Origin of the sequence: Peptoniphilus obesi ph1 (assembly GCF_000311865.1) — a bacterium.
GTDB classification, from domain to species: Bacteria; Bacillota; Clostridia; order Tissierellales; family Peptoniphilaceae; genus Peptoniphilus_E; species Peptoniphilus_E obesi.
The window spans coordinates 263,233-319,629 of the sequence record NZ_HE978581.1 but is presented as its reverse complement, the minus strand read 5'-3'; the positions used below and the strand labels follow the sequence as shown (position 1 = coordinate 319,629).

The window sequence follows — 56,397 nt, the reverse complement described above, 5'->3', positions numbered from 1 at the left end:
ACAAATAATTAAAGGCCTAATAAAGGTCTTTTTTAATGCAAAAAAGAGGGTGACATATGGATCAAGATATAAGAAATAAATTTACTGAACTAGAGAAAAAGGTAGACAGCGTTGATTCAAAAACAGATAAGACCAATGAAAGGATTAATGATTTAGAAGCTAGACTCTATGATTCAGAAACAAATATAAAAATAATTCAAACAACTATGAACTTGATTCTTAATGACACCAAAGAAATAAAAGGTGACATAAAAGAAATTAAAAAAATAGGGAAGAAGACTACTTCGTTAGACCTATAGAGAAATCAGAAAAGCTGCGAAATCAAATTTTTGGTGTAGTAATTGGAATTCTGGTTAGCGGTTTTGTTGTATACCTCTTCCCGATGCTTAAATAGGAGGTGGAAGATGTTAGAGTTTAAATTTATGCCGATTAAATATAACTATTCCAGTAGAAAAGGCAAGAAAGTCCAGTTTTTAGTTATCCATGACACTGGTAATTCTGGAAGAGGAGCCAATGCTTTTAATCACTTTAAGTTTTTTGGTGGTGGAAATAGGAATGCAAGTGCCCATTATTTTGTAGATGACCATGAGATAGTACAAATTATTGGAGATAGTTTTTCTTCCTGGCATTGTGGAGATAATCAAGGTCATGGCAGGGCTTTAAATGGTGTTAGGAATTGCACTTCAATTGGGATTGAACTTTGTATAAATTCAGATGGAGATTATAAAAAGGCTTATGATAATTTAGTAGAGTTGGTTAAAAATCTCAGAGTTAAATTTAATATATCTATAAAAAATATTTGTAGGCACTATGATGTTTCCAGGAAAAGATGTCCTGGAACTTTTTTTACAAAAAATCTTTGGGAAAAGTTTTTAAAGGATGTTCAAGAGCCTATAAAAATAAAATTGGATTTGTCAAAGTCCAGTGTGGGTGTACCTGTGCAAGAAAAGGCACTTAGAGAAAGGATTGATAAAGTTATGGATCAAATATTAAAATCCGACAAGGTTAAAATAAATTACAATGGCAAGGAAATTAACTTGCGAGGTAAAAATATTCAAGGTACTAATTATGTATCTATAAGAGATCTTGCAGAAGTTCTTAATTTACAAGTTGGTTGGAATCAAGAAAAACAAACTGTTGAATTGAGGGGATAGGATGCAAGACTTAGTCTTTAGCTTAAAAGAATATTTAAGTCCTGAACTGGTTTTTATGATTCCTGTGCTTGTTGGGATAGGGAAAGCTTTAAAGAAGTCCAATAGAATAAGCGATAGTCTAATACCTACAATTTTATCTATTGTAGGTATTCCTATTGCCTTGGTGACAAGTCTTGCCAATAAAATTGAGCCCATGAGTGATGTGCAAATAATCGTATGGATCCTTATGAGTATTGGCCAAGGAGTTTTTCTTGGTGCCACTGCAGTAGGAGTCCATCAATTTTATAAACAACATACTGAATTTAAGAATCTTAAGAACTGGGAAATGAAAGAGGACCTAATTAAGGAATTTAAAGAATCTATGGAGGATAGAAATGAATGCAAGTAATATTTTTATGTAATACTATCTATAGTATCTGTATTAATAACAGGTGTATTAATTCCACTATTAAAACAAAGATATGGAAAAGAAAAAATAACCAACGTATTAGAAGCAGTTGATATAGCAGTAAAAGCCGCTGAACAAATTTACACAAAATCAGGGCAAGGGTAACTTAAAAAGCAATACGTTTTGATGAGACTTAATGAACAAGGAATAAAATTAAGTGAAAAAGAACTAGATTATATGATTTAGGATATGTTGCTTATAAAAAGCTTGGTTAAGCCATTTAAGGGGTGTTAAGTATGAATAAAGCTAATTACTTTAAAAATTTATATAAAAATAAAAGTTTTATAAAAGGATTTAGAAGTATATTTAATTTATTTGGAAATTTAAACAAAAATAATTATAGCTTTGATAATGCTGGGTCTATAAATTCTGATTGGTCTAAAATTAGAGATGATTTTAAAAGTATTTTTAATTATTAAATATGTATTTTGAATTATAAAGTTAAAAACGCTAGAATTTCTTTTATTAAAGTTAAGAGCCTGAAAAGGGGAACAAAAAAGAGCTACTAGAATTAACAATACTTTTACTCAATCTGTTAATAGCCATCATCGGATTAATAAAAGAATGTTTAGAATAGTAGCTCTAAGAGAGGGAGCACTCCCTCTCGCCCTTTATGGGTATTATAATATAAAATGCTCATTTAGTCAAAATGAAAAGAATTGATATAAATTTAATTTTATTAACATTAATCACAATATTAAATGCGATAAGCATTTTTAAAGATCTAGGAATGTATTTAAATATAAGTATTGTGATCTTATGTTTATTGTTAATATTTAGAATTATGAAAGGTAAAAAATGAAAACTGAAAAAACACCACAAGAAAGAGCAAGAGATAAATGGAACGAAGAAAATAAAGCTAAAAGAAAAATCTACACAGCTAAAAGTGGGTGTAGACGATATATTAAGGAGTTTGCAAATTTAGAAGATTTAGAAGAAGTTAGAGCTTGGATTGACGATAAAGAAATGATTTTGAAAAATGAAAATATTGAAATAAATAAAAAAGAAAAAGCCTAGGTCAATCTAGGCTTTATTTTTATAATATAACATATGACTTTAAACTGCCAACAAAGTGCCAACTATCCATCTATAATGTGCCTAAACATTGATAAATACTGACTTTTAGAACATATATCCTATAGTCCCGCCTTTGGCACCAAATTTTTAGAGATTCCATAAATTTTTGTATTGCTTTAAAATAGCTTAAAATACAAATTTTATGGAATTTTTTATTTCCTAATTTTGTTAATTGTTTGGAAAAGTTACAAGAAATTTGATAAACTTCTAAAATTTTTACACCATATTTACACCATATCTCATGAATTTTTAAATATTCATATCCACAAGATTTTTAAATCATTTCAATTAATTTTATATTTTCTAAATTTAATAAAAAACATTTTATTCGGTTAAATTAAAAGCTTTCAAAGTTGTATAATAGAATATATTAAGAGAGGTTTTTGTTATGGTAAAAATTATTAAAGCTTTTTTTATTGCAAAAAAAGCCCATAAAAATCAATTTGACAAGGCAAATAAAGCTTATATTTTTCATCCAATCAGAGTTTCTTTAAATACTAAGGGTTATAGTCCTAAAGTTTTGGCATTGGTTCATGATGTGATAGAAGATTCTGATTATAAAATGGAAGATTTAGATTTTTTAAATAGAGAGGAAAAGTTAGCTTTAAGTTTGCTAAGTCGCAGAACAAATCAAGACTATTTTGATTACATTAGACAAATAAAGAAAAATGATTTGGCAAGGCAAGTTAAGTTAGCAGATTTAAAAGATAATATGAATTTAAATAGGCTAAGAGAGATTTCAGATGAAGATTTAAAAAGATTAGATAAGTATAAAAAAGCAAAAGAGATTTTATTAGATGAATAAATCATTAAATAAATGCGATAAAACTAAAATTTTTATTTTTTTACTTTAATGTGATTATTTACTAAAAAATATCTTCCAAGTAATAGACTTTTATTTTACAATATACTTATTGTCTTTATATTTAATTAATTAAATTTTTATACCACTCTTAATTGGGTAACTACTATAAGTAGAAATGATTTTTTAGAATAGAGGTGTTTTTATGAGTTTAGACAATCTTACTTTTAGAGTAGGGGGATTACATATCAATGAAAATAAGAACATTACAGAATCTTTGCCAATAGAAACTATGCCAGATCCTGATTTTGTTTACATTCCCATGAGCCAACATATTGGCGCACCAGCTACTCCAATTGTAGAGAAGGGTCAAAAAGTTAAAAGGGGCCAAAAAATTGGAGATTCCAAAGCTTTTATTTCTGCACCAGTTCATTCTTCTATTTCAGGTACAGTTGTTTCAATTGAAAAAATGTATACAGCAGATGGTAGATATTGTGATTGTATAATTATTGAAAATGATCACTTAGATGATGCTGTTATAGCTGAACCTATGCTTGATTATAAAGATAGAAGCATGGAAGAGATTGTAAATTTTGTAAAAGAAAAAGGTATTGTTGGTATGGGTGGAGCTGGTTTTCCACTTCATGCAAAGTTAGTAAGCAAAGATCCAATTCTTGATCAATGTATTATAAATGGTGCTGAGTGTGAAGCATATTTAACTTGTGACCATAGGATTATGCTTGAAGATACAGATAAAGTATTAGAAGGATTAAATATTTTTTCTGAATTTTATAATAAAGATGTTTCCTACATGGCTATTGAAAATAATAAAAAAGATGCAATAGATCTTATGAGAAAAAGAATCAGTCAAACGGAAGCTTGGAAGCATTTAAAAGTTGTTACTTTAAAAACTAAGTATCCACAAGGGGATTCAAAAAGATTAACTGAAGCAGTTGTTAATAGGATTGTTCCTCCTAACAAGGTAACAAATGATGTTGGGGTATTTTTAACAAATGTTGGGACAACTCTTGCTTTTTATGAGGCAATGATAGAGGGAATAGCTTCTTATCAAAGAGTTATTACTGTTAGTGGCAAGGGAATTAAAGAACCTAAAAATATATTAGTTAAAGTTGGAACTAGTGTTGGAGATATTATAGATTTTTGTGGTGGACTTGAAGACGATTATATAGATATAGTTTGTGGTGGTCCGATGACAGGTAAATCTGTTTTTGAATTTAAGTCTCCTATAACTAAAACTACTTCTGGACTTTTAGTACTCACTAAAGAAGAAATTAATTATGGAGAAGAAAATCCTTGTATAAGATGTGCAAGGTGTGTTGAATTTTGTCCAGCTAATATAAGACCAACAGAAATAAATTCTGCAATTTTAAAAAATGATGTAGATACTTGCAAAGACTTATATGCTGATCAATGTATGGAATGTGGAATTTGTTCATATATTTGTCCGGCCAAGAGAAATCTTTCTGCATCTGTAAAACTTGCTAAAAGAGAAATCAGAATGAATTCTATGGCTATTAAATAGGGGGATCGATATGGAACACAAAGACGACAACAAAGTAAGTAGAGATTTTTTTGTATCGCTAGCTCCTCATATTAGGTCTAATGATACAGTTAATAAAATAATGCTAGATGTTATTATTGCACTTGTTCCAGTTTTAGCAGGATCGATTTATTTTTTCGGTTTAAATGCAATTAGACTTGTTATAACTTGTGTAATATCTTGTATTGCTGGAGAATACATATTTCAAAAACTAACTAAAAAACCAGTTTCGATAAATGATTTATCGGCTGTTGTTACTGGTTTATTATTAGCTTTTAACTTACCAGCGACTATGCCGTCATGGATGGCTTGTTTTGGTTCATTGTTTGCTGTTGTTATAATCAAAGGTTGTTTTGGAGGCATTGGATCAAACTTTATGAATCCTGCATTAGGAGCAAGAATCATGCTTATGGCTTCTTGGGCAAAACAAATTACAAGTTATACTAACCCAACTGGATTTGGATCAAGCGTAGATGCTATTAGTAGTGCAACTCCTTTAACTTTAATAAAGGCTGGAGAATATGCAGACCTACCTAAACTTTCTGATATGCTTATTGGAAATATTCCAGGGGTTATCGGAGAAACTTCATCTATTTTAATTTTACTTGGTTTTGTATATTTACTTGCTAGAAAAGTAATAAGACCAGATGTACCAATTATTTTTGTAGCTACAACTGCAGTATTTTTACTTATTTTTGGTATTCCAGCAAATATGCTAGTTTATGAATTATTAGCAGGTGGTTTATTATTTGGTGCTGTATTTATGGCGACTGATTACACTACTTCTCCTATAACAAGAAGAGGAAAAATAATTTTTGCTTTTGGCTGTGGTTTAATAACTGCTTTAATAAGAACCAAGGCTGCACTTCCTGAAGGAACATCATATGCTATATGTCTAATGAATATAGCAACACCTTTAATTGATAGATTAACTAAGACTAAAGCTTATGGGGAGGCATCAAAATGAAAGAAACTATGAAGTATGGACTTGTTTTATTGCTTTTTTGTGCAGTTTCTGCAGGTCTTCTCGCAGTTATTAATTCGATAACAGCTCCTAAAATTGCAGAAGCAGAGATGCAAGCAACTAAGGAATCATATATAAGTATTTTTGGAGATAGTGCAGATTCAATAGAAAAAATGGAAGAAAATCAAGCAACCAGTATAAAAGAAAAATATCCAGAAATTGAAGATATATACCTTGCTAAAAAGAATAATGAAGTTGTTGGATATGGATTTAATGTAAGCTCTAATGGATTTGGAGGCAAGATGACAAATGCCATAGCAATTAACTCCATGGATAATCAAATTGCTGGTTATAGAAATATTTCTAACCAAGAAACTAAAAATTATGGATCAGTAATTGAAGAAGAAAGTTATTATTCACAATTTCCTGGGAAAAGTGCTTTAGGAGAATTGGTAATAGCTAAAGAAGCTAAAGGAGAAAATGAAATACCATGGATAAGTGGTGCAACTTATTCCTCAAAAGGTGTTCTTGCAGGATCAAATTCTGCTGTAGCTGCTTATAATGAATTTTTAAAGGGAAGTAAGTAGGTGATCATATGAATTTAAGAAAAGTATTTACTGATGCGATGTTTAAAAACAATCCTGTATTTATGCAACTTATAGGATTGTGTTCTGTACTTGCTATAACTAATGCCTTGGCAACATCTTTAGCTATGGGGATTTCAGTTACCTTTGTATTGATTATGAGCAACTCAGTTGTTTCGATTTTTAGAAAAGTTATTCCAGAAAAAATAAGAATTCCTTGTTTTATAGTAGTAATTGCGACATTTGTAACTATAGTTCAAATGGTTTTACAAGCTTATTCTTCAACAATTTATAGAGCACTTGGAATATTTCTTCCTTTGATAGTTGTAAATTGCTGTATACTCGGAGAAGCTGAAGGATTTGCATATAAAAATAAACTTGTACCATCAATAGTAGATGGTTTAGGAACTGGTATGGGTTATTTACTAGCAGTTTCATGTATGGGGATTATAAGAGAATTTTTTGGATACGGAAGTATTTTTGATAAAAGAATTTTACCAGAATCATATCCAGGAATTGGAATTTTCGGAGTGCCTGCTGGTGCTTTCATTCTGCTAGGATTTTTAATTGCCTTATTCAGAAAGATAATGCAAGGGGTGAAAACTAATGAATAAAATTCTTTTTATTTTACTATCAACAATTTTAGTTAATAACTATGTATTTGCTCAATTTTTGGGAATTTGCCCATTTTTAGGAGTATCTTCTAAATTACAAACTGCAACAGGAATGGGAATTGCAGTAACATTTGTAGTTGTTATTTCTTCTGCTGTTACTTGGTGCATACAAACTTTTATTCTCACACCTCTTGGATTGGAATATTTACAAACAGTTGTATTTATTCTTGTCATAGCATCACTTGTTCAGTTTGTTGAGATTGTAATAAAAAAATCTTCGCCTAATTTATATACTGCTATGGGTGTGTTTTTACCACTTATAACAACTAACTGTATAGTACTTGGTGTAGCAGTTCTTAATATTCAAGAAAATTATAATTTGATAGAAACAGTTTTTAGTGGTTTAGGTGCATCACTTGGTTTCTTTTTAGCTTTAATTCTAATGTCATCTCTAAGAGAAAAATTAGAATTTGCTGATATACCAAAAAGCTTACAAGGAGTTCCAATAGCTTTAATAAGTGCTGGATTAATGGCTCTTGCATTTTCAGGCTTTAAGGGACTAGTTGGTTAGGGGGTAAATTATGGATTTAAAAGTAATATTATATCCAATATTAATACTTGCTGCAATGGGAGCAGCTTTTGGAATTTTATTGTCAGTTGCTTCTAGAGTTTTTGCAGTTGATGTTGATGATAAAGTAGTAGCAATAAGAAGTGCCTTACCTGGAGCAAACTGTGGAGCGTGTGGTTTTCCTGGCTGTGATGGTCTAGCACAAGCTATAGCAGACGGGAAAGCAGATATTTCAAGTTGTTCAATCGGTGGAGAAGTTGTTGCAAATAAATTAGCTGAAATTTTAGGAAAAGATTCTGTTGAATTTGAAAGACAAGTTGCAACAGTATTGTGTCAAGGAGACTGCAATATAGCTAAAAATAAATATACATATCAAGGCTTAGAAGATTGCAGATTAATTTCTGATTTTCAAAATGGATCAAAAACATGTCAGTATGGATGTGTTGGTGGAGGAAGCTGTGTAGGTGTTTGTGAATATGATGCAATACATATAGTTGACTCTATAGCTGTTGTAGATAAGGACAAATGTGTAGCTTGTATGAAATGTATTAATATTTGTCCAAAAAATATTATAAAAGCTGTTCCATATTCTGCAAAAACAGTTGTTAAATGTATCTCACAAGATTTGGGTAAAAATGTTAAATTATCATGTTCAAAGGGTTGTATAGGATGTAAAATTTGTGAAAGAAATTGTCCTAAAGAAGCAATCCATGTAGAAAATAATTTTGCAGAAATAGATTATGATAAATGTATAAATTGCGGAATTTGCGTATCAAAATGCCCAACAAATGCAATATACTGTGAATATCCTGAAAAAGTAGAAAAAATTAAGCAAAGACAGAAAGAACTTGCTGAAAAGAAAAAAAGAGAAAGACTTGAAAAAGTAGAAAGTCAACAGTAATAAATTAAGATAAAAAACTTCTCTTATGGCAAGAGAAGTTTTTTATTAATCAGAGGTTGTTATGAAAAAAGCTGACATAATTTTATTGATTTTTATTTTATTTTTATCTGGATTTCTTTTATTTTTTAAAAATACAAATGACAGTAAAGAAGATCTATATCTGGTAGTTACCGTGGATTCTAAAATTGTAAAAAAAGATTTGTATAAAAATATGATTAATAAAGAAATAAATGTAGATAATAAATATGGACATAATAAAATTTTTGTAGATAAGAATGGAGTAAAAGTTGTAGAAGCAGATTGCAAAGACCAAGTTTGTGTGAATACAAAAAAAATCAATAAGGCTGGTCAAACTATAATTTGTCTTCCACATAGACTTGAAGTTAAGCTTATTTCAGAGAAAAATGGAATCGATGTGATTGTAAAATGAAAACAAAAAAATTAATATTTTTATCTCTAGTATCGGCCTTTGCCTTGATACTTGGATTATTAGAAAGCTATTTTCCACTGCCAATCCCTGTTCCAGGTGCAAAAATTGGTCTATCAAATATAGTTGTTGTTGCAGTAATATATTTATTTGGATATAAAGAAGCAATGATAGTAACCGCTTTTAAATCATTATTATTAATGATGGTAACAGGAAATGTATTTGGATTTATATTTTCAATTTCTGCAGCAATTGTGAGCTGTCTTGCTATGATAATAAGCCATAAATATTTTAAAAATAAATTATCGGTTGTATCTATTAGTGTTATAGGGGCCTGCTTTCACAACCTAACTCAAGTTTGTGTTGCAGCAATAATAGTAAGAAGCTTATATGTATTTTCATATTTTCCAATTTTACTTTTATGCTCACTTTTTGCAGGTTATTTGGTTGGATATCCAGTACAAATTTTAGTAAAAAGAGATTTTAAATTCGAGGAGTAATAATGTTTATACTTGCGTCTAGTTCAAAAAGAAGAATAGAAATTTTATCAAGATATATTAAATTTGAAAATATTACATATCCAATAGAAGAAAACAATTTAGACTATATGAATTCTCACCAGCTTGCTATGTCTTTGGCGTTTGAAAAAGCGATTGAAATTTCTTCTAGACATCCTGATGATATTGTCCTTGCTGCTGATACAGTTGTTGATTGCAAGGGTCATATAATTGGAAAACCAAAGGATAGACAAGATGCCTTTAATATTTTAAAAGAACTATCTGGAAGTTTTCACAAGGTAATTACTGGATACTGTTTATTGAATCAAAATAAAAATATAAAATATTGTGACTATGAAGAAAGTAGAGTGCACTTCGTAGATTTAGATGATCAGATGATAAATGATTATTTAGATGAGGCAGAATATTTAGATAAAGCAGGGGCATACGGAATTCAAGAAGAAGGCGGCGGTTTTGTTAAAGAAATTGAAAATGATTTTGATAATATAGTTGGCCTGCCAATAAAGAAAATTTCAAAGGACATAAAAAGATTATTTGATATTGATATCATGGAGGATAGTATTGGATCAGAATAAGTTTGAAGGCAAATATGAAGATGTTGAAATAAAAGAAATAAACAAGACAAGTTTTACTATAAAAGACCTTCCCTTAGAAGATAGGCCACAGGAAAAACTTTTAAAGTTTGGACCAGATAGTTTATCAAATGCAGAACTTCTGGCTCTTATAATAAGAACAGGAACTAGGAGTAAAACATCTGTTGAATTATCTCAAGATATTTTAAACAGTTTTTTGCCGGACTATAAGGAGGAAGGTCTTTCAGTATTAAAAAGGAAAAGGCTAAATGATTTTACTAAGATTAATGGAATAGGAAATTCAAAAGCAGCTATGATAATGGCGGCAATAACGCTTGCAAAAAGAATAAATAATAACAATGTATTTGCAAAAACTAGAATCCAAAGTCCTAAAATAATGTACGAAATTGTAAAAGATGAAATGTCAAACTTGGAAGTTGAAGAGTTTAGAGTAGTAATCTTAGATACAAAAAAGCAAATAATAAATATAAATACTATATCAAGGGGAACTTTAGATCTTACAGTAGTTCATCCAAGAGAAGTCTTTAAAACAGCAATCGATAACATGGCTCATAGTATTTTATTATTACATAACCATCCATCTGGAGACCCAAATGCTTCAAGACAAGATATTGAACTTACAAAAAGACTTGTTGAGGCTTCAAAAATTATTGGGATAAATATAGTTGATCATATAATTATTGGAAATAATTCTTATTTTAGCTTTCTAGAAAGAGATTTAATTTAATGGAAAAATTATACATAGATAAAAATTTAAAAATAGCAGTAAAATTTGATAAAAAAATTAATGAGCTTATAGATTTAGATAATTCAATTTTAAATAATATTTATAGGGCCAGAGTTAATAAGATTTTAAAAAATCAAAAAATTGCATTTTTAAGTTTAGAAGACCAAGATGTTTTTATGAATATAAGAAAAATTGATGAAATTCACGAAAATGATGAGATTTTAGTCCAAGTAAAAAAATTAGCAGTAGAAGATAAATATGCTGAGCTCTCAACTGAATTATCTCTTGAGGGAGAAAGTATAATTTATTTTATAAATGGGCCTAAAGATATAAAATTTTCTAAAAAAATTAGCAATAATAGTCGTGAAAATTTAAAAAAATTTGCAAGAGAAAATAACTTTTCTTCTCTACTATTTAGGTCAAATGCAATTTTTGCAGAAGAGGAAGAAATAATAGCTGAATATGAGAAATTTAAAGAACTTGAAGAACATTTAAAAGCTCAAATAAATCTAAGACCTACACCAAAGCTGTTATATAAGAAAAATCCATTAGAAAGTTTTTTAAAAAATTATAAGGAAGAAATTATTTGCAATGATATGGAAATATTTAAAGCTCTAAAAGATGGCTTTAATATAAAATATGATGAAAACTTTAGTTTAGCCTATAAAAAAGATTTTATAGAAGACTATGCCAGCTTATTTGCCAAAAAAATTGAACTTGAAAATGGTGGCAATATAATAATTGAAGAAACATTTGCTTTAACTAGCATTGATGTCAATGCATCAAACTTTCAAAGCAATAAAAACAAGGAAAAATTTATTTTTGAACTGAATTTAGCAGCTGCGAACGAAATTTATAGGCAAGTGACTTTAAGAAATATATCTGGAATTATTATAATTGACTTTGTCAATATGAAATCTAAAACAAATAAAGATAAACTTTTAAATCATCTAAGAGATAAATTTAAAAACGACTATACAAGCAGCAAAGTTTTTGGCTATACTAGACTTGGATTGGTAGAGATATCAAGGAAAAGTTTAGGAAGACAATTGATAAATAAGTTAAACTTATATGAGGATAACAATGCAGATAATAAATAAAATTAAAGAATTATCAAAAAGAGAAAAGATTTTATTAATGATCCTTTCTTTTTTAATATTTGAACTTATATTTTACTCTTTACTAATATCACCTTTTATAAAAAAATTAAATAATGTCAAATTTAAAAACAAAGAGATACAATCTCAAATCAATTTAAACAAAGAAAGCTATAAAAAAGCTTTATCAATGAAAGAAGATAATAAAAAATTATTAAATTCAGACCTATCTTCAAATTTCAATATATTAAGTGATGAAAATCTAACTAAGTTTCAAGGAGATGATATAAGTCTGCTTGATAAAAGTGAAAATGAAAATAATAAGAGCATAGAATTTAAAACGAGTAAAGATGGACTAAATTCTATCAGTCGATTCAACGAATTTTTTATTTTTAATGATATGGAAATATCAAAAGAAGTAGAAGATGAATACCTATTTAAGGCAAATCTTTTATTGAATAAAAATTCAAATCTACCAATCATTGTTGCAAGTGATGGGAAAGATTTAAACCTAAAAGATTCATATTATAAGGATAAGCAAAAACTAAATCAAAACAAATCAGAAGATGATAAAAAGATAAAAAGTATAAAAAAAGAAATAAAAAAATCTAAAAATAAAACTGCAACCAGTCCAAAAAAACAAGATAAATTAAAGGTTGAAAAAAGCATCAAAAAAGATTTTGACAAGGAAGTTGTTGAAAATATTCAAAAAGCTGATGTATATAAGACTGATAGCTTAATTCCAGACTTTAAGTTTTTAAAATTTGATATAAATAATTTTGCTACATATGCTGGCGAAGGTAATGAAATCTCATTAATTCAAATGGAAGATTTTTTGGTTGTAGATTATGAAATTACAAATATCGAAAACGATGATTACTTATACATATTTTTTAATGATGTTGTAGATGTGAAAAACTTTAAGCTTTTAATTGAACTACCTTATAATTTCACTGGAGAAATAGGTTATCTTGATGCCTATAAGAATCCATTTGAATTAAGTCCAGAATTTGGAGGACAACAGTTGGTAGAAATAGATGAAATAAAAGCTCTAAAAGGACTTTACTATAAACCAGAAGAAGAAAACATAAGTGGATATTTTATAATTAAAGCAATAGAGGCAGAAATTTGAAAAAAGCATTTACTTTAATAGAATTAATAATTTCTATATCCATAATACTTATAATAATAAGCATAGGGATATTTAGCCTGGGATCTTCAAAATATTATAAGGCAAGAAAAGATCTAGACAAGATAGCAATGGACATAAGATATACTAGAAATCTCGCACTTGCAAATAATGCTTCTGCATACTTTAAATTAAGAAATGACAATAGATATGAAATAGTTTGCGGAGATATTAAAGAGCTTGAATCATATTCAGAAGACTTATATTTAGTTAGTGACAATATAATCGATTTGCAATTTACTAGAAGCGGTGCATCAAGCAAGGACACAGCACAGACAATTTATTTTAGGATAAAAGATAAATCGTATGAGCTTACCATAGAGCCTGTAACTGGAAAGGTGAATTTAAAGAAATGAAAAAAGCATATATCTTAATGGATTTATTAATATCGATAAGTTTAATCTTAATAGTTGCAAGTAGTCTTATACCAGCTCTAACAAGCAGTTTAATTTCCAGACAAAAATTAAAAGAAAGAACTGAAATTTATGAGATGGCAAAAAATCAACTTGAAGTAATAAGTGCTGCTAGTTATTCGGGCAAGGATGATTATGAAATTATTATCGATAAGAACTTAGATTATTCAATAGATAAGCAAAACTTGTCAGAAAATTTAGTTAAATATACTTTAACTATAAAAGATAAAGAAACAGGAGATCTTAAATTTGAAAAAATTTTACAAAAGAAAAGCCTTTACTCTGATTGAACTGATATTTTCCCTAGCCCTTATCTTTATAGTAATTAGCTTGCTTTTAAAAAGCATGTCTGCATCATTAAAAACTAGTGAAATAATTAAGAAAAAAGATGATCTTTTCAGCCAGTCCTACTTTGCTAGCAATTATATGTATAACGAAATTAGTTCAGCAGATTATATAATTAGTAACGGCAACAAAAATTCTTTAGGATTTACCCTTATAAAACTTGAGGGAAAAGATAAGAATGGAAAAAATTCAAAATATAATTATACATATTATTCTCATAGTGGGAAAAATATAAGAAGACATTCAATAAATACTGATAAAAAAATTAAAAATAATATAATAAATATGAAAATGGGAGTCAATAATCTTATTTCAGGAGTTGAAAGCGTAGACTCTAGCTACTCCAAAAATCTTATTACTATAAAAATAAACTTTGATGATAATACAAGCAAAACTTTAAAAATAGCAAATAGAACATTTGAGGAATTTAAGTGAAAAAACAAGCTTTTACCTATATAATTACAATTCTAATAATAGCGATAATAGTGATTGCTATTTCTTTTTTGGTCAAAAACCAGAAAAACAATTTAATGACAATAAAAAATCTTGATGATAAAATTCAAGCAAGTGCTAGCTCTGAATCAATGATAAATATAGCCATTGCAGACGAAAAATTTAAAGATAATTTAAAAGATTTATATTTTAAAAAAGCTGCAAGTGTGAATCCAAAATTTCTTGATGAAATTCCTGGCGAAAATAAAAAATATATTTTACAATCTGATAATTCTATAGAGAATAAGGGGTTTAAATTAAAAGCCTATTTAAAATATAAAAATATTGAATATGCCCACGAAGCTTATGGAACAATCGCAAATCAAATTTACACAAAGGGCATAGCTATACTTAATAAAAATGTCATAGATGAAGAAGATTATCAAGAAACACTTGATAGTTTTAATAACCTTGATGTAAGTAAATCTACTTATATAAATTTCCTTGAGCTTGATGGAAAGGACTACCACTTAGCAAGAGATGGAAATTCTTTTATAATATATGAAATTGAAGAAATAGTTGAAGGAGAATCTGTAGAAGAAATAAAGAATATTGTGAGTAAAGAAAGTATCAATAAATCTTTATATATAAAACAAAAAAATGGCAGTTTGACAGTAGATGAAAATATGAAATTAAGAGGAATTATTGATATAGATAATATAATTTTAAACCAAGACTTAAAAATTCATGGGATATACTTACATAGAAATGAAATATTATCAGAAAATTCTTCTGTAAAGGTCGACGGCATAGCTATCAATATGAACGGAAATTCAGAAAATAATATTGATGCAAATTATAATTTTAATAATATTTATAATTATGCAAAATTAATAGATAATTTTATAAAAGCAAAAATATACAGCATACAAGCAAGTTAATTTAATAAAAACTTGATAGGATAAAATTTAATTGATATAATTAACATAGTGAAAATTTAGGAGGTAATTTATGATTACAGCAGGTGATTTTAGAAAAGGCTTAACATTTATAATGGATAATGAAGTTTGGGAAGTTTTAGATTTTCAACACGTTAAGCCAGGTAAGGGAGCAGCTTTTGTAAGAGCAAAAATTAGATCAGTTTTATCTGGAGCTACAAAGGATACAACATTTAATCCGACAGAAAAATTTGAAAAAGCAGTTATAGAAACAAAAGAAATGCAATACCTATACAATGATGGTGAACTATACTACTTTATGGATAATGAAACTTATGAACAAATACCTATGGAAAAGGCTATAGTTGAAGATGCTCTTAACTTTATGAGAGAAAATGATGTTGCACAAATCAACTTTTTCCAAGAAAAACCATTTAGAGTTTCACCTGCAAATTTCGTAGAATTAGAAGTTACTCAAACAGAACCAGGAGTAAAAGGAGACACATCATCAGGTGGGTCTAAACCTGCTACTGTTGAAACAGGCTTCACACTAAATGTTCCACTATTCATTAATACTGGAGATGTTATAAGAATAGATACTAGATCTGGCGAATATATGTCTAGAGCATAATAGGAGGGAAAATTTAATGGATGAAATAATTAATAAATTATCTTATATTCAAGGCTTAGCAGATGGCTACGACCTAGACTATAATAAGAAAGAAGATAGGTTGTTATTAGAATTAATAGATGCTATGGCAGAAATGGCTGAAGTTATTAAATTTCAACAAGATGAACTAAATGAATATGTTGATTTAATCGAAGAAGATTTGACTAATCTAGAAGATTATGTTTATGATGAAGAAGATTATGACTACGATGATTTCGACGATGACGATTTTTATGATGATGATCTTTATGCTGACTTCGATGATTGTGATTGCTGTTCAGATGATTCATGTGCTTGTGAATCAGACGAATGTGACTGTGAATAATTAGAAAAGAAAATTATTATTAAAAAGGGGCGTGGATTCACGTCCCTTATTTTATATTAAAATTGGAGTTGTTAATGAAAGAAAAAAATATTATTTTGATGATATGCATAGTACTTATGTCTATATTTATTTATCTTTCTGATCAAATAACAAGGAATTATTTAATTTCTGCTGTGATAGTTGCAGTATTTACTTTATATGTTTTATTTGTTAAAAAAAACAAATAAAATTCTTAAATTTTTAAATATTGGCAAATTGTAGTAAAATATAATTATAGTTTATTAAGAAAAGATAATTTGTTATAATTTAAAGTATTAGAATGATTTATCTTTGGAGGTGTAGAATGACAGACAATTATTTAATTGAAACAAAAGGTGACGGAGAGGTCAGAATTTCAGAAGATGTAATAGCGACAATTTCAATAGTAGCAGCTGAATCTGTTGAAGGTGTTGTTGAAATGCAATCAAATTTAAAATCTAGTGTAACTCAAATGCTTGGAGTTAAGAATTTAAATAGAGGCGTAAAAGTAAGCATTGGAGAAGAAGAGGCTGTTATAGATGTATTCATAACAGTTCTTTATGGAATAAATATAGTTGATGTTTGTAAACTTGTTCAAGAAAAAATTAAAGAAGCAGTTGAAAACATGACTGATCTTGAAGTTGTAGAAGTTAATGTTCATGTTTCTGGCATAGCTTTAGAAGATAAAGAGAAGGTAAAGGCTTAATATGAGCAGAAAAAAAGCACGTATTGGACAAATGCAGGCTCTTTTTCAAATGGAAGCCAATAAAGACTTTTCAAAAGATTGCCTTGACATATTTATAGAAAACTCAAGTTTTTCTGAAGATGAGAAAGAATATATTGAAGAAAACACTATTGAGGCTATGGATTATTTAGAAAGCATAGATAGAACAATAATAGATAATTTACAAAATTGGAGCTTTAATAGACTTGCAAATGTTGACAAGGCAATATTGAGAATTTCTGTATATGAGATTTTATATAAAGAAGATATACCTGCCGAAGTGTCTATAAATGAAGCGGTTGAAATATCAAAAGAATATGGCTCAAATGAATCTCCCAAGTTTATAAATGGAGTATTGGGAAGCATATATAGGAGTTTAAATCAGAATTAAGAGCTTAAAGCTCTTATTTCTTATTATGGTGGTTTTATGAAGGCAATAAAAGTTAGCGAATTGAATAAATATATAAAAAAATATATTGCAATGGACTATTTGCTAAATGATTTATTGGTTCAAGGAGAAATTTCAAGTCTAAAAAAACACTCTAATGGAAATATATATTTAACACTAAAAGATGAAAAAGCCAGCATAGATGCCATAATATATTCAAAAGATGCAAGGGAGATTAAATTTGATATAAATGAAGGCGATAAGGTAGAGGCAAAGGCCAGCCTTTCTATATATGAAAAAAATGCAAGACTTAGTTTATATATAAGAGATATAAGATTGCAAGGTTTAGGCGAACTCTACGAAAAATTTTTATATCTAAAAGATAGTCTTGATAAAGAAGGTTTATTTTCGCAAGATCACAAAAAACAGATACCTTTTTATCCAAGATCAATCGGACTTATTACATCGCCAACAGGGGCAGCTGTAAAGGATTTTTTATCAATCTTAAAAAGACGAAATGACAGTATAGATGTTAATCTTTATCCTGTAAATGTGCAGGGTGTAAATGCTAAGGATGATATATTAAAGGCCTTAGAATATTTTTCTAATAATCCTGAGGATGTAGTAGTTTTAACAAGAGGTGGAGGGTCCTTAGAAGATCTCTTTGTTTTTAATGACGAAGAGCTTGCAAGGACAATATATAACTTTAAAACCCCAATTATATCTGCTATAGGTCATGAAGTAGATTATGTAATAAGTGATTTTGTAAGTGATTTAAGAGCTCCAACTCCATCAGCAGCTGCAGAACTTGTCAGCATGAGTAAAGATGATTTAAATAATTCTTTATTTTTATTATCAAGCAGGATGAATGCAAGGATTGATAATAAATTGAATGAAAGTAAGTCTGATCTAGAAGATATATACATAAGACTTAATAATTCTTTACTCGATAAAATTAAAAATTACAGACTAGATTTAATAAAAAAATCTAGGACTATATATATAAACAAACCTAATTTAAACGATCAAAGACTTTCTTTAGAAAAAAACTTATTGGAACTTAAGCAAGCTTTAAAAGTAAAACTTATTCTAAAAAAAGTTGAACTTGATAATTTAATAGAAAAGATGGATAGTTTAAGTCCAGAAAATAAACAAAGAGTTTCTCTAGAAGATAGTTTAAATTCTTTGATGAAAATTAAATTAGATAAAAGGATTAAAAGCAAAAGATCTGAATTAAATTTTGCAAAAAAAAGACTAGACTATTCTTTGAATAGCCTGGTTAATTCAAATAAAAAAAATCTTTTTAAAAGTTATGATAGCTTAGTTAAATTTAAGACTGAAAATATGCCTATTGTTGAAAACATGGACAAAGAAGAAATAATATCTGTAAAATCTTTAGACAAGGGAAAAAAAGTAAAACTTTCTTTTAAAGATGGAAGTGCAAGGCTTCTTGTAGAAGATATTGAATTGAGGAGTTGAGAGTATGGAAGCAAGCTATGAACAAGCTTACTTAAAACTTGAAAAACTAGTTGATGATTTAGAATCTGATGATTGTAGTTTAGAAGAATCATTAAAAAAATATGAAGAGGCTATTAGTTTATATAAGCACTGTTCAAAGATATTGAATGATTACGAAGGAAAGGTAAAGACCCTTATAGATGAAGCTAATAAAATTCATGAAGAGGATCTTTATAATGGTGATGATGATGAAGGACAATAATGAGATAATTTCTGATATAGATAATTATATATATAAAAATTTCACAGTTATAGATGATTATCAAAAGAAAATAAATGAGTCCATGATTTACTCTTTATCTTCAGGAGGTAAAAGGGTTCGGGCTATACTTTGTGTTTTAAGTTATATGGCTATAAGCGGGGAAGAAGATTTTGAAAAATCTTTACCATATGCTGCTGCAATAGAAATCATCCACACTTATTCTTTAATACATGATGATCTTCCGGCAATGGACGATGATGATATTAGAAGAGGAAAACCAACAAATCATAAAGTATTTTCAGAAGCAATAGCAGTTCTTGCTGGAGATGGATTGTTAAATACAGCTGCAGAATTATTGTCAAATAATCTTGAAAATTATTTATCAGATCCAGAAGAATTGCACAGGGCTGTAAGAGCTATGAAATATATTTTTAACTGTTCTGGAGTGCACGGAATGATAGGTGGACAAGTAATTGACCTTGAAGATGAAGTTGAAGATAATGATGATTATTTTGAAAATATGTATAAATTAAAAACTGCTGCCCTAATAAGAGCTGCAATAGTTAGTGGTGCAATCTTGGCAGGTGCTAGTAGTGAAGATATAGTATCGCTTGAAGATTTCTCAAATTGTATTGGCATAGCTTATCAAATAACAGACGATTTACTTGATTATGAAGAAGATATTAATAAAGATAAAAAAACTCTTTCGAGTATAAAAAGTAAAGAAGAGTTGGAAGAAAGAATAAGTGAATTATTTGAGAAGGCAAAAACTGAAATTAAAAGCATAGATTATGACACAGATAGGCTAGAAGAATATGTATATAGCTTAATGAATAGGAGCAAGTAATGTCAAAAATTAGAGCTGATGTCTTGCTTGTAAAAAGCAATTTAGTTGATTCTAGAGAAAAAGCTAAAAGACTTATCATGAGTGGAGAAGTTTTTAAGGGAACTGAAAGAATAGAAAAAGCTGGACAATTACTAGATGAAGATGCAAAACTAAATATAAAATCAAATTCTTTAAAATATGTTAGCCGTGGTGGATTTAAATTAGAAAAGGCCATAGATTTATATAATCTAGATTTAAAAGATTATATATGCGTTGACATAGGAGCATCTACTGGAGGCTTTACTCACTGCATGCTGATGAATGGGGCAAAAAAAGTTTACGCAATAGATGTTGGTTACAACCAACTTGATTATAGCTTACAGATTGACGATAGGGTTGTTTCAATGGAAAGAACCAATATTAGAAATTTTGATACTTCTTTAATAGGAGATGAAATTGATTTTGCATCTATTGATGTTAGTTTTATTTCTCTAGAACTTGTTTTGCCAAAAGCAGTTGAATTAGTAAAAGATGGTGGAGAAATTGTGGCCTTAATTAAACCTCAATTTGAAGCTGGAAGAGAAAAAGTTGGTAAAAAAGGTATAGTAAGAGATAAAAAAGTTCATAAGGAAGTTTTAGAAAAAATTATTTCCCTAGCAAAAGAGCTTGATTTAAGTATAAGAGGACTGACTTATTCTCCGATTAAGGGAGCTAAGGGAAACATTGAATTTTTAATTTACTTTGAAAAGACAAATAGGCAAGACTCGAATTTTTGTATTGATACATTAATAGATTCTATAGAATAGTAGGTGGAAAAATGTTACTTGAATTAACTATTAAAAACTTTGCTATTATTGAAGATTTAAGAGTTGAATTTTCTTCTGGTTTTAATGTAATAACTGGAGAAACAGGATCAGGAAAATCTATAATTTTTGATGCTTTGTCAGTAGTTTTAGGAGCAAGAGCAAATAAAGATTTAATTAGACACGGTCAAGAGTCTGCTTATATTGAAGCTATTTTTACCAGCTATGATAAAAATATTTGTGAAATTTTTGAAAAAAATAATATAGAAGTTGGAGATTTAATCATTATCTCTAGAGAAATAAAAAATGATAGACCATCCATTAGTAAAGTAAATGGTAGGAGCGTATCTACCACAATTTTAAGTAAAATAAGTTCTGGATTAATTGATATTTTTGCACAGAACGAAAGCATATCTTTAATGAATCCCAAAACTCAGAAAAATTTAATAGATTCTTTTGCCGATGAAGATCATTATAATAATTTAAACTTATTAGAAGAAAAGTTTAAAAAATTAAATGATCTTATTAGTGATTATGAAAAAAAATCCTCATCAAATTCTGATAGAGATAGAGAAATGGATCTATTAAAATATCAAATTGATGAAATTGAAGAAGCTAGCTTAACAAGTAGTGATGATGAAGAACTTGAGGATGAATATAAGCTGGTTAGCAATGCATCTGCTATTTCAAAAAATCTTGCAGATTCAATAAATATTTTAAAAAGTAATTACAATACAGAGTCCGTTGAAGACCTTTTAGATAGAGCAATCTCTGAGATAAGTCAGGTTTGCGAAAGTTATAAGGATGTAGAAAATGATTATCAAGAATTGGAAGATATCAGATATAGGATTCAGGATATAATAAGAAATCTTGAAAACTATTCAGATAGCATAGAATACAGTCCAGAAAAACTTATGAATCTTGAAAGTAGGATTAATTTAGTAAATAATCTAAAGAAAAAATATGGTAGTTCTGTTGATGATATTTATAAGTATTTAGATGAAATAAAAGATAAATATGAATTTTTAAAAAATTATGATATTGAAATTCAAAAACTAAAAGCAAAAATAGATAAATCAAGAAAGGATTGCCTTGATCTTGCAAAAATCATATCAAACAAGAGAAAAGAAATTGCAAAAATATTTTCTAAAAAAATAGAAGATGAGTTAAAAGAATTAAACATAAAGGATGCAAGATTTGAAGTTGATTTTCATGAAAAAGATTTATCTTATGATGGAATAGATGACATAGAATTTATGATAATCACCAATGAAGGCGAAGATTTTAAAGCTATGTCAAAAATTGTATCAGGTGGAGAGCTTAGTAGGATTATGCTTGCTTTTAAGAGTATAATAGCAAAAAGAGATAATATTCAAACCTTAGTTTTTGATGAAATAGATAGTGGTATAAGTGGTATAACAGCTCAAATAATAGCAAAAAAGATTAGAAATATTTCAGAAAACTCACAAGTTATAGCAATTTCTCACTTGCCACAAATTGTTAGTGCTGCAGACCATCAATATTTAATAGAAAAAGTAAAAGATGATAAATCTGTAATATCAAAAATTACTAAGCTCGATAATGAAGGAAGAATTAAAGAGCTTGCTAGATTAATTGGTGGGATGAATGTTACAGAAACTGCTTTAAAGGCAGCTGAAGAAATGCTTGCTAAAAAGGAGAGTGCAGGTAATGGAAAATAATGAATTAACTATTAAAACGGATAAAATATATGAAGGAAAGATTCTTGCTTTAAAAGTTGATACAGTAGAATTAGCTAATAAAAAATATTCTAAAAGAGAAATAGTTTTACATGATCCAGCTGTTGTAATAGTTGCTGCTACAGAAGAAGATGAAATTATATTAATAAAACAATATAGAAAAGCCATAGATGACTCTATATACGAATTACCAGCTGGTCTAATCGAATATGGAGAAAATCCAAAAGATGCAGCTTTAAGAGAATTAGAAGAAGAAACAGGTTTTAGAGCATCTAGCATTGAATATTTAAGCGAATTTTATACTTCTCCAGGTTTTTGTAATGAAAAAATCCATGCTTTCTTGGCAAAAGACTTAAAACAAGTAGGACAAAATCTTGATGAAGATGAAAATATCGAATATTCAAAAGTTAAGTTAGACCAAGCTATAAAAATGATAAAGTTTGGAGATATAGTTGATGCCAAAACTATAAGTGGAATTTTATTATATAAGGAAATGGTAAGTGAAGATGCAAATAAATAAAGCTATAAATTTTTTAAAAGAAAGAAATATAGATGATGCAGAAATAGCAATAGTTCTTGGATCTGGTTTGGGAGATTTTGCAAATTCATTAGAAGCTAAAAAAGAAATTTTCTATAAAGATATACCAGGCTTTACATCATCTACTGTTATTGGACACAGCTCAAAACTTGTATATGGAAAAGTAGAAGGTAAAAAAGTTTTAGTTATGAGCGGAAGAACTCATTATTATGAGGGACTAGGAATCGAAAAAGCTGTCTATCCTATAAAAGTTTTGGCAGGACTTGGAATAAAAAAATTAATCATAACTAATGCAGCTGGTGGAATAAATGAAAATTTCAAACCATCAGACCTTATGCTAATAAGAGATCATATAAATCTAACAGGGATAAATCCACTAATTGGAGAAAATGAAGAAGCTTTTGATAGGTTTCCTGATATGACCTACACTTATTCAAAAGATTTAAGAGATAAGGCAAAAGTTGCTGCAAAGAATATTGATTTGGATGTAAAAGAAGGAGTTTATATGTATTTTACTGGACCTTCCTACGAAACTCCTGCAGAAATTATAGCAGCTAGAAGATTGGGAGCGGATTGTGCCGGTATGAGTACAGTTCCTGAGGTTGTCGTTGCTAGGCACAGAAGAATGGAAGTACTTGGAATTTCTTGCATAAGCAATATGGCAGCTGGAGTTCTTGACCAAGCTTTAAGACACGAAGATGTTATGGAAGTTTCTAATCAAATCAAAGAAAGATTTAAAGAATATTTAAGAGAAATAATCAGGGTGATCTGATGAATATTTATGACATTATTGAAAAAAAGAAAAATAAAAAAGTATTAAGTGAAGAAGAAATATATTATTTTGTGAATAATTATACTTCAGGAAAAATTAAAGATTATCAAGCATCAGCCTTATTGATGGCTATATGCATAAATGATTTAAACTTTGATGAAACTTTTTATCTTACAAAAGCCATGGTAGACTCAGGAGATTTTATAGATCTTTCAGAAATTAAAAAAACTAAAGTTGATAAACACTCAACAGGTGGAGTTGGAGATACAACAACCTTAATAATTGGACCATTACTTGCTTGTTTTGATTTAGCTTTTGCTAAACTTAGCGGTAGGGGACTAGGTCATACTGGAGGAACTTTAGATAAATTAGAATCTATAGAAGGATTAAATGTTCAATTAAGTATAGATCAATTTATTAAAAATACAAATGATATAAATATTTCAATAAGTGGACAAACAGAAAATATTGCACCAGCTGATAAAAAACTTTACGCCTTAAGAGATGTAACTGCAACAGTTGATAGCATACCTTTAATTGCTAGTTCAATAATGAGTAAAAAATTATCAATTGATTCAGATTATTTACTTTTAGATGTAAAAATAGGTTCAGGCGCTTTTATGAAAGACTTAGACCATGCAAAGAAGCTTGCCAAAACTATGGTAGAAATAGGAAATAGATTTGGTAGAAAGACCCTTGCCTTGATAACAAATATGGATCAACCACTAGCAGATTATATTGGAAATAGCCTTGAAGTTATAGAAGCTATAAAGACTCTTGAAAACAAGGGACCTAAAAATTTAAAAGATTTATGTCTTAAAATTTCTGCGAAAATTCTTTTGATGGCTGGAAAATATGAAAAAGAAGACCAGGCTTTAATTGCTTTGGAAGAAAAAATTGAAAATGGACAAGCTTTAAATAAATTTAAAGAATTTGTAGAAAAACAAGATGGAAATCCAGCTTATGTTGAAGATTTATCAAACTTTAAATTATCAGAATATAAGTATGACCTTATTTGCGAAAAGTCTGGATATGTAAAAAAACTAGATGCCTTATTGATAGGAGAAGCAGCAAAAGAATTAGGAGCAGGCAGAGAAAGTAAAGAAGATGGGATTGATCTTGGAGCAGGAATAATTTTAAATAAAAAAATTGATGACTATGTTCAAAAAGATGGAATCTTGGCTAGTATTTATACGAATAAAAAAGAAAAAATTCAAGATGCTGTTTCACTAATAAAAAAAGCTTATTTAATAGGCGATAAAAATGAAGAAGAATATAAATTAATTTTAGGAGAAGTTGAATAATATGTTAAATAATCCTAACTTATTAAATTTAATATATACAATAATAGCCCTACTAACTGCTATTATTCCACATGAAGTTGCTCATGGATATGCAGCTTATAAGCTGGGAGATGACACTGCAAAAACTGATGGGAGACTATCTTTAAATCCACTAAATCATATAGATCCAATTGGATTATTATCAATGATTGTACTTAGATTTGGATGGGCAAAGGCAGTTCCTATAAATCCTTATAAATTTAAGAATAGGAAAAAGGGAACAATAATAGTTTCATTAGCTGGTGTAACTACTAATTTTATTATTGCTTTTATAGCAGCAATTATTTGGGTTCCACTTTATGTTAGAAATAATGTTATTTTTGCAGGCTTATTTGAAGAAATAATGTGGTTTAATGCTATGCTAGGAGTATTTAATTTAGTTCCAGTTCCTCCTCTTGATGGATCAAAGGTTCTTGCTAGTCTTTTACCAAGCAAGATAGAATTTTATTTTTATAAATATGAAAAATATTTTTATATTTTGCTTGTAGCTTTACTTTTTACAGGTGTTATAAATAAAATTATTGGACCAATTATTTTTTCTATAATTAAATTCTTTATTTATATTGGAAGTAAGATATGGAATATAATGTAAATATTAAAGAATACGAAGGACCAATGGATTTGTTGGTTGATTTAATCAAAAAAAATGAAATTGATATCTATGATATTCCAATCCACACAATAACAACTCAATTTCTAGATTATATAAATCAATCTAAGATTTTAAATATGGAAATTACATCTGATTTTATTTTAATGGCATCGACCTTGATTGAAATAAAATCTAAGATGCTACTTCCGCTTTATAAATTTGAAGATGATGAATTAGTAGAAGATACTGAGGATCCGAGAAAAGAATTAGTAGAAAAGATCCTAGAATACAATAGGTACAAGCAGATATCTAAGTCCTTAAAAGAATCAGTTGAATATGAAAACAAAACTTTTTATAAATTTCAAGAAGATTTTTCTGAAATTGATGAGCTTGATCTTTTAAAAAACTTGGATGTAGATTCTCTTTATAAGGCTTTTAGAAATATAATTTTGAGCAAAAAAAGCAAAGAAGAAGAAATTGATATTGAGCTAGAAAAATTTTCTACAAAAGATGCATCCAATGAAATACTTTCTAGGCTTGAAGTTGGGAACTTATATTTTTCTGATCTTCTTGAAAAAAATTTTACTGTTAGTAGGACTATAGTTTATTTTTTGTCTTTACTTGAACTTATAAAGTTAAATGCTGTTTTAGCAAGACAAACTAATAACTTTTCTGATATAGAAATTATTAGGAGGGCAGCTAGTGAATGATTTTGAAATAATGTCCATTATAGAAAGCATATTATTTGCTTGGTCAGATCCAGTTTACTTAGATGATTTGTCAAAAGTTTTAGATTTGGACAAAAATAAAATACTTGAAATTATGGATTTATTAAAAGAAAAATATAAAAAAGAAGATAGTGGTTTAAGATTAATGGAAGTTGAAAAAAGCTACCAAATATCTACAAAACCAAAAAATTATGATTATATTAGCAAATTTGTAACTGATAAAAATAAGAAAAATTTGTCAAATGCTTCTTTAGAAACTTTAGCAATTATAGCCTACAAACAACCAGTAACTAAGTTAGAGATTGAAGAAATTAGAGGAGTTAAGTGCGATTATATTTTGAGATCCTTGCTTGAAATGGATTTAATTAGGATTTCAGGACAAGTTGATAAAATTGGTAGACCAAATCTTTATTCAACAACAAATGAATTTTTAAAGAAAATTGGAGTGTCTTCAATAAATGATTTACCTAAGATAGAAGAAATTAGCAGTGAAGAGCAGCTAAATTTCATGGAGGAAAAATGAGATTACAAAAGTATATGGCTCATTCAGGAGCTGCATCGAGAAGAAAATCTGAAGAATTAATAGAATTAGGAAGAGTTAGGGTTAATGACCAAATAATAACTGAACTTGGATATAAAGTTGATCCTGAAAAAGATAGGGTTTATTTAGATGATAGGAGATTAAGATTAATAAAAAAACACACTTATATTGCACTTAATAAACCACTCGGAGTAGTATCAACTGTTAAAGACGAAAAAGGAAGAGATGCAGTAGTAGATCTTATAGACGAAGAAATAAGACTTTATCCAGTTGGAAGATTAGACATTGATACGACAGGGCTTTTAATTTTAACTGATGATGGAGCAGTTACAAATAAGCTTATCCATCCAAGATATAATATTGAAAAAACTTATATAGCAACTGTTGAGGGAACTCCAAACAAAAGAGAATTAAGCATCTTGAGAAAAGGTTTTGAATTAGGTGGAGAAAAGTTTGCTCCAGCTAAGATAAAAATTTTAAAAAGTTTTGAAGAAGATTCAATAATTGAAACTATAATTAGCGAAGGGAAAAATCACCAAGTTAAAAGAATGTATGACTACATAAAGCATCCAGTCAAAAAATTAAAAAGAATTTCAATTGGAGAAATACAACTTGGAGGCTTGGAGCTAGGCAATTATAGATATTTAACAGATGAAGAAATACAATATTTAAAATCAATAAAATGAGAATAGTTAAATTTAATTATAGGGAAGTAATAGATCAAGTTTTGCAAGAAATGAATTTTGACCGAGCTGTTTGTTTAGATGCAACTTGTGGAAATGGTCATGATTCTTTAAATATAATAAAAAGATTAGATAAAAATGGATTTTTATATTGCACAGACATACAAGATCTTGCAATAGAAAATACAGACGATCTTTTAAAAGAAGCGGGATATAAAAATTATAAAATCATAAAAAAATCTCATGATTTATTTGCAGATGAAATAGAAGAAAGCTTTAGACTTGTAATTTTTAATTTAGGATATTTACCAGGATCAGATAAGGAAATAGTTACTAGGGCAGAAACAACCATTAAAGCCATAGATTCATTAATTAAAAAACTTGATAAAGATGGTGTAATTATAGTTGTTTCTTATTTAGGACATCCAAATTCTAAAGAAGAAAGAGAAAGTTTAGATAAATATTTAAAAAATTTATCTCAAAAAGATTTTTTAGTTGAAAAAAGACAATTTTACAATCAGGTGAATAATCCACCGATTGTTTACTTAATAGGAGTTAGATAATATGAAAGTTGCCGTTATTGGTGGGGGTCCATCAGGTATGATGGCAGCTTATTTTGCTGCCAAAAATAAAAATCAAGTTAGCCTTTATGAAAAGAATGAAAAACTTGGTAAAAAATTATTTATAACAGGTAAGGGAAGATGTAATATCACAAATGCAAAAGATATTTCAGAATTTTTTGACCAAGTGAGCAGGAATTCCAAGTTTTTATATTCTGCATTCTATTCATTTACAAATTTAGACATGATTGATTTGTTAAATAATAATGGAGTTCCAACCCAAGTTGAAAGAGGAGATAGGGTATTTCCAAAGAGTAATAAGTCATCTGATGTAATAAAGGTATACGAAAAACTTTTATCAAAAGAAAATGTAAATGTATTATTAAATACCGAAGTTAAGAGTTTGGTAAAGAAGGATGAAAAATTTTATATAAATAAGAACCAAGTTTATGACAAGGTGATAGTAGCAACAGGTGGAATTTCTTATCAAGGAACTGGATCAACTGGTGATGGTTATAAATTTGCAAAAAGTTTTTCTATAAAAACAACTGATTTAAAAGCTGGACTTATACCAATTGAATTAAATGATGATTTTATAAAAGATTTGCAAGGCCTTGCTCTTAAAAATGTAGAATTAATTGCAGAATTTGATAAGAAGAAAAAACACACAGAGTTTGGAGAATTATTATTCACACATTTTGGAATAAGTGGGCCGACTGTTCTTACAATGTCTAACATAATAAATAGGGCCAATAATATAAAACTATATTTAGATTTAAAACCTGCTTTAGATTTTCAAAAACTAGATAATAGGTTAGTAAGAGATTTTGATAACTATAAAAATAAAATAATTTCAAATGCACTAGATGACTTGCTTCCTAAAAAATTAATAGATCCAATTTTAAAATTAGCAGGCTTTAGTGGAAAAGAAGTTGTAAATGAAATTACAAAAGAAAAAAGACATGACCTAGTAAGAGTGATAAAAAAGATGCCACTATCCTATAAAAAACTTTTTGATATCAATGCAGCAATTATAACAAGTGGGGGAATAGATATAAAAGAAATTGATTCATCAACTATGGAATCAAAAAAGGTTGAAGGACTTTATTTTTGCGGAGAAGTTTTAGATATTGATGCCTTTACGGGAGGATATAATTTACAAATTGCAAATTCGACTGGATTTTTGGCAGGAAATTCAATCACAGATTAAATTTTAATTTAAAACTTAATATAATTTATCTAGAAGCTTATAAATTTTTATAGGCTTCTTTTTTATTTAAAGTAAGAAAAATTAAATCAATTTGTATTTTAAAATAAGAAATTTTATTTGTGAATTTGTAAAATTAAGTCATTTAGTTATAATTAATATGTATAGATAAGCTTTAGAATTTAATATATAATTTAATGATAGATTATTATTAAATTAAATTTTAAGTCACTGTTATGCAGTGATTTTTTTGGAGGAAATATGTTTTCTGTAGCCATAGATGGTCCTGCAGGCAGTGGTAAAAGCACAATTGCAAAACTACTTGCCAAGGAATTAAACATTTCATATATCGATACTGGCTCTATGTATAGGGCTCTTGCCTACAAAGCAGCAATATCTGATATTGATTTAGAAAATGATTTAGAAATTGAAGAATTATTAAAAAATACTGAACTTAGTATGGATAAAGAAAAAATTTTTATTGATGGCAAAGATGTAAGTGGACTTATAAGAAGTGAAAAAATATCTAATCTTGCATCAAAAATTTCTAAAAATAAGGAAGTTAGGAAATTTTTGGTAGACTATCAAAGAAAGATTTCAAAAGAAAAATCAGTAGTTATGGAAGGTAGAGATATAACAACAGTTGTTTTACCCCATGCAAATTATAAATTTTTCCTAGATGCTTCAGTTGAAGAAAGAGCAAATAGAAGATATAAGCAATTGCTAGAAAAATATGGATCTGCTGATTTAGAACAAGTTAAAGAAGATTTAATAAAAAGAGATGAAGCTGATAGGACTAGGGAAAATTCTCCTTTAAAAATTGCAGATGATGCAGTAGTAATAGATACTAGCAAGGAAAGTCTTGATCAGACCCTAGCTAGGATAATTAAGATTATTAGAGGTTAATATGTTATATAAGATTTTTAAGATTTTAGCTTTAATAGTTTTTAAAATTCTATATAGGTGTGAAATAGTTGGTCTTGAAAATATGCCAGACCAAGGACCTTTTATTATTGCAGCTAATCACAAGAGCAACTTAGACCCGCTTATGATTTCTGCACTTGTCAAACCACAAATACGATGGATGGCAAAAAAAGAATTGTATGAAAATAAATTTTTAGCAGCTTTAATGAATGCAGTCGGGGCATTTCCAGTTGATAGGCAGGCAAATGACATAAAGGCTGTAAAAACTGCAATGAAAATTTTAAAAAGCAATCAGATACTAGGAGTTTTTCCAGAAGGAACTAGGGTAAAAGAGATAGATCCAAGCAAGGTTAAATCTGGAGTTGCTCTACTTGCACATAGGACAAAATCTAAAATTGTCCCTATTTATGTAGAAGGAAATTATAAGATATTTAGAAAAATAAAAGTTTATGTTAGACCTAGCATAGACCTAAGTGAACATAAAAAATTAACTCAAGAAGAATATCATGAAATATCACAAGAGATGATTAAAATTATTTATTACGGAGTTGATGAAAATAGAAGTTTATCTAGCAAATAATGCCGGATTTTGTGGTGGAGTAAAAAGAGCTGTAATACTGGCTGATAAGGGTGCTGAAAAGGGAGTTTATTCTCTGGGCCCTTTAGTTCATAATCAAAGAGTTGTGGAAGAACTTGAAAAAAAAGGTGTAGTTACTGTAGAAAATATAGATAATATAAATAATTCAAAAGTAATTATTAGGTCCCATGGCATCCACAAATCTATTAGGGAAGAATTAATAGAAAATAAAAATCAAATAATAGATTGCGTATGCTCAAAGGTAAAAAAGATATATGACATTGTCGAGAAAAAATATGCTGAAGGCTATAATATTATAATATATGGAGATCCTAAGCATCCAGAAATTATTTCGATAAATTCATATGCAAATGATGAGGCGATTATAGTTCAAGATGAAAAAGATCTAGAAAAAATACCAAAGGGTAAACTTGCAATAGTATCTCAGACCACAAATAATGAAAAAAAGTATAAAAATCTAATAAATCTTATAAAAGATATTTCAAAAGATGAGATTTTAGTTTATAATACTATATGTAGTGCAACCAAAAATAGGCAAGAAAGTGCAATTGAATTATCAAAAGAAGTAGATGCGATGATAGTTCTAGGAGGCAAAAATTCCTCCAATTCTAATAAACTAGCACAAGTGTCTATGGAGCATTGCAAAAATGTTTATTTTATAGAATCAATAGATGAACTTGATTTTGATAAAATAAAAAAATTTAATAAAATAGGTATTACCGCCGGGGCATCCACACCGGATTCGGTAATCAAGGAGGCTGTTAGTAGTATGGAAAATTTTGACAACAATGAGATGATGGAAGCTATTGAAAGCTCTTTTAAGAGAATTAGAAGAGGCGAAGTAGTTGAAGGCGAAGTATTATTTGTAAATGAAAATGAAGTTATGGTAAATATCGGATACAGATCTGATGGTATAATTTCTAAGGAAGAAATATCTAATGAAGCAGATGTTGATCCACAAGAATTATTCAAACCAGGCGACAAAATCGAAGTCTATGTTATGAAAATAGACGACGGTGACGGAAATGTTGTTCTTTCTCACAAGAGAGTTAAAAACATGAAAGTTTGGGACGATATTGAAGAACTTTATAAAGAAGAAAAAAGAGTAGAAGTTGAAGTTAAATCTGTAGTTAAAGGTGGACTTATAGCAGATTTAGAAGGATTAAAAGCATTTATACCTGCATCTCACGTTTCAGTTAGATTCCAAAAAGACTTGTCAAAATACGTTTCTAAAACACTACTTTGTGAAATTATAGATTTCGATAAATCTAAAAGAAAAATAGTTTTATCAAGAAAGAATGTAGAAGCTGAAGAACTAGAAGAAAAGAAAGCAAAAGTATATAGCTCAATTCATGAAGGCGACATTATAGAAGGTACTGTTCAAAGACTTACAAACTTTGGTGCATTTGTTGATGTTGGTGGTGTTGATGGTTTAATTCACATTTCTGAGTTATCATGGAACAGGGTAAAACACCCATCAGATGTAGTATCTCCTGGAGATAAAGTTAAGGTTTTAGTATTAAATGTAGATGAAGAAAAGAATAGAATAGCATTAGGCTTAAAACAAACTACAAAGAAACCTTGGGATGTCTTCACTGAAAGCGTACAAGTTGGAGATGTTGTTCAAGGTAAGGTAGTAAACCTACTTGACTTTGGTGCATTTGTAAGACTTGAATCAGGTGTTGATGGACTTCTACATGTTTCTCAAATATCAAAAGAACATGTTGAAAAACCTTCAGATAAACTTGAAATTGGAGAAGAAATTACTGTTAAAGTAACTGATATAGATCAAGATGATAAGAAAATTTCTTTATCAATGAAAGCTCTTTTAGAACCAGAAGTAGAAGAAACTGAAACAGAAGAAGTTCAATATGAAGAAGCTGATGAAGAAGTTTACGAAGAAAAAGAAGAAACTCCACAAGTAGAAAAAGTTGAAAAAGTTGAAAAGAAAGAAGAAAATGAATCTTCTGATAACTTCAACACTGCACTAGGAGATCTTTTAGGAAACTTAAAATTAGACGACTAATAAATAATAAAATGGCTTGATTTAATCAGGCCGTTTTTTTATTTAAATTTAAGAGGTTGATAATATGAAAAAAACTAATGCATTGAGGTTTTTAGATCAAAATAAAATAGACTATGAGATAGTTGAATATGATCCGAAAGACGGTGTATCAGGATTAGATGTGGCCAGAAATACTGGAGAAAATCCAGAAAATGTTTATAAAACTTTGGTAACAGTTACAAAGGACAAAGAACATTTTGTTTTTGTTATACCAGTTTTAAATGAATTGGATCTAAAAAAAGCTGCAGCAGAATTAAATATAAAAAAAATTGATATGCTTCCACAAAAAGATTTATTGCCTTTAACAGGTTATGTCCACGGAGGATGTTCGCCAATCGGTATGAAAAAAGAATTTCCAACCTATATAGATAAATCTGCTAGTGGAAAAGAATATATTTATGTAAGTGCAGGAAAAGTTGGCATGCAGGTAAAAATAAATCCAGATAATTTAGTAAATTTAATTAAGGCTAGCTACAAAGACTTAGCAAAATAATTTATGGCTCAAGATCATTTTGGTCTTGGGTTTTTTATTTGTCTAGCATTTAATTTTACAAAAAATTATTTATAAAATAAATTTACTTATAAAAACTTAAGCCATCTTTTATTCTAATTTAGCTATATGTTATAATTAGACGATGGAGGGAAGTTATGAAGACAATAAAAAGATTATTTATTTTAACACTTGGAGTTAGTATGTTAATTCCAAATTTCATATATGCAAAGTCATTTAAAGACTTAAAAAAAGACGGACAATACAAGTGGGCTTATGAGTCAGTTGATAGTTTGTCTAATAAAAATATATTATCAGGCTATGAAGATGGAACTTTTAAACCACAAAGGGCAGTAAGTTTTTTAGAAGTTTTACAAATTATTAAAAATATAAAAAATCCAAGTCAAGAACTTGTTCAAGAAAGTCTTGCTAAATTTGAAACAACTGCAAAGAATAACTCAGTTCCTGATTGGGCTTTAGAAGCTGTATGTTATAACTTAAATATAAATACAATAACTGAAAATACTTTAAAGGCGGCAAAAGACGGTGGATTTTTAAAAGATAAAAACCTTACTTTTCCAGACAGAAATTCTGTAACTGCATATTTCGCAAGAGCCTTCAATATAGAATCATCAAGTGATACAAGTAATTTAAAACATAAGGATTTAGACCAAGTTCCAGACCTTGTAAAGGGATATCTATCAACTTTTGTTAGATTAAATATTTATGCTGATACTGGTTCAAATGGATATTTTAATGGCAAAAAGCACATAAGAAGGGCTGAACTTGCAAAAATTTCAAATTCTATTTTAAATAACATTGAAAATGGAAATATTCAAAGTGAAAGTATGCCTTCTGAAGATTTAAAAACAGATAGTCTAATACCAGAAAATAATGAAATTGGGACTCAAAATATTAAAAATGCAAGAATTGATAATATAAATATAAATGGGAAAGAATCTATAATTTATATCGAGGGCAGAGACTATAAATTTGATATAGATACTTTACTTGTTGATGGAGCTAAAATTAGCCCATATGAAATCAATAATATACTAGGTAAAAATTATGATATTAGCCTTGTTGATGGATTTGTAGTCCAAATAAATAGGCCAAAGGAAAATCAAGAATCTGATACAGTGGAATTAACTGTTAAAGTTTTATCTTATGATGAAAATAATATGATGGTTGCAATAATGATTTCAAATAACCCTAAGTATGCAAGTGGTTCTGAAATTAGATTGGAATCAAGAGAAAGATTTATGGCAGGTGATATCTTGCAAATAAGAGCAAAACTTATTGCAGATCACCTTGAAGACTTAAAAATTAAAAAAATATAGTGAAGGTCCGACCTTCACTTTTTTGGTGGAATATGCAAAGATACAAAAGAATTGAAATGCTAATTGGCAGAGAAAATATAGAAAATATTAATAATAAAAAAGTTATAGTTTTTGGTCTTGGCGGAGTTGGCGGATCTTTATGTGAAGCGCTTGTAAGATCAGGAATAAAAAATATAACAATAGTTGATGATGATTTAGTAGATATTACTAATTTAAACAGGCAATTAATAGCAACGGAAAGCACAATTGGCGCAAAAAAAGTAGATGCTATGGAAAAAAGATTGGTCGAGATAGATAAGACAGTTAAGGTAAATAAAATCCATAAAAGATTAGATAGAAATAATATCGAGTATTTTGACCTAGAAAACTATGATTATATAGCAGATGCAATAGACAGCGTGGATGCAAAAGTTTATTTGGCAAAATATGCCTATGAAAATTCTTTAAATATTATTGCATCTATGGGGGCAGGAAACAGGTTTGATCCTAGCAAGTTAAGGATTGATGATATTTTTAAAACTAGCATGGATCCACTGGCTAGGGTTATACGAAGTAGGCTAAAAAAACTTGGGGTAAAAAAACTAAGTGTAGTTTATTCATTAGAAGAAGCGAAAAAACCTCTTATTAAATTAGAAAAACAGTCTACGCCAGGGTCTATGCCATATGTGCCGCCAGTTGCTGGCATGCTTATGGCTTCTTATATTATTAATAGTTTTATAAAAAATGATTAGGAGAAATATGAATTATAAAGATTTAAATCCAAGACAGTCTGAAGCCTTATTTTATAATGATGGACCACTTCTTATATTGGCTGGGGCAGGTTCTGGGAAAACTAAGGTCGTAACGAGCAAAATTGCATATTTGATTGAAGAAAAAAATGTATTGCCATCAGAAATACTAGCAATAACATTTACAAACAAGGCCGCAAGCGAAATGAAATCAAGGGTTGCAAAATTGATTGGAAATACTAGCCTGGATATGTGGATAGGAACTTTTCACTCAATTTGTTTAAAAATCTTGTATAATTTTTCAAAATATTCAATCTATAAATCAAATTTTTCTATATATGATAGAAATGACCAGGTAACCTTGGTAAAAGACTGTGTAAAAGAGCTAAATTTAAGCAAAGACTTATATAAACACAATTCTATAATCGCAAAGATTTCAGAACTTAAAAATGATTTTATAGATCCAGATACTTTTATAAATAGTAACTATGGAGATTTTTATTTAAGAAATGTCGGAGAAATTTATAGTCTATATGAGAAAAAACTTTTAGAAAACAAGGCTCTTGATTTTGATGACTTGATATTAAAGGCAATAGATTTAATAGAAAAAAATGAAGAAGTAAAAGACTATCTAAAGAAAAGATTTTCTTATATATTTGTTGACGAATACCAAGATACCAACAAGGCCCAATATAGGTTAATAAAATTATTATGTAGGGAAAACCCAAAATTAACTGTTGTTGGGGATAATGACCAATCTATTTACAAGTGGCGTGGAGCAGATATAAGCAATATATTAAACTTTGAAAAAGATTTTAAAAATGCAAAAGTAATTTTATTAGAGCAAAATTACAGGTCCACACCTGAAATCTTGAAGGTAGCAAACCAAGTAATAAAAAACAATCCAAATAGAAAAGACAAAAATTTATGGACAGAAAATTCTGGTAAAGACCAAGTAAAATATAAACAATTTGACCATTCTCAAGAGGAAAGCTATGGGGTTGTAAATAAGATAGAACATCTAAATTACAAGGGCTATGAATTTAAGGACATGGCAATTCTTTATAGGACAAATGCTCAATCAAGATCATTTGAAGAAGCCTTAATTAGAGAAAACATACCTTATAAAATAGTAGGTGGACTAAAGTTTTATGATAGAAAAGAGATTAAGGATATTTTAGCCTACCTTATGTTAATACAAAACCAAGATGATGATATAGCCTTTAAAAGAGTTATTAATGAACCAAAAAGAGGTATAGGTTTAACAAGTGTAGATAAGATAGCTCAGGCAGCAAATTCTGAATCTATGTCTATGTTTTCTTTGATTTCAGACAAGGAAAAACTTGATGAATTAAATATAAGATCTAGGAATAATATAGCTAAATTTGCTGAAATGATAAAGTCTTTTGAGGAAAAGAAGGACCAAGCAATTTTAAGCAACTTGATAGAAGATTTAATAATTGAAAGTGGCTACTTAGAAGAATTACAAAAAGAAAATACCATAGAATCGAGAACTAGGATAGACAATATAAAGGAACTTGTTTCGACTGCTGCTGATTTTGAAAAGGCAAATCCAGACGGAAAATTAGAAGACTTTTTATCTGGCATAAGTTTAATTAGTGATGCAGATGAAAATGATGAAGAAAACAGTGTAAAACTTATGACAATCCACGCTGCCAAAGGTTTGGAATATAAGATTGTATTTTTAGTTGGTTTGGAAGAAAACTTATTTCCGAGCTCAAGATCTATTGACAATGATGAAGACCTGGAAGAAGAAAGAAGACTATGCTATGTAGCTTTGACACGTGCGGAGGAACTTTTGTATCTTTCATCAGCTAGAAATAGAACAATTTATGGACAAACAAAGCCAGCCCTAGAATCAAGGTTTATTGAGGAAATGGGATCAAGCATTGAAAGAGTTGAGGATGAAAGAAAAGATCTAAAACTCAATAAGAATTTAGTAGAAGTTAAAGATTATACAAGTCAAAAAGAAAAGGCTATAAAAAGATTTAAATCAAAGAAAGAGCCAGTTAAAAATAATAATTTAGATGTAAATGTTGGGGATAAGGTTGTCCACAAACTTTGGAAGCAAGGAATGGTAGTTTCAAAAACTAAGAAGGGTTCTGATTATGAAATAGTAGTTGCCTTTGATAGCAAGGGTCTAAAGAGACTTATGCTTTCTATGGCTCCTATAAAGTTGGTGAAATAAGATGACTAATGAACAAGTAAAAGATAAGATGCAAGATCTTATCAAATTAATAAATAAATATAATTATGAATACTATACTTTGGACTCACCAAGCGTAGAAGATAAGGAATATGACAAGATCTACTACGAACTGAAAAAACTAGAAGAAGAATCTGGCATAGTTTTAGAAAATTCTCCTACAAGCAGGGTAGGGGGCCAAATACTTGATAAATTTGAAAAGCACACCCATCTTTCAAGATTATATTCTATGGATAAGGCTCAAGATTACAATGAGTTAAGACTTTGGGATTCAAGAAACAGAAGAACAATAGAGGCGGATAATAATTCTTATCCAGAACTTGAGTATATAGTTGAGCTTAAGTTTGATGGTTTGACAATTAATTTAACCTACGATAATGGGATTTTAGTAGGTGCAGCAACAAGGGGAAATGGAATTGTTGGAGAAGAAATTCTCCCACAAGTAAAGACGATAAAATCCGTTCCTTTGGAAATTTCATACAAGGGACTTGTAGAAATCCAAGGAGAAGGCCTTATGCCTTTTAAATCCCTAGAAGAATACAATAAAAGCCATAAACAAAAGCTTAAAAATGCGAGAAATGCAGCAGCTGGAGCCCTTAGAAATCTAGATCCAAAAGTTACAGAAGAAAGAAATTTAACAGCATATTTTTACAATGTAAATTATATAGAAGATAGTATATTTAAAAATGATTCTGAGATGAAAAAATTTCTTAGAGAAAATCATTTTAGGGTAAATGATTTAAACTATAAGTGCAAAAATCTCAATGAAGTGATAGAAAAAATTGAATACATCGAAAAAATAAGAAATTCTTTAGATATTCTTATTGATGGTGTTACAATAAAGATAAATGATTTAAGAACTAGGGAATTATTATCATACACAAATAAATTTCCAAGATGGGCAATAGCTTATAAGTTTGAGGCAAAAGAATTTACTACAAAAGTAATAAAAGTAAATTGGAATGTCGGCAGATCTTCAAAAGTAACACCAACTGCAGAACTTGAGCCAGTAGATATTGATGGAGTAACAGTTAGAAGGGCAACTTTAAATAATTATGATGACATACAAAGAAAAAATATAAGTCTTTATTCAACTGTCATAATTAGAAGATCAAACGATGTTATACCTGAAATTATGGGCTCAATTCCATCAGATGATAAAACTTATGAGATAGAAAAACCAGAAGTATGTCCATCATGTGGAACTAAACTTTATCAAGATGGAGTTCATATATTTTGTCCAAACACTCTTTCTTGTAAACCACAATTAATATCAAGGCTTACCCACTTTGCATCAAGAGATGCTATGGATATAGAAGGTCTTAGTGAAAAAACTGCTGAGCTTTTACTTGAAAAATTAGACATAAGAGATATAGCTCAAATATATGAATTAAAAAAAGAAGACTTATTGAGCCTTGAAGGTTTTAAAGAAAAGAAAAGCTCAAACTTAATCGAAGCTATAGAAAAAAGTAAAAATGTTGAACTAACACATTTTATAAACGCTTTGGGTATAAATAATGTTGGGATAAAGGCTGCTTCAGACCTAGCTAATAGATTTGAAAGTATAGACAAGTTAAGAGAGGCTTCTTATGAGGACCTAATTGATATCGATGATATAGGACCAATAACAGCTAATGAAATAATAATTTATTTTTCAGATGAACATATTATCAAATCATTAGACAGGCTTTTTGAGCTAGGAGTTAAACCATATTTTAAGTCAAAAAATATAGACCAAGATTCATATTTTTATGGCAAAAAGATTGTTATTACTGGAAAACTTTCATCTCCTAGAAAAGAAATAGAAGAAAAGCTTGAAGAACTTGGAGCATCAGTAACATCTTCTGTATCTAAAAACACAGATTTACTAATAAGCGGAGAAGCTCCTGGGTCAAAATATGACAAGGCAAGAGAGCTAGGTATTGAAATTATTGATGAAGATAAATATAATCAATTAATATAAAATTGGAGGTTAGTATGGAAGCTAAAAATATTCTACATATAGCTGATATAGCTATGATAGATTTTTCTGAAGAAGAGCTTGCTGGTTTTGAAAAAGATTTTAATGAAACTATGCAACTAATTGATGAAATAAAAGAAATTGATACTAATGGAGAAATCACTTTTCAAGTTAATGATACAGTTAACAATCTAAGAAAAGATGAGGTAAAGGAAAGTTTATCTCAAGAAGATGCTATATCAAATGCAAAAGAAGAAAAGTATGGCTACTTCAATATAGTAAAATTTGTAGATTAGAGGTGTAGATTTGGATTTAACAAAATTAAAAGCTAGAGAACTAATTTCAGGTTACGAAAATAGAGACTTTACAGTTGAAGAAGTAACCAAGTCTTATATAGAAAAAATAAAAGACCACAACAATAAATACAATACTTATATAACATTTTCTGAAGAAAAAGCATTAAATGCAGCAAAAAAAGTTGACAAACACTACCAAGATAGAGAAGAAATGGGAATACTAAGTGGAGTTCCAATATCTATTAAGGATAACATAGCTGTAAAAGATATGAGGATGACTTGCGCTTCTAAAATGTTAGAAGATTTTATTCCACACTATGAATCAACAGTTGAAAAGAAGATTAGAAAAAATTGTGGAGTAATTTTAGGAAAAGTTAATATGGATGAGTTTGCTATGGGTGCATCAACTAAAACATCTTATTTTGGACCAAGTAAAAACCCATTAAATCCAGACCTAGTTCCAGGAGGATCTTCTGGCGGATCAGCTGCATCTCTTGCTGCAGAAGAGTGTGCTCTTTCTGTTGGAACAGATACAGGAGGATCAATAAGACAACCTGCTAGTTTTTGCGGACTTGTTGGGATAAAACCAACTTACGGAAGTATATCACGTTTTGGTGTTGCTAGTATGGCAAATACTTTTGACCAAGTTGGTGCTTTTGGAAAAGATGTTGCAGATGCCCATCTACTTTTAAAAGCCATGGAAGGAAGAAGTAAAAAAGATGCAACATCAGTTGGAAATAAATCTTTAAGATTTGATTTAGATTATGACAATGATGATGAAGCAATATCTTATTTAAATGGTTTAAATATTGCAGTACCAAAAATGTATCTAGACCTTGACCTTGATCCAAGAGTTAAAGAAGAATATGAAAAAGCAATAGAAATATTTGAAAAAAGTGGAGCAAATATAAATGTTGTAGAGATTGATGCCTTAAAATATGTTGTTCAAACCTACAATATTTTAGTAAATGGAGAAATTGCTCCAAATATGGCAAGATTTGACGGATTAAGATATGGACATAGAACAGATAATTATTCTAGCTACAAAGAGATGTTTAAAAAATCAAGAGCAGAAGGATTTGGAACTGAAGTCAAAAGAAGAATAATGATAGGTACGCATATCTTATCTTTAGAATATGCAAAGGATTATTATTACAAGGCTTTAGAAGTTAGAAATATGATAAAAACACAAATGGATAAAGTTTATGAATCAAATGACCTTATGCTTTGTCCAACATCACCAATTCTTCCACCTAGAATAGACAAGGAAGTTAGCCCGGTAGAAATGTATAAACAAGATTTATTCACTATACCAGCAAATATGATAGGCGCTCCTTCAATGTCTGTGCCTATGCCAAAGAAAGATGGTTTATCAGTTGGTATAGAATTAACTGCAAATAGATTTAAAGATGATCTTATGATAAAAGCAGCACTTGGATTTGAAAGGAGCATGAGATAATGGCATATAAAACAATAGTTGGTTTAGAAATTCATGTGGAACTTTCTACTGAGACAAAGGCTTTTTGTTCTTGTAAAAATGAATTTGGCGGAGAACCAAATACAAGAGTTTGTCCTGTATGTTTAGCACTTCCAGGTGGACTACCAGTATTAAATGAAAATATTGTAAATTATACAATAATGGCGGGACTTGCTTTAAATTGTGATATTAAAAAAAGATCAAAATTTGATAGGAAAAATTATTTTTATCCAGACTTAACTAAGGGATATCAAATAACTCAAGATGATATGCCAATTTGCAAGGAAGGCTATATAGAAGTTGAAGGCGATGAAGGCAAGAAAAAAGTAGGAATTTTCCAAATTCAAATGGAAGAAGATACTGCAAAATCACTTCATACTGACAAAAATGAAACACTAATGGACTACAACAGATGTGGAGTTCCTTTGATTGAGATAGTTACAAAACCTGATATGAATTCAGGAAAAGAAGCTAGATTATTCCTAGAAAAATTAAAAAGTACTTTAACCTTCCTAGATATCTCAGACTGCAAGATGGAAGAAGGATCACTAAGATGTGATGTCAATGTCAATGTTGTAGATGAAGAAACTGGCAAAAAAACTGCAGTAACTGAAGTTAAAAACCTAAACTCTTTTAGGGGAGTGGAAAAAGCAATAGACTTTGAAGTAGAAAGACATATAAAACTATTAGAAACAGGAACTGAAGAAATCAAAACAACAAGACGTTGGGATGATGTTAAAAATGAAACTGTTTTAATGAGGGTAAAATACACTGTTGCAGATTATAGGTTTGCACCTGAAGGAGACCTTGCTCCAGTTCTTTTAGATGATGAAAGAATTGAAGAAATCAGAAAAAATATGCCGGAACTTCCAGAAGAAAAGATTTCTAGATTCATAGAAAGCTACGGCATACCAAAATATGATGCAGAAGTTTTAGTTTCAAGTAAAGACTTATCAAACTTCTTTGAAGAAACTGCTGAAAAATTTGATGATTATAATATGCTTTCTAATTGGGTAATGACAGAAGTTTTAAGAAGAGTTGATGATGTTGAAAAATTTGAACTAAACTTCACTTCAGAAGACTTTATAGAATTACTAAAAGCAGTAAAATCTGAAAAAATAAATAATAATGCTGGTAAAAAAGTTTTAAGAGAAATGTTTGAAACTGGCAAAAAACCAGATGAAATTATTGAAGAAAAGGGACTTGCTCAAATTCAAGATAGCTCAGAAATAGAAGGAATTGTAGATGAAGTTCTTTCAAATAACCAACAATCAATAGAAGATTACAAGGCTGGTAAAGATAGAGCTCTTGGATTCTTGGTAGGACAAGTTATGAAAGCATCAAGAGGAAAGGCAAATCCTCAAATTGTAAATAAATTAATAAGAGAAAAAATAAGTAAATAAGATAAAGAAAAAATCACTCTAGAATTTAGAGTGATTTTTTCTTTTTAAATCTAAATATGTTTTTTAAATCTAAATATGTTTTTTAAATCTAAATATGTTTTTTAAATCTAAATATGTTTTTTAAATCTAAATAAGTTTTTAAATCTAAATTCATTTTCTAAATTAAATTTACTTATCTAGATCTAATCTTCCTTGGAAATATCCATCATAGCAATAAAGAGCTACGCAAGGATTATGGCCTGTAACCCTATCTTTTACAGCAAGAGTTGTACAAAGAGCATCAGAATGTTTGTAAAACAATGAATCATGTCCTACACATAGACCCATGACAATATTGAAGTCTGTCTTTGCCTTATTAAGTACCATAGCTTGAGCAACCGGGTTGCACATTGGTTCATATTCATTTGGTGAACATTTATTTTCTTCCTCTATCCCAACCCTAGTCTTATCAATTCCACCAGTTTTGCACATGGCAGAAACCAATTCTATGTTATTATCTTTAAATATTTGTGATAGAATTCTTGCTTCTTTTATAAATCCACCACAGAAGGCAAGACCAACTTTTTTAAATTTCATTCTATCAATAAGTACCATTGTCTCTTTAACTCTAGGCCAAACAGCATAGCCATCTTTTTCTATTTTGGTGCTTGTTTTATAAAACTTTTCATATTTATCCGATGTAACAATTTCTATAGCTTTTTTATATAATTCTTCATCATACATTGGACAAAAAGCAGGAAAGTTATCATCCAAGCCTTTTTCACATGCGTGAACTCCACAAATTGAACATTTTGCATCCATAAAAACACCACCTTAATATATTTATACCAAAAAAGTTAAGCTTTAAATGATATATTAATAGTTAATCAAAAAAGCTTATAAATAAATTTCATTTTATAATAAAAATTATTAATTAATAATATATTTACATTATTTTTATTCTTATAATATCAATAATTGCTATTATTAAAGAGATTCATTATGAAAGTTATAGGAGTAAGATATGAAATGTATTAAAAAAATTGGGAAGTTTCTTATTGGTATTATTCTTTTTATATGGACAATTTTTCCAATTTATTGGATGTTTTCTTTATCAATAAGGAATAAAAAAGAACTTGTTAGTGGAGCTAGTCTATTACCTAAATCTTTTTCCCTAGAAAATTTCATTAATATTTTTAAAAGTGAGAGTTTTAAGGGAGCTGCTTTTAATAGTTTATTTATAACTATTGTTTCTCTTATTATTTGCATGTTCATAGGATTAACATTTTCTTACGTATTGTCAAATTTAAGATTTAAATTTGGACCTAGGAAATTCATGGTATTTTGGACGCTTCTTGTTAGAATATTACCACCAATTACTATAGCTCTACCCTTATATATAATTTTTAATAGGATTGGATTAATGTCTACTAAAATGCCGATTTTATTATCTCATGTTTTATTGAATCTTCCTTTTGTAGTTTGGCATATGATCAGTTTTTTTGGAAATGTTTCAAAGTCATTAGAGGAAAGTGCAAAGATTGATGGAGCAAGTGAGTGGCAAGTATTTAGATTAATTATTCTTCCTATGATGTTACCAGGTATTGCAAGTGCAAGTATACTTTCATTTATGACCTCTTGGAATGAATATTTATTTGGATCAATATTTTTAATATCACCAAGAGATTTTACTATCCCTATTTTACTTTCTACAATGAATAGTGAGCAGGAGTTAACTCAATGGGCAAATATAGCTGCTGGTGGAATATTTTCCATACTGCCTGTAATTATATTTGTTATATTTGCTCAAAACTATTTAATAAAAGGAATGACCGTTGGGTCTGTGAAGGAGTAAATTTTGTGATGAAAATAAAAATCAAAAAGTCTATATTATCATTATTTTTAATTATGCTAATGTCATTTGCTTTTGTTGGATGCAATAATAAAAATGATGAATCAATTAATGCTACTGCAAATGAAACTAAAAAAGAAGAAGCAACAGGTGAAACTAAAAAATTAGTAATTGCAGCGCGTGGTGGATCTCATGTGGATGCTATTAATTCTGTAAAAGAAAGTTTTGAAAAAGAAAACAATGTTGAAATTGAAATTTTAGGTTTAGAAGCTGATGATCTTAAGCAAAGAGTTTCATTAGATTCACAAAACTCTGAGGGATCTTATGATGTAGTTATGATAGATGATCCTTGGATGAGTGAATGGGCTGAGGGAGATGTATTGCTTAACCTATCAGATAATGGTGTTAAAAAAGATGATGATTTTATTGAAGCTTCACAAAATGTAGGTACTTATCCATATAAGGAAGGCGATATTTATGCTCTTCCATTTAATGGAAATGTAATGATGTTTTTCTACAATGAACAACTTCTAAAAGAAAATTCAATAGAGGTCCCTACTGATTGGGAAAGTGTACTTCAAGCAGCTAAGACTGTAAAGAAAACTGGGAAAAATGGTTATATTATAAGAGGACAACAAGGTAACCCAATTGTAACTGACTATCTACCAATCCTTTGGGCATATGGAGGAGATGTTTTTGATAAAGACAATAATATAACAATAGATTCACAAGAAGCAATTGATGCATTAAATTTATATATTGAGCTTTATAAAAATGGCGAAAACTACGAAAAGAACGACCTAATCGCTTCTGTTTCTGATGGGAATGGAGCAATGACATTAGGATGGCCATCTTGGTTTATACAAGGCTCAGAATCAACAGCCCAATACTCTAAAATTCCTGGGAAGAAAGATAAAGATTCTAAAGAAAATCCAGCAGGTATGTTAGGAAATTGGATGATAGGGGTTGCATCAAATACTAAAAATAAAGATTTAGCTGTTAAATTTGTTGAATTCATTACAAGTTCAGATGCACAAAAAACTATGGCAGAAAATGGAGGAACTCCAACAAGACATAGCGTTTATCAAGATAAGGATTTAAAAGAAAAATTCCCATATTTTGAAACTATGGAACAAGCAATAGAAAACGGAGTAGTAAGACCAAGATTAGTTGAATGGTCTGAAATGGAAGAGGTTCTTGGTACAGAACTTTCAGCAGCAGTGGCTGGACAAAAAGATGCAAAGACAGCTCTTATAGATGCTAAAGCCGGAATGGAAAGCATAAAGAATAAATAATAAATAAATTTATACTATATAAATATTTTAATAATTATTGGAGTGGATTAATCCACTCCAATTTAAATGGTTAAATGGAGAAAATATGAATAAACATAGAAGATTTGTTTGGACAATGTCATCGCCAGCGATGCTAGTTTTAATTTTATTAACGATATTTCCAATAATATTTACTATATATTGTAGTTTTACAGATTATTATTTTTTAAATAAGACTCAAAGTAATTTTATTGGGTTAAAAAATTTTATAGATCTTTTTAAAGATAGATATTTCATTCAAGCTTCTTTGAATACTTTAAAATTTGTGTTATTAGCTGTTTTTTGTGAATTAATTTTGGGTATTTTTATTGCGGTTTTTGTAGACTCTTTAAAACATATAGGCAAAGTAATGAGAGTAATTATACTTTTCCCAGCTTTAGTTCCACCAGTAACAGTTGCTTTAATTTGGCAAATGATGATGAGTAATAATAATGGAATTTTAAATAGAATATTAAATACACTTGGATTTAATGGAATAAATTGGTTACTTAGTCCCGAATACGCTTTTAGATCTATATTATTAATTGATATATGGCAATACACACCTGTAGTATTTTTAATTATATTTGCCGCTCTTCAGGCTATACCCGATTCACAGTTTGAAGCGGCGAAAATAGATGGAGTAAATACTTGGCAAAAATTTATATATATTACTTTACCAAATATAAAAGAAGCATTATATCTTGCTGTAATAATGAGGATGGTAGATACTTTTAGATTATTTGATAAGGTTAATATACTTACCAAAGGAGGTCCAGCAGGTACTACAAGCACAATGACACAATATATATATCAACATGGAGTTAATGGATTAAATCTTGGATTTTCATCTGCAGCATCAATAATTATGACTCTTTCAGTCTTAATATTTATTACAATTTATACATTGATTATTAAATCTAAAAATGATGGAGAAAAAAATTATGGCTAAAACAATTATAAAAAATTTGAATAAAGTCTATCCTAATGGTTATCATGCATTACATGATATAAATTTAAATATTGAAGATGGGGAATTTATAGTTTTTGTAGGGCCATCAGGATGTGGAAAATCAACTTTATTAAGAACTATTGCAGGTCTTGAAGATATTAGTTCTGGAGAACTTTATATGGATGACAAGCTTCTAAATAATGTAGATCCTAAAGACAGAGATGTAGCAATGGTTTTTCAAGATTACGCTTTATATCCTCATATGAGTGTAAAAGAAAATCTTGAATTTTCGCTAAAAATTAGAAAATACGATAAAAAGGTTATAAATGAGAAAGTAAATAAAGCTGCTCAAATACTAGAAATTAAAGATTTATTAAAAAGAAAACCAAAAGCTTTATCGGGAGGACAAAGACAAAGGGTTGCATTAGGTAGGGCAATAGTAAGAGATCCTAAACTTTTTTTATTTGATGAACCGCTTTCAAATCTTGATGCGAAACTAAGATCTAGCATGAGAGCAGAGATAATAAAACTTCATCAAGATATGAAAAAAAATAACACATCTTTTATTTATGTAACTCATGATCAGATAGAAGCTATGACAATGGCAGATAGGATTGTCGTTTTAAGGGATGGGTATATACAACAAATTGGAAGCCCAGAGCAGATATATGATAATCCTAAAAATTTATTTGTAGCAAGTTTTATAGGTCAACCTAGCATTAATTTTTTAGATACTGAAATCGTGGATAAGAATTTGATTATAAAAGGAACTAATTATATTTGTATAAAAGATTATAAAGGTCCAGAAAATGTATTGATTGGAATAAGACCAGATCAAATAAAATTAGGTGGACCTATAGAAATGATGGTGTCATTTACGGAACTCTTAGGCTCTGAAAAGTGCGTATATGGAAAAATAGCGGATAATAAAATAGTAGCTAAATTAGAAGGTAAACATCGAGTAAATACTAATGAAATACTGAATATAGATTTTAATAAACAAAGCCTATATTATTTTAATAAAGAAAACGAAGAGAGGATTTACTTTGATTAAGATAATAGCTCATTCTGGAGCAGATAATACTAAGAAAAATTCTAGTTCATATTTGTCATATTTGAATAAACTTAAGATAGATGGATTTGAAATAGATATTAGATTATTTGATGGAAATATAGTTTTATCGCATGATCTTATAAATTCAAACAATTGTCTTATTTTAGAAGAGATTTTTGATTTTATTGATGATAGGGAAAAATTTTTGGTAAATTGTGATATTAAAGAAAAACAAGCTACAAAGGAAGTTTATAAAAAATTTCAAGAAAAAAATATGCTAGATAAATTAATTTTTACAGGAAACGTTGACTTTGATTTTATAAAAGATAAAAAAGAAATAAAAACTTTTGTAAATTCTGAATTTTTAATAGATGGTTCAAATATAGATGGATTTTTTAAAGATAATAAAATTTATGAATTAATAAAAAAATATAGGGAATTAGAAAAAGATTATAATGTATCAGGAATTTGTATTAATTATAAATCGCTTGACATACTATCATTTAAACTTTTATTAAATTCGGGAATAAACCTATCAATTTGGACAGTAGATAACAAAGAATGTCTAGGAAAAATGTTAAAAATAAAAACAAACTCTATAATTTTTATTACAACAAATAAAATCAACTATGTATTAGAAAGAGTTAATATGAGTAATATTTGAATATATATAGGCTTTTTTTGAGTTTAAGATATAATGTTTTGAAAATATAAAAAGTTTTAATAGCTGTTTAAAATAAAGATATATTTATTGCAAAAATTAAGAGTTTATGCTATTATAATTAAATGTAACCGCACAGAATATGGTTTAAAATTTATTACCTATGATGGCGAGTCTTAAAATTTTGAGGGGGTGCTACAATGTACGCAGTAATTGAAACAGGTGGAAAACAATATACAGTAAAAGCTGGAGATAAGTTAAGAGTTGAAAAACTTGATGCTAAAGAAGGCGAAGCTGTAGTTTTCGATAAAGTTCTTATGCTTGGTGGAGAAGATGTTAAAGTCGGAGCTCCATATGTAGAAGGTTCAAAAGTTCAAGCTAAAGTTCTTGAACAAGGAAAAGCGAAAAAAGTCGTAATCTACAAATACAAGGCTAAAAAGAACGAAAGAAAGAAAAAAGGTCATAGACAACCTTATACTTTAGTTGAAATTGAAAATATTGGTTAATGATTAATATTGAAATTTTAAAAAAAGATGGTTTATATTTTTCTCTTGAGTCTTCTGGTCATGCTGATTACGATGACAGAGGCTATGATATAGTTTGTGCTGGAGTTTCCACACTTACACAAACCCTATATTTTTATTTATTAGACCTTGGTTTAGACCAGTCTGATATTGAAGATAGGCAAGATGAAGGATATTTACTTATTAAACTAAAAAAGAATTATAGGAATGAGAAAGTTCAAGCAGCCTTTGAATATATGTTAAAGGGTTTAGAGCTTTTGAAATCTCAATATATTGAATATATTAAAATTGATATTATGGAGGTGCGTAATGATAATATTTGATTTACAACTTTTTTCTTCTAAAAAGGGAGCAGGTTCTTCAAAGAACGGACGTGATTCCAATGCTAAAAGATTAGGAGTTAAAAGAGCTGATGGACAACCAGTTTTAGCAGGTAGCATAATTGTAAGACAAAGAGGCACTAAAATTCACCCAGGCGAAAATGTTATGAAAGGAAAAGATGACACATTGTTTGCAACAAGCGATGGAGTTGTTAAATTCGAACAAAAGGGCAGAGGTAGAAAAAAATACGTTAGTGTTTATAGTGAAGAATTAGCTTAAAAGTCGTAGTATTACTACGACTTTATTTTATATATAGATAAAGTGATAATATGTTTATTGATGTAGCAAAAATTAAAATAAAAGCAGGTAATGGTGGCGATGGTGCCATTGCTTGGAGAAGAGAAAAATTTGAGCCAGCAGGTGGACCAGCAGGTGGCGATGGTGGCGATGGTGGATCTGTTTATATAGTTGCAGATTTTGGACTTCATACCCTAATGGATTATAGGTACAAAAGAGAATACAAGGCAGAAAAGGGCCAAAATGGTATGAGCAAAAATATGTTTGGGAAAAAGGGCGAAGATATTTTATTAAAGGTGCCAGTTGGTACTCTTGTAAAAGAAAGTAGCTCTGGAGCTGTAATTGTAGATTTAAAAAAAGCCGATGAAAAATTTCTTCTTGCAAAAGGTGGTAGAGGCGGTAGAGGTAATTCAAGATTTACTTCTTCAACTAGACAAGCTCCGACTTTTGCTGAGCCTGGAAATAAGGGCGAAGAAATATCTATAACACTTGAGTTAAAACTTCTTGCAGATGTTGGTTTGGTTGGATTTCCAAATGTTGGAAAATCAACTATTTTATCAGTTGTTTCAGCTGCGAAGCCAAAGATTGCCAACTATCATTTTACAACTCTAAATCCAAATCTTGGAGTTGTATCTCTTGGCGAAGAAATGTCTTTTGTAATAGCAGATATACCAGGTTTAATAGAAGGAGCCAGTGAGGGTTTAGGACTTGGAGATGAATTTTTAAAACACGTTGAAAGAACTAAAATCCTAATCCATGTAATAGATGCATCAGGATCAGAAGGAAGAGATCCAATCGATGACTTTTATAAGATAAACAAAGAACTTGAAAGTTACAATCCAAAACTTGCAGAAAAAACTCAAATTATATTTGCCAACAAGACCGACTTGCTAGCAGATGAAGAAAATATTGAAAAGATAAAAAAAGAGTTTGGAGATAAATATAAAATATTTTTTGGTTCAGCAGCAACAACACAAAACCTAAATGAACTTATGAAATATACTTTTAATGAGCTAAAATCTCATGAAGAAGATAGCTATGAAACATATGATGAAGTTTATGTTAAGCCGACTGAAAGAGAAGAAGGCATCAATGTATATGTTGAAAATGGCAAGTTTATTGTTGATGGACCATATATAGAAAAATTATTAAGATCTACAAATTTTGAATCAACCCAATCTTTAAAATACTTCCAAGAAAATTTAAGAAAGAATAAGGTAGTTGATAAATTAAAAGAACTTGGAGTTCAAGAAGGTCAAAGCGTATTTATAGACGGATATGAATTTGAATTTGTAGAATAAAGGAGTACAATGAACGGAAAACAAAGAGCATATTTAAAATCTCTTGCAAATACATTAAATCCACTACTACAAGTGGGTAAGAATGGTATAAGTGATTCATTTATAAAACAATTAGATAAATCTTTAGAAGACCATGAGTTAGTAAAGATCAATGTTTTAAATAATTCACCAGATGAAGCAAAAGATATTATAGATGAAATACTAGAAGCTACTGGATCAGAATTTGTCCAACAGCTAGGTAACAAATTAACAATTTATAGAGAATCAAAAGAAAATAAGAAGATAGAATTATAATGAAACATTATGGAATAATGGGGGGAACTTTTAACCCTATACACTTAGGACACCTGATGATATCTGAATATATTAGGGATGAAATAAAACTTGATAAGATAATCTTTGTTCCAACTGGAAATCCACCTCATAAATCTGATTTACTAGATGCAGAAATCAGGTATGAGATGACTAAGATGGCTATAGAAGATAATGAAAATTTTATGGTATCTGATATAGAAACTAAAAGGCAAGGAATTAGCTATACTGTAGATACAGTAAACCAGCTCAGCGAAGAATTGGATGCAAAATTATACTTTATAATTGGATCAGATACACTTTTTCAATTAAAAACTTGGAAAAGATTTGACGAGCTTGCAAAACAAATTGAATTTATCTGTGCAATTAGACCAGAATATATGGCTACAAAAATCCTTTCTTCTGAGCTTATCTACTTAAATCAAAAATTTGATGCAAGGATAAAGATTATAAAAACTCCCCAATATATGATATCTTCAACAGATCTTAGGAATAGAATAAAATATGGCAAGAGTTTAAAGTACTTGTTGCCAGATAAATTAATTGAATATATTTATGAAAGAAGATTGTATATTTGATGATTGAAAAAGATAGAGAAGAAATCTTAGAGTTAGTAGGCGAAGCTAGGTATCAACATATATTAAGAGTAAGAGACACAGCAATAGACCTAGCAAAATTTTATAAAGCAGATGTAGAAAAAGCAGAAATTGCTGGCTACTATCATGATTGTGCCAAGTCAAAAGACTTGGATAAATTAAAACTTTTATCTAAAGAATATGGGCTAGAACTTACTGAATCTATGCAAAAAGCACCTAAAATAATACATGCTTTTTTAGGAGCTTTAATGGCTGAAAAAAAGTATAATATTAAAGATAAGGAAATATTAGATGCAATAAGATATCATACAACTGGGAGAAAAAATATGACCTTGCTTGATAAAATAATTTTTATTAGCGATTACATAGAACCTGGTCGTAAATTTAAAGGAATTGATGAAGTTAGAGAACTTGCTTATAAAGACCTAGACCTAGCCTTATATAAGTCTTTAAACATGAGCATAGCAAACCTAATAAATAAGGATGAATATGTTGTTGTAGACACTTTAGAAGCTAGAAATTATATAATGGAGACCCTAAAATGAAAAAATTTTTTAAAGCCTTTATAATTACACTTTTATTAGTTCTAGTTTTGTTTTTTGGAACAATAGTGTTTTTATTATTAAAAAATCACATCTCTGATCCAGGAGAATTTTTCGATGAGCTATCTAATAATGATAGCAATTTAACTTTTTTACTCCTAGGAGTAGATAGTTTAAAGGCAAACGAAGCAGAAAACACAAGATCAGATACCATGATGATAGTTAACATGGATATGAATACTGGAAAGACAAATATAGTTTCTATTCCTAGAGATACTTACACTTCAATAGAAGGATATAAAAAACAAAAAATAAACCATGCTTATAATTATGGTGGTGCAGAGCTAAGCTTAAAGACTGTCAATAATTTATTGGGAACAAATATAGAATACTATATGACAATTGATTATAAATTTGTTGAACAAATAGTTGATACGATTGGTGGGGTAGAAGTTGATGTGCCAATGGATATGCAATATGAAGATCCTTGGGCAGATCCACCACTAAAAATTGATATCAAGGCTGGCAATCAAAATCTAAATGGTAGCGAGGCTATACAATTTTTAAGATTTAGAAAAGGCTATGCAGATGCAGACTTATCTAGGGCAAAAGCACAACAGCAATTTGTTTCAGCTTTTTTACAAAAATTAAAGCAGCCACAAAGTTTAATCAAGGCTCCTGTTATGATGGTAAGTTATGATAAATACACAATAAGTAATATACCATTTGCAAAAATGTTAAAGTCAGGAATGAATATTAGAAACTTTTCATCAGAAAATATTAATATGACAACCCTACCGGGCAGTCCAGCTTATAAAAATAAAGTTTCATATTTCTTTATTAATGAAAAAGAAACGGACACTTTATTAAGACAATTAGGATTAAAGTAGAGAATGCATCAACAGATGCTTCTCTTTTTTTATTTACACTTATGGTATAATTAATTTAAGAAATGAAGAGGGAGTATTAATGGAAAATAAAAAATTAGATATTATAGTTCAAGCGTGCGAAGATAAAAAAGCTACTGATATAAAAGTTTTAGAAATAGGAGAGTTTAGTTCTATTGCAGATTATTTTGTAATAGTATCAGGTAATTCTTCAACACAAGTAGACTCTATTTCAGATAATATTGAAGATAAGATGTCAGAAGCTGGTTATGAAGTTGAAAACTCAGAAGGAAAAAATTCACTTAGATGGATAGTTCTAGACTATTCTGATATTATTGTTCATATCTTCCATAAGGATGAAAGAGATTTTTATAATCTAGAAAGACTTTGGGAAGATAGAGAAAAGCAAGAGGACAAAGAGGAGGATTAAGATGGAATTTATTAGCACAGATAAAGCACCTGCAGCAATAGGACCTTACTCACAAGGCGTGAGTGCTTCAAATATAATCTTTAGCTCTGGTCAGCTACCAATCAATCCAGAAAATGGAGAACTCATTACAGACCCATATAAGGCCACTAAAATGAGTTTAGATAATATAAAAAATATTTTAGAAGCAGCTGGTGCAAAAGTTGAAAATATTGTTAAAGTAAATATATATTTAACTAATATGGATGATTTTTCTGTAGTAAACGAAGCCTATGCAGAATTTTTTAAAGACCATAAGCCAGCGAGATCTTGCGTTGAAGTTTCAAAACTTCCAAAAGATGGAGTTTTAGAAATCGAAGCAATTGCAGTAAAATAAAAATAATTTTTTTAAATTAATTGGCATTAGGATGATTCCTTTTGCCAATTTTTTTTGCTTATTAAATTTAATAATATAAAAAAGGCTATGAGTTTAAAATGCTCATAGCCTTAAAATTTTTATTAAAGATTTTAATTTTATTTATATAGCTTGGTCTCCATAATATAAAACAACTGAATCCTTGTTTGATTTTTTAATATCTATAATTCTTTGGTTTGATGAACCACGAAATTTAAGTTTAAGATTTTTCAGTTTATTGATGAATAATCCATCAACTAGGACATCACATAAATCTAAAAGTTTCTTTTTATCAGGATCATCTAAAATATCTTCATAGCTATATCCAGAATAAATCCAGATATCTTTGTTGGAATGCTTTTTGATTTCTTTTACTATTTCTGTTAAATCTTTTGTATTTTGAAAAGGCTCACCGCCAAGTAGGGTAAGGCCCTTAACTTGGTCATCATTTAGATATTCTATAACTTGTTTTGTTTCCTTATCAGTCCAAAGACTTCCAGCAGAAAAATCTTGATATTCTTGGTTAAAGCATTCAGGACATTTATGGGTGCAACCGATGACAAAAATTGTTGTCCTTATGCCTTCTCCATTAGCTATATCATATTTTCTTATTTGTCCGTATCTCATTAGATATGAAGAACCCTATCTCTTATTTCTTTAGTTCTTCCTTCGTTCCAGAAGTTTTCACCAAGGTAGCCACAAGTTCTTCTTACAACAGTTAAGCTGGACTTATCTGTATTTCCGCATTGTGGACATTCCCATTGGCTGTCATCATTTAGTTTTATTTCTCCATCAAAACCACATTCAGAACAATAGTCTGATTTAGTATTAAATTCAGCGTATTGGATATTATCATATATATATTTAACTATTGTTTCTAGAGCTTCTAGATTTTGAGTCATATTAGGAATTTCTACATAAGATATACATCCACCAGTTGATCTGTCTTGGAATTTAGATTCAAAGTTGAATTTTTCAAAGGCTGATATTTCTTCTCTAACATCAACATGGAAGGAGTTAGTGTAGTAGCCCTTGTCTGTTATATTCTCAATTATTCCAAATCTTTCTCTATCAATAGAGCAGAATCTGTTTGTTAAACTTTCTGCAGGTGTTGCATAAAGTGTAAATTTGATACCAGTTTCTTCTGTCCATCTTTTAACAGCATCATTTAGATGGTCCATTATTCTCATTGCAAAGTCATAACCCTTTTTATCAGTGTGGGAAACGCCTTTTGTTAGCATAGTTGCTTCATAAATTCCTATATATCCTAGTGAAACAGTAGAGTAGCCACCCTTTAGAAGAGGAGCTATTGATTCATGTTTACCAAGTCTAGAAATTGCTCCGTGTTGCCAGTGAATTGGAGAACTATCAGATGTAACTTCTGATAAGTGTTTATATCTTATTAAACCAACTTCTTTAACTAACTCAAGTCTTTTTTCAAGAAGATTAAAGAATTTTGATTCATCTCCATTAGCAAGGATACCAATTTGTGGAAGGTTTATAGAGCAAGCGCCCATATTAAATCTACCTTCAAATTTATAATTTCCTTTTTTATCCTTGTAAGGAGGAAGAAAAGCTCTACATCCCATTGGACTAAATACATTGCCTTCGTAGTTTTCTTTCATTTTTTTAGCAGAGATATAGTCAGGATACATTCTCTTAGCTGTACATCTTATTGCAAGTGATGTTAAATAATAGTATTTAGAATCTTTTTTAACATTGTTTTCATCAAGGACATATATTAGTTTTGGGAAGGCTGGTGTAACATAAACTCCAGCATCATTTTTTATACCTTGAATTCTTTGTTTTAAGATTTCTTCAACGATTTTTGCAATTTCATCAACATAAGGATCATCATCTTCAATATGCATAAATAGAGTTACAAATGGAGCTTGACCATTTGATGTCATCAAAGTATTTATTTGATATTGAATTGTTTGGATACCGCTTTCTAGATCTTTCTTGGTCA

Annotated in this window: 70 protein-coding genes and 1 other annotated feature (1 of these 71 only partly in view); of the genes, 67 read left to right on the top strand and 3 right to left on the bottom strand. The window is 29.2% G+C overall.

Annotation, left to right across the window (positions count from 1 at the left end; translation table 11 throughout):
• Positions 1 to 56 precede the first annotated feature (56 nt).
• The 52 genes from HGPB_RS05255 to gatB all read left to right on the top strand — a co-directional run bounded on the left by HGPB_RS05255 (position 57) and on the right by gatB (position 43,016).
• Positions 57 to 299 carry a hypothetical protein gene (locus HGPB_RS05255; protein WP_019132658.1) on the top strand — a complete coding sequence of 81 codons (243 nt, stop codon included), beginning with the start codon at positions 57 to 59 and terminating at the stop codon, positions 297 to 299.
• 105 nt (positions 300 to 404) lie between these two features.
• Entirely contained in the window at positions 405 to 1,154 is a 750-nt protein-coding gene (locus HGPB_RS05250) for an N-acetylmuramoyl-L-alanine amidase (protein ID WP_019132657.1), read from the top strand.
• Between the two features lies 1 nt (position 1,155).
• Positions 1,156 to 1,542, top strand: coding sequence for a phage holin family protein (locus tag HGPB_RS05245; RefSeq protein ID WP_019132656.1), 387 nt, complete (start codon positions 1,156 to 1,158; stop codon positions 1,540 to 1,542).
• A gap of 296 nt (positions 1,543 to 1,838) precedes the next feature.
• The gene (locus tag HGPB_RS05240; protein ID WP_019132655.1) at positions 1,839 to 2,021 is read left to right on the top strand and encodes a hypothetical protein; all 183 of its coding nucleotides are present in this window, start codon (positions 1,839 to 1,841) and stop codon (positions 2,019 to 2,021) included.
• Positions 2,022 to 2,400: 379 nt separating this feature from the next.
• Complete coding sequence (locus tag HGPB_RS05235; RefSeq protein WP_019132654.1) at positions 2,401 to 2,619, top strand: hypothetical protein; 219 nt, start codon at positions 2,401 to 2,403, stop codon at positions 2,617 to 2,619.
• 448 nt (positions 2,620 to 3,067) lie between these two features.
• Positions 3,068 to 3,484, top strand: a complete 417-nt coding sequence (locus tag HGPB_RS05230; RefSeq protein ID WP_019132653.1) for a guanosine-3',5'-bis(diphosphate) 3'-pyrophosphohydrolase — start codon at positions 3,068 to 3,070, stop codon at positions 3,482 to 3,484.
• 202 nt (positions 3,485 to 3,686) lie between these two features.
• On the top strand, positions 3,687 to 5,024 hold the full coding sequence (gene rsxC, locus HGPB_RS05225; protein WP_019132652.1) for an electron transport complex subunit RsxC: 1,338 nt from the start codon (positions 3,687 to 3,689) through the stop codon (positions 5,022 to 5,024).
• 10 nt (positions 5,025 to 5,034) lie between these two features.
• Positions 5,035 to 6,009 (top strand): RnfABCDGE type electron transport complex subunit D, encoded by a 975-nt coding sequence (locus tag HGPB_RS05220; RefSeq protein ID WP_019132651.1) that lies wholly within the window; start codon positions 5,035 to 5,037, stop codon positions 6,007 to 6,009.
• Positions 6,006 to 6,593 (top strand): RnfABCDGE type electron transport complex subunit G, encoded by a 588-nt coding sequence (locus HGPB_RS05215; protein ID WP_019132650.1) that lies wholly within the window; start codon positions 6,006 to 6,008, stop codon positions 6,591 to 6,593. The genes HGPB_RS05220 and HGPB_RS05215 overlap by 4 nt, the downstream gene beginning before the upstream one ends.
• An 8-nt stretch (positions 6,594 to 6,601) precedes the next feature.
• Positions 6,602 to 7,204, top strand: a complete 603-nt coding sequence (rsxE, locus tag HGPB_RS05210) for an electron transport complex subunit RsxE (RefSeq protein WP_019132649.1) — start codon at positions 6,602 to 6,604, stop codon at positions 7,202 to 7,204.
• Positions 7,197 to 7,775 (top strand): electron transport complex subunit RsxA, encoded by a 579-nt coding sequence (rsxA, locus tag HGPB_RS05205; RefSeq protein ID WP_019132648.1) that lies wholly within the window; start codon positions 7,197 to 7,199, stop codon positions 7,773 to 7,775. Before rsxE ends, rsxA begins: the two co-directional genes overlap by 8 nt.
• A gap of 10 nt (positions 7,776 to 7,785) precedes the next feature.
• Positions 7,786 to 8,673, top strand: a complete 888-nt coding sequence (locus HGPB_RS05200) for an RnfABCDGE type electron transport complex subunit B (RefSeq protein WP_019132647.1) — start codon at positions 7,786 to 7,788, stop codon at positions 8,671 to 8,673.
• Between the two features lie 61 nt (positions 8,674 to 8,734).
• The gene (locus HGPB_RS05195) at positions 8,735 to 9,103 is read left to right on the top strand and encodes a NusG domain II-containing protein (protein ID WP_019132646.1); all 369 of its coding nucleotides are present in this window, start codon (positions 8,735 to 8,737) and stop codon (positions 9,101 to 9,103) included.
• The gene (locus HGPB_RS05190; protein WP_019132645.1) at positions 9,100 to 9,600 is read left to right on the top strand and encodes a Gx transporter family protein; all 501 of its coding nucleotides are present in this window, start codon (positions 9,100 to 9,102) and stop codon (positions 9,598 to 9,600) included. The genes HGPB_RS05195 and HGPB_RS05190 overlap by 4 nt, the downstream gene beginning before the upstream one ends.
• A gap of 2 nt (positions 9,601 to 9,602) precedes the next feature.
• Positions 9,603 to 10,193: a Maf family protein gene (locus tag HGPB_RS05185; protein ID WP_019132644.1), complete on the top strand. Its 591-nt coding sequence runs from the start codon at positions 9,603 to 9,605 to the stop codon at positions 10,191 to 10,193.
• Entirely contained in the window at positions 10,180 to 10,938 is a 759-nt protein-coding gene (radC, locus tag HGPB_RS05180) for a RadC family protein (RefSeq protein WP_019132643.1), read from the top strand. The genes HGPB_RS05185 and radC overlap by 14 nt, the downstream gene beginning before the upstream one ends.
• Complete coding sequence (locus HGPB_RS05175; protein WP_019132642.1) at positions 10,938 to 12,038, top strand: ribonuclease E/G; 1,101 nt, start codon at positions 10,938 to 10,940, stop codon at positions 12,036 to 12,038. The genes radC and HGPB_RS05175 overlap by 1 nt, the downstream gene beginning before the upstream one ends.
• Positions 12,022 to 13,167, top strand: coding sequence for a hypothetical protein (locus HGPB_RS05170; protein WP_019132641.1), 1,146 nt, complete (start codon positions 12,022 to 12,024; stop codon positions 13,165 to 13,167). Before HGPB_RS05175 ends, HGPB_RS05170 begins: the two co-directional genes overlap by 17 nt.
• Positions 13,164 to 13,580, top strand: a complete 417-nt coding sequence (locus tag HGPB_RS05165) for a prepilin-type N-terminal cleavage/methylation domain-containing protein (protein WP_019132640.1) — start codon at positions 13,164 to 13,166, stop codon at positions 13,578 to 13,580. The genes HGPB_RS05170 and HGPB_RS05165 overlap by 4 nt, the downstream gene beginning before the upstream one ends.
• Positions 13,577 to 13,927, top strand: a complete 351-nt coding sequence (locus tag HGPB_RS05160) for a hypothetical protein (RefSeq protein ID WP_019132639.1) — start codon at positions 13,577 to 13,579, stop codon at positions 13,925 to 13,927. The genes HGPB_RS05165 and HGPB_RS05160 overlap by 4 nt, the downstream gene beginning before the upstream one ends.
• The gene (locus HGPB_RS05155; RefSeq protein ID WP_019132638.1) at positions 13,887 to 14,417 is read left to right on the top strand and encodes a PilW family protein; all 531 of its coding nucleotides are present in this window, start codon (positions 13,887 to 13,889) and stop codon (positions 14,415 to 14,417) included. Before HGPB_RS05160 ends, HGPB_RS05155 begins: the two co-directional genes overlap by 41 nt.
• Complete coding sequence (locus HGPB_RS05150; RefSeq protein ID WP_019132637.1) at positions 14,414 to 15,355, top strand: hypothetical protein; 942 nt, start codon at positions 14,414 to 14,416, stop codon at positions 15,353 to 15,355. The genes HGPB_RS05155 and HGPB_RS05150 overlap by 4 nt, the downstream gene beginning before the upstream one ends.
• Positions 15,356 to 15,425: 70 nt before the next feature.
• A complete protein-coding gene (efp, locus tag HGPB_RS05145; RefSeq protein WP_019132636.1) occupies positions 15,426 to 15,983 on the top strand; it encodes an elongation factor P in 558 nt (185 codons plus the stop codon).
• Between the two features lie 16 nt (positions 15,984 to 15,999).
• Complete coding sequence (locus HGPB_RS05140) at positions 16,000 to 16,347, top strand: CD1247 N-terminal domain-containing protein (RefSeq protein ID WP_019132635.1); 348 nt, start codon at positions 16,000 to 16,002, stop codon at positions 16,345 to 16,347.
• A gap of 74 nt (positions 16,348 to 16,421) precedes the next feature.
• On the top strand, positions 16,422 to 16,574 hold the full coding sequence (locus HGPB_RS08785; RefSeq protein ID WP_019132634.1) for a hypothetical protein: 153 nt from the start codon (positions 16,422 to 16,424) through the stop codon (positions 16,572 to 16,574).
• Between the two features lie 116 nt (positions 16,575 to 16,690).
• Positions 16,691 to 17,071 (top strand): Asp23/Gls24 family envelope stress response protein, encoded by a 381-nt coding sequence (locus HGPB_RS05135; RefSeq protein ID WP_019132633.1) that lies wholly within the window; start codon positions 16,691 to 16,693, stop codon positions 17,069 to 17,071.
• Between the two features lies 1 nt (position 17,072).
• Positions 17,073 to 17,480: a transcription antitermination factor NusB gene (gene nusB / locus HGPB_RS05130; RefSeq protein WP_019132632.1), complete on the top strand. Its 408-nt coding sequence runs from the start codon at positions 17,073 to 17,075 to the stop codon at positions 17,478 to 17,480.
• A 36-nt stretch (positions 17,481 to 17,516) separates the two neighbouring features.
• On the top strand, positions 17,517 to 18,956 hold the full coding sequence (xseA, locus tag HGPB_RS05125; RefSeq protein ID WP_019132631.1) for an exodeoxyribonuclease VII large subunit: 1,440 nt from the start codon (positions 17,517 to 17,519) through the stop codon (positions 18,954 to 18,956).
• 4 nt (positions 18,957 to 18,960) lie between these two features.
• Positions 18,961 to 19,197: an exodeoxyribonuclease VII small subunit gene (locus HGPB_RS05120; RefSeq protein ID WP_019132630.1), complete on the top strand. Its 237-nt coding sequence runs from the start codon at positions 18,961 to 18,963 to the stop codon at positions 19,195 to 19,197.
• Complete coding sequence (locus HGPB_RS05115; RefSeq protein ID WP_019132629.1) at positions 19,184 to 20,044, top strand: polyprenyl synthetase family protein; 861 nt, start codon at positions 19,184 to 19,186, stop codon at positions 20,042 to 20,044. The genes HGPB_RS05120 and HGPB_RS05115 overlap by 14 nt, the downstream gene beginning before the upstream one ends.
• Complete coding sequence (locus HGPB_RS05110) at positions 20,044 to 20,829, top strand: TlyA family RNA methyltransferase (RefSeq protein ID WP_019132628.1); 786 nt, start codon at positions 20,044 to 20,046, stop codon at positions 20,827 to 20,829. Before HGPB_RS05115 ends, HGPB_RS05110 begins: the two co-directional genes overlap by 1 nt.
• An 11-nt stretch (positions 20,830 to 20,840) precedes the next feature.
• Complete coding sequence (gene recN, locus HGPB_RS05105) at positions 20,841 to 22,526, top strand: DNA repair protein RecN (RefSeq protein ID WP_019132627.1); 1,686 nt, start codon at positions 20,841 to 20,843, stop codon at positions 22,524 to 22,526.
• Positions 22,516 to 23,064, top strand: coding sequence for an NUDIX hydrolase (locus HGPB_RS05100; RefSeq protein ID WP_019132626.1), 549 nt, complete (start codon positions 22,516 to 22,518; stop codon positions 23,062 to 23,064). The genes recN and HGPB_RS05100 overlap by 11 nt, the downstream gene beginning before the upstream one ends.
• On the top strand, positions 23,051 to 23,854 hold the full coding sequence (locus HGPB_RS05095) for a purine-nucleoside phosphorylase (RefSeq protein ID WP_019132625.1): 804 nt from the start codon (positions 23,051 to 23,053) through the stop codon (positions 23,852 to 23,854). The genes HGPB_RS05100 and HGPB_RS05095 overlap by 14 nt, the downstream gene beginning before the upstream one ends.
• Positions 23,854 to 25,158, top strand: a complete 1,305-nt coding sequence (locus HGPB_RS05090) for a thymidine phosphorylase (RefSeq protein WP_019132624.1) — start codon at positions 23,854 to 23,856, stop codon at positions 25,156 to 25,158. Before HGPB_RS05095 ends, HGPB_RS05090 begins: the two co-directional genes overlap by 1 nt.
• Before the next feature lies 1 nt (position 25,159).
• Positions 25,160 to 25,789, top strand: a complete 630-nt coding sequence (locus HGPB_RS05085) for a site-2 protease family protein (RefSeq protein WP_019132623.1) — start codon at positions 25,160 to 25,162, stop codon at positions 25,787 to 25,789.
• On the top strand, positions 25,774 to 26,499 hold the full coding sequence (locus tag HGPB_RS05080) for a segregation and condensation protein A (RefSeq protein WP_019132622.1): 726 nt from the start codon (positions 25,774 to 25,776) through the stop codon (positions 26,497 to 26,499). The genes HGPB_RS05085 and HGPB_RS05080 overlap by 16 nt, the downstream gene beginning before the upstream one ends.
• A complete protein-coding gene (scpB, locus tag HGPB_RS05075; protein ID WP_019132621.1) occupies positions 26,492 to 27,040 on the top strand; it encodes an SMC-Scp complex subunit ScpB in 549 nt (182 codons plus the stop codon). The genes HGPB_RS05080 and scpB overlap by 8 nt, the downstream gene beginning before the upstream one ends.
• Positions 27,037 to 27,744 (top strand): pseudouridine synthase, encoded by a 708-nt coding sequence (locus tag HGPB_RS05070; RefSeq protein ID WP_019132620.1) that lies wholly within the window; start codon positions 27,037 to 27,039, stop codon positions 27,742 to 27,744. Before scpB ends, HGPB_RS05070 begins: the two co-directional genes overlap by 4 nt.
• The gene (mnmM, locus tag HGPB_RS05065) at positions 27,741 to 28,304 is read left to right on the top strand and encodes a tRNA 5-(aminomethyl)-2-thiouridylate-methyltransferase MnmM (RefSeq protein ID WP_019132619.1); all 564 of its coding nucleotides are present in this window, start codon (positions 27,741 to 27,743) and stop codon (positions 28,302 to 28,304) included. The genes HGPB_RS05070 and mnmM overlap by 4 nt, the downstream gene beginning before the upstream one ends.
• 1 nt (position 28,305) lies before the next feature.
• The gene (locus HGPB_RS05060; RefSeq protein ID WP_019132618.1) at positions 28,306 to 29,511 is read left to right on the top strand and encodes a BaiN/RdsA family NAD(P)/FAD-dependent oxidoreductase; all 1,206 of its coding nucleotides are present in this window, start codon (positions 28,306 to 28,308) and stop codon (positions 29,509 to 29,511) included.
• A gap of 258 nt (positions 29,512 to 29,769) precedes the next feature.
• Positions 29,770 to 30,414, top strand: a complete 645-nt coding sequence (cmk, locus tag HGPB_RS05055) for a (d)CMP kinase (RefSeq protein ID WP_019132617.1) — start codon at positions 29,770 to 29,772, stop codon at positions 30,412 to 30,414.
• 1 nt (position 30,415) lies between these two features.
• Complete coding sequence (locus HGPB_RS05050) at positions 30,416 to 31,012, top strand: lysophospholipid acyltransferase family protein (RefSeq protein ID WP_019132616.1); 597 nt, start codon at positions 30,416 to 30,418, stop codon at positions 31,010 to 31,012.
• The gene (locus HGPB_RS05045; RefSeq protein WP_019132615.1) at positions 30,984 to 33,056 is read left to right on the top strand and encodes a bifunctional 4-hydroxy-3-methylbut-2-enyl diphosphate reductase/30S ribosomal protein S1; all 2,073 of its coding nucleotides are present in this window, start codon (positions 30,984 to 30,986) and stop codon (positions 33,054 to 33,056) included. The genes HGPB_RS05050 and HGPB_RS05045 overlap by 29 nt, the downstream gene beginning before the upstream one ends.
• A 64-nt stretch (positions 33,057 to 33,120) precedes the next feature.
• Entirely contained in the window at positions 33,121 to 33,588 is a 468-nt protein-coding gene (ybaK, locus tag HGPB_RS05040; RefSeq protein WP_019132614.1) for a Cys-tRNA(Pro) deacylase, read from the top strand.
• 155 nt (positions 33,589 to 33,743) lie between these two features.
• Positions 33,744 to 34,925, top strand: a complete 1,182-nt coding sequence (locus HGPB_RS08475; protein WP_019132613.1) for an S-layer homology domain-containing protein — start codon at positions 33,744 to 33,746, stop codon at positions 34,923 to 34,925.
• A 32-nt stretch (positions 34,926 to 34,957) separates the two neighbouring features.
• On the top strand, positions 34,958 to 35,656 hold the full coding sequence (locus tag HGPB_RS05030) for a tRNA threonylcarbamoyladenosine dehydratase (protein WP_019132612.1): 699 nt from the start codon (positions 34,958 to 34,960) through the stop codon (positions 35,654 to 35,656).
• Positions 35,657 to 35,663: 7 nt separating this feature from the next.
• Positions 35,664 to 37,862, top strand: a complete 2,199-nt coding sequence (locus HGPB_RS05025; RefSeq protein WP_019132611.1) for an ATP-dependent helicase — start codon at positions 35,664 to 35,666, stop codon at positions 37,860 to 37,862.
• A gap of 1 nt (position 37,863) precedes the next feature.
• A complete protein-coding gene (gene ligA / locus HGPB_RS05020; protein ID WP_019132610.1) occupies positions 37,864 to 39,843 on the top strand; it encodes an NAD-dependent DNA ligase LigA in 1,980 nt (659 codons plus the stop codon).
• A 14-nt stretch (positions 39,844 to 39,857) separates the two neighbouring features.
• Positions 39,858 to 40,136 (top strand): Asp-tRNA(Asn)/Glu-tRNA(Gln) amidotransferase subunit GatC, encoded by a 279-nt coding sequence (gene gatC, locus HGPB_RS05015; protein WP_019132609.1) that lies wholly within the window; start codon positions 39,858 to 39,860, stop codon positions 40,134 to 40,136.
• Between the two features lie 10 nt (positions 40,137 to 40,146).
• Positions 40,147 to 41,595 (top strand): Asp-tRNA(Asn)/Glu-tRNA(Gln) amidotransferase subunit GatA, encoded by a 1,449-nt coding sequence (gene gatA, locus HGPB_RS05010; RefSeq protein ID WP_019132608.1) that lies wholly within the window; start codon positions 40,147 to 40,149, stop codon positions 41,593 to 41,595.
• Positions 41,595 to 43,016 (top strand): Asp-tRNA(Asn)/Glu-tRNA(Gln) amidotransferase subunit GatB, encoded by a 1,422-nt coding sequence (gene gatB / locus HGPB_RS05005; protein WP_019132607.1) that lies wholly within the window; start codon positions 41,595 to 41,597, stop codon positions 43,014 to 43,016. Before gatA ends, gatB begins: the two co-directional genes overlap by 1 nt.
• A gap of 168 nt (positions 43,017 to 43,184) precedes the next feature.
• Here the strand turns inward: gatB and HGPB_RS05000 are convergent, their stop codons facing one another.
• Complete coding sequence (locus HGPB_RS05000; RefSeq protein WP_019132606.1) at positions 43,185 to 43,817, bottom strand: DUF1847 domain-containing protein; 633 nt, start codon at positions 43,815 to 43,817, stop codon at positions 43,185 to 43,187.
• Between the two features lie 202 nt (positions 43,818 to 44,019).
• Between HGPB_RS05000 and HGPB_RS04995 the strand changes: the two genes are divergently transcribed.
• From HGPB_RS04995 to HGPB_RS04925, 15 genes are all read left to right on the top strand, one after another.
• Positions 44,020 to 44,850: a carbohydrate ABC transporter permease gene (locus HGPB_RS04995; protein WP_019132605.1), complete on the top strand. Its 831-nt coding sequence runs from the start codon at positions 44,020 to 44,022 to the stop codon at positions 44,848 to 44,850.
• Between the two features lie 8 nt (positions 44,851 to 44,858).
• Positions 44,859 to 46,142, top strand: coding sequence for an extracellular solute-binding protein (locus HGPB_RS04990; protein ID WP_019132604.1), 1,284 nt, complete (start codon positions 44,859 to 44,861; stop codon positions 46,140 to 46,142).
• An 85-nt stretch (positions 46,143 to 46,227) separates the two neighbouring features.
• Positions 46,228 to 47,112, top strand: a complete 885-nt coding sequence (locus HGPB_RS04985; RefSeq protein ID WP_019132603.1) for a carbohydrate ABC transporter permease — start codon at positions 46,228 to 46,230, stop codon at positions 47,110 to 47,112.
• A complete protein-coding gene (locus tag HGPB_RS04980) occupies positions 47,105 to 48,166 on the top strand; it encodes an ABC transporter ATP-binding protein (protein WP_019132602.1) in 1,062 nt (353 codons plus the stop codon). Before HGPB_RS04985 ends, HGPB_RS04980 begins: the two co-directional genes overlap by 8 nt.
• Positions 48,159 to 48,830, top strand: a complete 672-nt coding sequence (locus HGPB_RS04975; RefSeq protein WP_019132601.1) for a PI-PLC domain-containing protein — start codon at positions 48,159 to 48,161, stop codon at positions 48,828 to 48,830. The genes HGPB_RS04980 and HGPB_RS04975 overlap by 8 nt, the downstream gene beginning before the upstream one ends.
• A gap of 116 nt (positions 48,831 to 48,946) precedes the next feature.
• Positions 48,947 to 49,014: a sequence feature (ribosomal protein L21 leader region), on the top strand.
• A gap of 13 nt (positions 49,015 to 49,027) precedes the next feature.
• The gene (gene rplU / locus HGPB_RS04970; RefSeq protein WP_019132600.1) at positions 49,028 to 49,333 is read left to right on the top strand and encodes a 50S ribosomal protein L21; all 306 of its coding nucleotides are present in this window, start codon (positions 49,028 to 49,030) and stop codon (positions 49,331 to 49,333) included.
• The gene (locus HGPB_RS04965; protein WP_019132599.1) at positions 49,333 to 49,674 is read left to right on the top strand and encodes a ribosomal-processing cysteine protease Prp; all 342 of its coding nucleotides are present in this window, start codon (positions 49,333 to 49,335) and stop codon (positions 49,672 to 49,674) included. The genes rplU and HGPB_RS04965 overlap by 1 nt, the downstream gene beginning before the upstream one ends.
• Positions 49,661 to 49,951, top strand: a complete 291-nt coding sequence (gene rpmA / locus HGPB_RS04960; protein ID WP_019132598.1) for a 50S ribosomal protein L27 — start codon at positions 49,661 to 49,663, stop codon at positions 49,949 to 49,951. Before HGPB_RS04965 ends, rpmA begins: the two co-directional genes overlap by 14 nt.
• Before the next feature lie 50 nt (positions 49,952 to 50,001).
• Positions 50,002 to 51,270, top strand: coding sequence for a GTPase ObgE (gene obgE, locus HGPB_RS04955; protein ID WP_019132597.1), 1,269 nt, complete (start codon positions 50,002 to 50,004; stop codon positions 51,268 to 51,270).
• 9 nt (positions 51,271 to 51,279) lie between these two features.
• Positions 51,280 to 51,564 carry a ribosome assembly RNA-binding protein YhbY gene (gene yhbY, locus HGPB_RS04950; RefSeq protein ID WP_019132596.1) on the top strand — a complete coding sequence of 95 codons (285 nt, stop codon included), beginning with the start codon at positions 51,280 to 51,282 and terminating at the stop codon, positions 51,562 to 51,564.
• Positions 51,564 to 52,160 carry a nicotinate-nucleotide adenylyltransferase gene (nadD, locus tag HGPB_RS04945; RefSeq protein WP_019132595.1) on the top strand — a complete coding sequence of 199 codons (597 nt, stop codon included), beginning with the start codon at positions 51,564 to 51,566 and terminating at the stop codon, positions 52,158 to 52,160. Before yhbY ends, nadD begins: the two co-directional genes overlap by 1 nt.
• Positions 52,160 to 52,723, top strand: coding sequence for a bis(5'-nucleosyl)-tetraphosphatase (symmetrical) YqeK (gene yqeK / locus HGPB_RS04940; RefSeq protein WP_019132594.1), 564 nt, complete (start codon positions 52,160 to 52,162; stop codon positions 52,721 to 52,723). The genes nadD and yqeK overlap by 1 nt, the downstream gene beginning before the upstream one ends.
• A complete protein-coding gene (locus tag HGPB_RS04935) occupies positions 52,720 to 53,610 on the top strand; it encodes an LCP family protein (protein ID WP_019132593.1) in 891 nt (296 codons plus the stop codon). The genes yqeK and HGPB_RS04935 overlap by 4 nt, the downstream gene beginning before the upstream one ends.
• 79 nt (positions 53,611 to 53,689) lie before the next feature.
• Positions 53,690 to 54,037, top strand: a complete 348-nt coding sequence (gene rsfS / locus HGPB_RS04930) for a ribosome silencing factor (protein ID WP_019132592.1) — start codon at positions 53,690 to 53,692, stop codon at positions 54,035 to 54,037.
• Position 54,038: 1 nt separating this feature from the next.
• Positions 54,039 to 54,410, top strand: coding sequence for a RidA family protein (locus HGPB_RS04925; RefSeq protein WP_019132591.1), 372 nt, complete (start codon positions 54,039 to 54,041; stop codon positions 54,408 to 54,410).
• A 141-nt stretch (positions 54,411 to 54,551) separates the two neighbouring features.
• Here HGPB_RS04925 and nrdG read toward each other — a convergent pair whose 3' ends face one another.
• Positions 54,552 to 55,055, bottom strand: a complete 504-nt coding sequence (nrdG, locus tag HGPB_RS04920; protein ID WP_019132590.1) for an anaerobic ribonucleoside-triphosphate reductase activating protein — start codon at positions 55,053 to 55,055, stop codon at positions 54,552 to 54,554.
• A protein-coding gene (gene nrdD / locus HGPB_RS04915; RefSeq protein ID WP_036738327.1) for an anaerobic ribonucleoside-triphosphate reductase crosses the window boundary here: on the bottom strand, positions 55,055 to 56,397 show its 3' portion. The gene runs 781 nt beyond the window's last position; only the last 1,343 of its 2,124 coding nucleotides appear in the window; its start codon lies beyond the right edge, outside the window; the stop codon is at positions 55,055 to 55,057. Before nrdD ends, nrdG begins: the two co-directional genes overlap by 1 nt.

Excerpts from the sequence above, each read along its gene's own strand:
- HGPB_RS05255 (WP_019132658.1), top strand. The coding sequence starts at position 57 with ATGGATCAAGATATAAGAAATAAATTTACTGAACTAGAGAAAAAGGTA.
- HGPB_RS05250 (WP_019132657.1), top strand. The coding sequence starts at position 405 with ATGTTAGAGTTTAAATTTATGCCGATTAAATATAACTATTCCAGTAGA.
- HGPB_RS05245 (WP_019132656.1), top strand. The coding sequence starts at position 1,156 with ATGCAAGACTTAGTCTTTAGCTTAAAAGAATATTTAAGTCCTGAACTG.
- HGPB_RS05240 (WP_019132655.1), top strand. The coding sequence starts at position 1,839 with ATGAATAAAGCTAATTACTTTAAAAATTTATATAAAAATAAAAGTTTT.
- HGPB_RS05235 (WP_019132654.1), top strand. The coding sequence starts at position 2,401 with ATGAAAACTGAAAAAACACCACAAGAAAGAGCAAGAGATAAATGGAAC.
- HGPB_RS05230 (WP_019132653.1), top strand. The coding sequence starts at position 3,068 with ATGGTAAAAATTATTAAAGCTTTTTTTATTGCAAAAAAAGCCCATAAA.
- rsxC (WP_019132652.1), top strand. The coding sequence starts at position 3,687 with ATGAGTTTAGACAATCTTACTTTTAGAGTAGGGGGATTACATATCAAT.
- HGPB_RS05220 (WP_019132651.1), top strand. The coding sequence starts at position 5,035 with ATGGAACACAAAGACGACAACAAAGTAAGTAGAGATTTTTTTGTATCG.
- HGPB_RS05215 (WP_019132650.1), top strand. The coding sequence starts at position 6,006 with ATGAAAGAAACTATGAAGTATGGACTTGTTTTATTGCTTTTTTGTGCA.
- rsxE (WP_019132649.1), top strand. The coding sequence starts at position 6,602 with ATGAATTTAAGAAAAGTATTTACTGATGCGATGTTTAAAAACAATCCT.
- rsxA (WP_019132648.1), top strand. The coding sequence starts at position 7,197 with ATGAATAAAATTCTTTTTATTTTACTATCAACAATTTTAGTTAATAAC.
- HGPB_RS05200 (WP_019132647.1), top strand. The coding sequence starts at position 7,786 with ATGGATTTAAAAGTAATATTATATCCAATATTAATACTTGCTGCAATG.
- HGPB_RS05195 (WP_019132646.1), top strand. The coding sequence starts at position 8,735 with ATGAAAAAAGCTGACATAATTTTATTGATTTTTATTTTATTTTTATCT.
- HGPB_RS05190 (WP_019132645.1), top strand. The coding sequence starts at position 9,100 with ATGAAAACAAAAAAATTAATATTTTTATCTCTAGTATCGGCCTTTGCC.
- HGPB_RS05185 (WP_019132644.1), top strand. The coding sequence starts at position 9,603 with ATGTTTATACTTGCGTCTAGTTCAAAAAGAAGAATAGAAATTTTATCA.
- HGPB_RS05175 (WP_019132642.1), top strand. The coding sequence starts at position 10,938 with ATGGAAAAATTATACATAGATAAAAATTTAAAAATAGCAGTAAAATTT.
- HGPB_RS05170 (WP_019132641.1), top strand. The coding sequence starts at position 12,022 with ATGCAGATAATAAATAAAATTAAAGAATTATCAAAAAGAGAAAAGATT.
- HGPB_RS05160 (WP_019132639.1), top strand. The coding sequence starts at position 13,577 with ATGAAAAAAGCATATATCTTAATGGATTTATTAATATCGATAAGTTTA.
- efp (WP_019132636.1), top strand. The coding sequence starts at position 15,426 with ATGATTACAGCAGGTGATTTTAGAAAAGGCTTAACATTTATAATGGAT.
- HGPB_RS05140 (WP_019132635.1), top strand. The coding sequence starts at position 16,000 with ATGGATGAAATAATTAATAAATTATCTTATATTCAAGGCTTAGCAGAT.
- HGPB_RS08785 (WP_019132634.1), top strand. The coding sequence starts at position 16,422 with ATGAAAGAAAAAAATATTATTTTGATGATATGCATAGTACTTATGTCT.
- HGPB_RS05135 (WP_019132633.1), top strand. The coding sequence starts at position 16,691 with ATGACAGACAATTATTTAATTGAAACAAAAGGTGACGGAGAGGTCAGA.
- nusB (WP_019132632.1), top strand. The coding sequence starts at position 17,073 with ATGAGCAGAAAAAAAGCACGTATTGGACAAATGCAGGCTCTTTTTCAA.
- xseA (WP_019132631.1), top strand. The coding sequence starts at position 17,517 with ATGAAGGCAATAAAAGTTAGCGAATTGAATAAATATATAAAAAAATAT.
- HGPB_RS05120 (WP_019132630.1), top strand. The coding sequence starts at position 18,961 with ATGGAAGCAAGCTATGAACAAGCTTACTTAAAACTTGAAAAACTAGTT.
- HGPB_RS05115 (WP_019132629.1), top strand. The coding sequence starts at position 19,184 with ATGAAGGACAATAATGAGATAATTTCTGATATAGATAATTATATATAT.
- HGPB_RS05110 (WP_019132628.1), top strand. The coding sequence starts at position 20,044 with ATGTCAAAAATTAGAGCTGATGTCTTGCTTGTAAAAAGCAATTTAGTT.
- recN (WP_019132627.1), top strand. The coding sequence starts at position 20,841 with ATGTTACTTGAATTAACTATTAAAAACTTTGCTATTATTGAAGATTTA.
- HGPB_RS05100 (WP_019132626.1), top strand. The coding sequence starts at position 22,516 with ATGGAAAATAATGAATTAACTATTAAAACGGATAAAATATATGAAGGA.
- HGPB_RS05095 (WP_019132625.1), top strand. The coding sequence starts at position 23,051 with ATGCAAATAAATAAAGCTATAAATTTTTTAAAAGAAAGAAATATAGAT.
- HGPB_RS05090 (WP_019132624.1), top strand. The coding sequence starts at position 23,854 with ATGAATATTTATGACATTATTGAAAAAAAGAAAAATAAAAAAGTATTA.
- HGPB_RS05085 (WP_019132623.1), top strand. The coding sequence starts at position 25,160 with ATGTTAAATAATCCTAACTTATTAAATTTAATATATACAATAATAGCC.
- HGPB_RS05080 (WP_019132622.1), top strand. The coding sequence starts at position 25,774 with ATGGAATATAATGTAAATATTAAAGAATACGAAGGACCAATGGATTTG.
- HGPB_RS05070 (WP_019132620.1), top strand. The coding sequence starts at position 27,037 with ATGAGATTACAAAAGTATATGGCTCATTCAGGAGCTGCATCGAGAAGA.
- mnmM (WP_019132619.1), top strand. The coding sequence starts at position 27,741 with ATGAGAATAGTTAAATTTAATTATAGGGAAGTAATAGATCAAGTTTTG.
- HGPB_RS05060 (WP_019132618.1), top strand. The coding sequence starts at position 28,306 with ATGAAAGTTGCCGTTATTGGTGGGGGTCCATCAGGTATGATGGCAGCT.
- cmk (WP_019132617.1), top strand. The coding sequence starts at position 29,770 with ATGTTTTCTGTAGCCATAGATGGTCCTGCAGGCAGTGGTAAAAGCACA.
- HGPB_RS05050 (WP_019132616.1), top strand. The coding sequence starts at position 30,416 with ATGTTATATAAGATTTTTAAGATTTTAGCTTTAATAGTTTTTAAAATT.
- HGPB_RS05045 (WP_019132615.1), top strand. The coding sequence starts at position 30,984 with ATGAAAATAGAAGTTTATCTAGCAAATAATGCCGGATTTTGTGGTGGA.
- ybaK (WP_019132614.1), top strand. The coding sequence starts at position 33,121 with ATGAAAAAAACTAATGCATTGAGGTTTTTAGATCAAAATAAAATAGAC.
- HGPB_RS08475 (WP_019132613.1), top strand. The coding sequence starts at position 33,744 with ATGAAGACAATAAAAAGATTATTTATTTTAACACTTGGAGTTAGTATG.
- HGPB_RS05030 (WP_019132612.1), top strand. The coding sequence starts at position 34,958 with ATGCAAAGATACAAAAGAATTGAAATGCTAATTGGCAGAGAAAATATA.
- HGPB_RS05025 (WP_019132611.1), top strand. The coding sequence starts at position 35,664 with ATGAATTATAAAGATTTAAATCCAAGACAGTCTGAAGCCTTATTTTAT.
- ligA (WP_019132610.1), top strand. The coding sequence starts at position 37,864 with ATGACTAATGAACAAGTAAAAGATAAGATGCAAGATCTTATCAAATTA.
- gatC (WP_019132609.1), top strand. The coding sequence starts at position 39,858 with ATGGAAGCTAAAAATATTCTACATATAGCTGATATAGCTATGATAGAT.
- gatB (WP_019132607.1), top strand. The coding sequence starts at position 41,595 with ATGGCATATAAAACAATAGTTGGTTTAGAAATTCATGTGGAACTTTCT.
- HGPB_RS05000 (WP_019132606.1), bottom strand. The coding sequence starts at position 43,817 with ATGGATGCAAAATGTTCAATTTGTGGAGTTCACGCATGTGAAAAAGGC.
- HGPB_RS04995 (WP_019132605.1), top strand. The coding sequence starts at position 44,020 with ATGAAATGTATTAAAAAAATTGGGAAGTTTCTTATTGGTATTATTCTT.
- HGPB_RS04990 (WP_019132604.1), top strand. The coding sequence starts at position 44,859 with ATGAAAATAAAAATCAAAAAGTCTATATTATCATTATTTTTAATTATG.
- HGPB_RS04985 (WP_019132603.1), top strand. The coding sequence starts at position 46,228 with ATGAATAAACATAGAAGATTTGTTTGGACAATGTCATCGCCAGCGATG.
- HGPB_RS04980 (WP_019132602.1), top strand. The coding sequence starts at position 47,105 with ATGGCTAAAACAATTATAAAAAATTTGAATAAAGTCTATCCTAATGGT.
- rplU (WP_019132600.1), top strand. The coding sequence starts at position 49,028 with ATGTACGCAGTAATTGAAACAGGTGGAAAACAATATACAGTAAAAGCT.
- HGPB_RS04965 (WP_019132599.1), top strand. The coding sequence starts at position 49,333 with ATGATTAATATTGAAATTTTAAAAAAAGATGGTTTATATTTTTCTCTT.
- rpmA (WP_019132598.1), top strand. The coding sequence starts at position 49,661 with ATGATAATATTTGATTTACAACTTTTTTCTTCTAAAAAGGGAGCAGGT.
- obgE (WP_019132597.1), top strand. The coding sequence starts at position 50,002 with ATGTTTATTGATGTAGCAAAAATTAAAATAAAAGCAGGTAATGGTGGC.
- yhbY (WP_019132596.1), top strand. The coding sequence starts at position 51,280 with ATGAACGGAAAACAAAGAGCATATTTAAAATCTCTTGCAAATACATTA.
- nadD (WP_019132595.1), top strand. The coding sequence starts at position 51,564 with ATGAAACATTATGGAATAATGGGGGGAACTTTTAACCCTATACACTTA.
- yqeK (WP_019132594.1), top strand. The coding sequence starts at position 52,160 with ATGATTGAAAAAGATAGAGAAGAAATCTTAGAGTTAGTAGGCGAAGCT.
- HGPB_RS04935 (WP_019132593.1), top strand. The coding sequence starts at position 52,720 with ATGAAAAAATTTTTTAAAGCCTTTATAATTACACTTTTATTAGTTCTA.
- rsfS (WP_019132592.1), top strand. The coding sequence starts at position 53,690 with ATGGAAAATAAAAAATTAGATATTATAGTTCAAGCGTGCGAAGATAAA.
- HGPB_RS04925 (WP_019132591.1), top strand. The coding sequence starts at position 54,039 with ATGGAATTTATTAGCACAGATAAAGCACCTGCAGCAATAGGACCTTAC.
- nrdG (WP_019132590.1), bottom strand. The coding sequence starts at position 55,055 with ATGAGATACGGACAAATAAGAAAATATGATATAGCTAATGGAGAAGGC.